Here is a 56,441-nt window from a genome sequence, read left to right on the forward strand (position 1 = left end):
ATCGAGAAGGCGATCGACGAGGTCTTCGACCTCCGCCCGGCCGCGATCATCCGCGACCTCGACCTGCTCCGCCCGATCTACGCCCAGACGGCGGCGTACGGCCACTTCGGCCGCGAGCTGCCCGACTTCACCTGGGAGCGCACGGACCGCGTGGACGCGCTGCGGAAGGCGGCGGGGCTGTAGGCTCCGCGGTTCTCCGCCGGCCCGGTTCCCTCGGGGAGCCGGGCCTCGGCGTGTTCCGGTCGTAAATGGTTCGCCCGCCGTGCCGGTTGCTCCCTACGCTGATCGTCTCCCGGTGCGATGGCCGCGGTTCCTTCGGTGGAGTGCGCTCCGAGCGCGCGGTGATTCTGGAAACGGTATGCCGCTGCCGTGCCGATCTCGGGAGAGCCGACGTGGTCCGGTGCGATGGTTGCGGATACTTCTGGGTTGACCCCTCGCAGGTTCGAATCCTGCTGCCGGTCCTGGACCGGTATGGCCGAGTGGCCCAAGGCGGAGGCGCCTGACGGCGTTCGTGATCCGCGGCCGGACTGATCTCGGGCGACGTCGGTTGTCAGTGGCGTTTGGTAAGAATGCAAGCGTGAGCAGCGAGAACGGGCCGACGGACGGCGGGGCGGAGGGTGCGCCGCCCGAGCAGCTTGCGCTCATCAGGGAGAGCGTGCGCAAGGCCGAGGTGCCCAGGGCCAAGCCGCGGACCTGGCGCGGGGCCGCGCTGGCCAAGGAGCTGCCTGTCGCCCGGGTGCTGGTCGACAAGGGGGTGCTGCACCTCGACCGGTACTTCGACTATGCGGTGCCGGAGGAGCTCGATGCGGATGCCCAGCCCGGGGTGCGGGTGCGGGTGCGGTTCGGGGCCGGGCGGCATCGGGTGCGGGAAGGGCGGCGCGAGGGCGGCGGGCTGATCGACGGGTTCCTCGTCGAGAGGCTCGCCGAGTCGGACTACTCCGGGCCGCTTGCCGCGCTGGCCCAGGTCGTGTCTCCTGAGCGGGTGTTGAGCGAGGAGTTGCTGGGGCTGGCCCGGGCCGTCGCCGACCGGTATGCGGGGAGCCTGGCCGATGTGCTCCAGCTCGCCGTGCCGCCGCGCAGCGCGCGGGCGGAGCAGCGGCCCTCCCCCGAGCCGTTGCCGCCGCCGGCGATGCCGGAGGCGGGGTCCTGGGTGCGGTATGAGCGGGGGGCTGCCTTTCTGGAGTCGCTCGCGTCGGGGGGTGCGCCCCGTGCGGTGTGGAATGCGCTGCCGGGGCCCGAGTGGAGCGACGAGCTGGCGCGGGCCGTGGCGGCGACCCTGGTCTCCGGGCGCGGTGCGCTCGTGGTGCTGCCCGACGGGCGGGCGGTCGCCCGGGTCGATGCCGCGCTGACCGCGCTGCTGGGGGAGGGGCGGCATGCGGTGCTCACCGCCGACGCCGGTCCCGAGAAGCGGTACCGGGAGTGGCTCGCGGTGCGGCGGGGAGCCGTCCGGGCCGTCATCGGGACCCGGGCCGCCATGTTTGCCCCGGTCCAGGAGCTCGGCCTCGTCGCCATCTGGGACGACGGGGACGACAGCCACAGCGAGCTGCACGCGCCGCAGCCGCATGCGAGGGAAGTGCTGCTGCTGCGGGCCGCCCTGGACAAGTGCGCATTTCTGCTGGGCAGTTGGAGCTGCACCGTGGAGGCGGCGCAGCTGGTCGAGACCGGCTGGGCCCGGCCGCTCGTCGCCGGGCGGGAGCAGGTGCGGGGGGCTGCACCGCTGGTGCGGACCGTGGGGGACGGAGACCTCGCGCGGGACGAGGCGGCGCGGGCCGCCCGGTTGCCGACCCTCGCCTGGCAGGCCGTGCGGGACGGGCTGCGGCAGGGGCCGGTGCTGGTGCAGGTGCCCCGGCGGGGTTACGTCCCTCGGATGGCCTGCGCCAACTGCCGTGCGCCCGCGCGGTGTCGGCACTGCTCGGGCCCCCTGGAGGGACAGGAGGCAGGGGCCGCGCTGCGCTGCGGATGGTGCGGGCGGGACGAGAGTGGCTGGCACTGTCCGGAGTGCGGCGGATTCCGGCTGCGGGCGCAGATCGTGGGGGCGCGGCGGACCGCCGAGGAGTTGGGGCGGGCGTTTCCCGCCGTTCCGGTGCGGACGTCCGGGCGTGAGCATGTGCTGGACACCGTGCCGGGCGCGCCCGCGCTGGTCGTGAGCACACCGGGGGCGGAGCCCGTTGCCGAGGGCGGCTACGCGGCGGCCCTGCTGCTGGACGGCTGGGCGATGCTGGGCCGGCCCGACCTGCGCGCCGGCGAGGACGCGCTACGGCGCTGGCTCGCGGCCGCCGCCCTCGTCCGGCCGCAGGGGGCCGGCGGCACCGTGGTGGTCGTCGCCGAGCCGACGCTGCGGCCCGTACAGGCGCTGGTGCGGTGGGATCCCGTCGGGCATGCCGTGCGGGAGCTCGCCGAGCGGGCCGAGCTGGGCTTTCCGCCGGTGTCGCGGATGGCGGCGGTGTCCGGGGACGGCGAGGCGGTCGCCGAATTCCTGCGCACGGCCGAACTGCCCCGGGAGGCCGAGGTGCTGGGGCCCGTGCCGCTGCCGGTCACGGCGGCCGGACGGCCGCGGCGGGTGGGAGCGCCTCCGCCCGGGGAGCACTGGGAGAGGGCACTCGTTCGCGTTCCACCGGGGCGCGGAGCCGCACTGGCCTCGGCACTGAAGTCCGCACAGGCCGCGCGGATGGCACGGGGGGCGGGAGAGGCATTGGTCCGGGTGCGGATCGATCCGCCTGACATCGGGTGAGGCGGGTGGGGCCTGGGCCGCTGGACCGGTGACATCGAGTGAGGCGGCCGGCTGTTGTGCGCGGGTGAAACCGTGTGACTTCGGTGAGGTTGCCGGGCAGCGACACCGGCTGCGTGGCTCGGGTCGGATGAGGCTGTCGGACATGGGGCGAGGCTGTGGGAGGCGGATGGGACCGGACGGCAGCGGGGGAACCGCCTGAGAGCTCCCGGCTGCAGGTGAGGCTGCCCGCCTCGGGCTGAGGTGGGGCCGCTTTCCGTTGGCATGCGCGGCGCGGGAGGTTTCCGAAGACGCATTCCGGGGGTGTCCCCGAGGGAGCGGCCCGTCGTGTTTCCGAAGGCGCCGGGTGGCGTTTTGGTGGCTTAGGCCAGGCGTAGGCCCTGTTCCCGGAGGCGCAGCCCGCCCGCTTCGTGGGTGGGGGTGCGCCCTGCCCCTGAGGTGTGCCCCGCCTCGTTTCCTGAGGCGTGCCCCGCCCCGTTCCCCGAGGCGCACGCCATCTCCGTGCCCCGACGTGCGTCTGCCCTCCCGGGTCCGTCCGGGAGGGCAGGGGGAAACGGGATGGTTCAGCCGTTGCGGGGGCCGGGGAAGGCTGTGGGCCTGGCCTCCTCGCGGAGGGACGGGCTGCCGGCGGTCGGCTGGGTCGGCATGGAGCGCGCGGCGGGGACGGTCGGCACCGTAGGGATGCCGGTGTTCACACTGACCGTCCGGGAGCCTGCCGGCTCGGTGGCCCGATCGGTCTCGGCAGCCGCCTGGGCCGCGGCGCGACGGGCGCCGTAACGGCGGTGCACCGCCTGCTTGGTGACTCCGAGTGCGGAACCCACCGCGTCCCAAGAGAAGCCGAGGGAGCGGTCGAAGTCGACCGCCGCCGTGACCAGGGTCTCGACACTGTCCCGCAGCTCCTGTGCGAGACGGACCGTCGGGGCGGGAGCGCGTCCGTACACGACGAAGCCCGTGGAGGGGCCGGAGCGGCGCGGGCGGTAGACGTTGCCCAATTGCGCGGTGAGCGTGCGCAGTGCGTCCACCTGCCGGCGGACCCGCTCGATGTCCCGCACCAGCAAGTGCAGGCTGGCCCGAGCCTGGGCGTCGTGGGTTGCGTGGTCGGCCATGAACAAGCCTCTCGAACCGGCGTTGAAAAGGATCCGGGCCGCGCGATTGCGGCCCGTTGTGGTCAACTCTTTCTTGACCAACGTGTTTTTGCTCCGGGGGTCACGGTCTGGGGGCGTAGGGGCATATGCGTACGCCCCCCGTGGAGTCGGTTTGCGCCTCGGGGTCCGTCCGGCGGCCGCACCGTGGGTGCGGTGGCAGAGCGTTGCGGGCGCAGGCGTAGAGCTTTTCGTGCGTGGTCATAGACTTGTGCGTTGCCACAACAGCCCCCGTCCGAGAGGCCCCGCCCACCCATGAAGCTCGTCTTCGCCGGTACCCCCGAGGTCGCCGTTCCCGCTCTGGACGCTCTCATCGCCTCCGGGCGGCACGAGGTGGCCGCTGTCGTCACGCGGCCCGACGCGCCGGCCGGGCGTGGGCGCAGGCTGGTCGCCTCGCCCGTGGCGCAACGGGCGCAGGAGGCCGGGATCGAGGTGCTGAGGCCGCTCAAGCCGCGGGACCCGGAGTTCCTCGAGCGGCTGCGGGAGATCGGGCCCGACTGCTGTCCCGTCGTCGCCTACGGGGCGCTGCTGCCGCGCGTCGCGCTCGACGTCCCCGCGCACGGCTGGGTCAACCTGCACTTCTCGCTGCTGCCCGCATGGCGGGGGGCGGCGCCGGTGCAGCACTCCATCATGGCGGGCGACGAGATCACGGGCGCGTCCACCTTCCTCATCGAGGAAGGACTCGACTCCGGGCCCGTCTATGGCACCGTCACCGAGGAGATCCGGCCCACCGACACCAGCGGCGACCTGCTGACCCGGCTCGCCTTCGCCGGCGCGGGACTGCTCGCCGCGACCATGGACGGCATCGAGGACGGCACACTGAAGGCCGTACCGCAGCCGAACGAGGGCATCACCCTCGCCCCGAAGATCACCGTCGAGGACGCCCGGGTCGACTGGGCCGCCCCGGCGCTGCGCGTCGACCGGGTGGTGCGCGGCTGTACGCCTGCACCCGGCGCCTGGACCACCTTCCGCGGCGAGCGACTCAAGCTCATCCAGGTGACGCCCGTGCCGGAACGGACCGACCTCGCACCGGCGCAGCCGGCCGTCGGGAAGAACAGCGTCCACGTCGGCACCGGTTCGTACGCCGTCGAGCTGCTGTGGGTGCAGCCCCAGGGCAAGAAGCCGATGCGGGCGGCGGACTGGGCGCGCGGGGTGCGGATCGCGGACGGGGAGATGCTCGGCGGGTAGCGGGCCGGTGAGCGGGACGTACCCTTGGTGCGTATCCACATCAGACATCCGGAGCACCTTTTTCGTGAGCGACACCTCCCGTGGGCCCCGCAAGCCCGGCAAGCCCCACCGTCGGCCCAAGAAGGACCCCGTCCGCATCCTCGCCTTCGAGGCGCTGAGGGCCGTGGACGAGCGGGACGCGTACGCCAACCTCGTGCTGCCGCCGCTGCTGCGCAAGGCGCGGGAGAAGGAGGGACCCGACAAGTTCGACGGGCGGGACGCGGCGCTCGCGACCGAGCTGGTGTACGGGACGCTGCGCCGGCAGGGCACGTACGACGCCGTCATCTCGGCCTGTGTGGACCGGCCGTTGCGCGAGGTGGACCCGCCGGTGCTGGACGTGCTGAGTCTCGGTGTGCACCAGCTGCTCGGGACGCGGATCCCGACCCATGCCGCCGTCTCCGCCTCCGTCGAGCTGGCCCGGGTCGTGCTCGGTGACGGGCGGGCCAAGTTCGTCAACGCCGTGCTGCGGAAGGTCGCGCAGGACGATCTGGACACCTGGATCGAGCGCGTCGCGCCCCCCTATGACGAGGACCCCGAGGATCACCTGGCCGTCGTCCACTCCCATCCGCGCTGGGTCGTCTCCGCGCTGTGGGACTCGCTCGGCGGCGGCCGGGCCGGCATCGAGCGGCTGCTGGAGGCGGACAACGAGCGGCCCGAGGTGACCCTGGTCGCGCGCCCGGGGCGGGCCACGACCGAGGAGCTGCTCCGGGAGGAGGCCGCCGTCGCGGGGCGCTGGTCGCCGTATGCCGTGCGGCTCACCGAAGGCGGTGAGCCCGGCGCGATCGAGGCCGTACGGGAGGGCCGCGCGGGCGTGCAGGACGAGGGAAGTCAGCTCGTGGCCCTGGCGCTGGCCAACGCTCCGCTGGACGGACCGGACGAGAAGTGGCTCGACGGATGTGCCGGACCCGGCGGCAAGGCGGCGCTGCTCGGTGCGCTGGCCGCCGAGCGGGGGGCGACGCTGCTCGCCTCCGAGAAGCAGCCGCACCGGGCCGGTCTGGTGGCGAAGGCCCTGCGCGGCAACCCCGGGCCGTACCAGGTCATCGCCGCGGACGGCACCCGCCCGCCGTGGCGGCCCGGCTCCTTCGACCGTGTCCTGATGGACGTGCCCTGCACCGGGCTCGGAGCGCTGCGCAGGCGGCCCGAGGCGCGGTGGCGGCGCCGTCCCGAGGACCTGGACGCGTTCGGGCCGCTCCAGCGTGCCCTGCTGCGCACCGCGCTGGACGCGGTACGGGTCGGCGGCGTCGTCGGCTACGCCACCTGCTCGCCGCACCTCGCCGAGACCAGGGCCGTCGTCGACGACCTGCTCAAGCAGCACCCCGAGGCCGAACTGATCGACGCGCGCCCCCTGCTGCCGGGCGTCCCCGACCTCGGCGAGGGCCCCGACGTACAGCTGTGGCCGCATCTGCACGGGACCGACGCCATGTATCTGGCGCTCATCCGCAGGACCGGCTGACTTCGCGGCGCTTGTAGGTTCTCGAAGTCCTGGTCCGTACATCCCCGATGGGGACCGTGATGTGGGCGAAAGGGCGGCGTTACCGTTTCGGTCACTTGCTGACTGAAACGGTAACCTTCGGTCATGAAGTCAACCGTGAGGCCGACCAGCGAGGAGATCGATCGTGCCCTGATCGACGTGGCTGCCTTCGTCTTTGCGCGGCACGGGTTCGCTCAGGGCCCCGTGCAGGCGATCGCTGACGGTGCCGGCTACTCCAAGGCGGCTGTGCTGAAGCGCTTTGGCTCGAAGGAGCGGATCCAGGACGCCGTGGTGGCTCGCGCGGAGGAACATGCCGCACGGGTGGCGGCTGCGGGTGAGAGCCTCCCGGTCGGGTTCGAGCGGGACGCCGCCCTGCTCGGTGCGCTGGTCGAGCTGATCGAGGAGTGGCCGGGGACTGGTGCGCTCATGGCCGGCGCCTTCTGGCTGACGCGAGAGCCCGAGATCATGCAGCGCCTCTCCGGGGCGCAGCGCATGTTGATGGAAGCCTTCGATCCCGATGTCTGGACTGATGAGGAACGGCATGTGCGGGTGGTGTCCGCGATCGGGGCTGTGACCGTCACGATGATGGCGAACCGTGAGGCCAGGTGGACCGAGCGCACCGATGTGGTGATTGCCGCGGGCCTTGGCGCACTGGGCCACAGGGGCAACGGCGACGCCGGCACGGGTGATTGAGGCACTGCGACGGGGTAGCCGGCGCTGCTGCACGGAACAACGGGCCGGCGATCAGTGCGCAGTGTCGGCTCCGACGCATCAGGCGGCGGCGCCTCCCTGTGCAGGCGGCACGGCGGCAGACAGCTCCTGCCGGTGCAGCCAGTCGCCGATCACGTGTAGGCGTGCTCGCGTGGCTTGCGGCGGGAGAGCAGGACGCCGTGGAGGGCGCCCGGACGGGGGCGACGGTGGCTTCGTGCCGGGGCAACCCGACCAGCGGGCAATCCGGACGACGTCCAGGACGGTATGGGAGCGGTCGCTGACCTCGGACCAGACCGGAGCCAGATGCGTGCGGTCGGAGGGCGGCACGCCCTTGCTGGCCAGCAATGCTCGCAGGGGCGCCGCCGCTCCATGCCCAACCGGCGATCCCCATACTGGATACGGTGTTGCTGTTATGGTGCTGGCCGAGGAGGTGGACGTTCAGTGGCAGCAGCGGGTCCTGTGCGAGCGACCACGGCATCGGCTCGGCGCCCGGGGCGTCCGCCCGTGCCGCTGGAGCGCATTGTCTCTACCGCACTGCAGATCGTGGACGATGAAGGGGCCGACGCTCTCTCGATGAGGACGCTGGCCCAGCGCCTGGGCTCGGGCACGGCGACGCTGTACCGGCATTTCGACAACCGGGCAGCGCTGGTCGCCCATGTCGTGGACCGCATGTTCGGCGCCGTGGAACTGAAGGGCGACGAACTCCTCGCGATGGGCTGGCAGCAAGCGCTGCGGACGGTCGCGTACACCATGTTCGAGGCCCTGGCCCGGCACCGGAACGCGGCGCGCCTGATGGTCGAAGAGATTCCCCTGGGGCCGAACGCCATGGCGCTGCGGGAGCACTGTGTCGCGGCGCTGCTCGACAGCGGCTTCCCGCCGCGCATGGCCGCGCACGCCTTTGCCACCCTCGCCCGCTACGTCCTCGGATTCGCCATACAGGTCAACGGTCATGGCGGCGGCGGGCAACTCGGCGACGCGCAACTGTCCGCCGTCTTTCAGAGCGTCGATCCGGCCTTGTTCCCGGCTACAGCCACCGTCGCCGGGTCGCTGCCCGTTCCGATCGAGGACGAGTTCTCCTTCGGACTCGAACTCCTTCTCAGTGGGCTTGCCCACCTGCGCGACGACGCCTGACCAGCCAGGACGATGCGAACCTGAGGCAACGGAATGGCGGTAGCCGTGAGACAGCCGCTCGTGGTGCGCCTATGGGGATGCTGTGGAACATCCCCATAGGCGTCTGTCCGTCACTGCGCGGCGGCGGCAGGGGCGCTCTACTTCCTGGTCAGCCCCTTGAGGTCGTAGGCGCGAGTACCCAGGGCCCCGACGAGGAGGCCGAGGACAAGCGCGATCACGGAGGCCGACACGGCACGTGCCAGCCCCGAATCCCAGGTGGCTCCGAAGTACATGATCGAGCGCGTACCCAGATAGATCTGGTGCATGGGTTCGAACGAGCTGAGGAAGCGGACGAAGGGGGGCATGGCTTCCAGCGGTGTCGTACCCCCGGAGCTGGGGATCGACAGCACGATGAAGAGGAAGAGGTTGACCACCATGCCCAGACTGCCCAGCAGGGCGAGAATCGCCTGGGCAACCACGGCGACGGCCGCGATGCTCAGCACGCTGAACAGCCACAGCTCCCCTGGATGGTCCAGCGGCATGCCGATCCAGTCCGCGATCCCCAGATAGACAGTGCTGACGAGCACCGCGATACCCGTCATGATTCCCCACTTCAGAACAAGGGTGGCCATGCGGCTGCGACCCGAGTGGCTCTCCATGCGGTAGAGCGGACCGATCTCCGACGGAGTGAAACCGAGCTGGGAGTCGACGAGACTGGCGGCGATCAGGGAGCCGGTGAAGCCGGCCAGCGCCAGCAGGAGGGCGTAGTAGAAGGCCGACAGGCCGCCGCCGGTGCCGTCCGGCACTTTGTTGAAGGGTGTGACATGCACCTGCATCGGCTCGGACAGGACGATGCGAGCGGTCCCTGAGACGGATTGACTGCCTGACCCGGCCTTTTCCGTGGCCTGCGCAGCGCTGGTGAGGAGCTGTGTGCCCACCGTCCGGTTCGCCTCGGCCAGCGCCTGAGAGGCGAAGGAATTGACGATGGATGCGCTGGACGTGTTCGCGAGGGGATTGGTGTACACGGTGACCACAGGCTGCTCGGCGGCCCCGCCGGTTGCCGCGCTCGCCGTGAGCGTCATCAGCTTCTTGCTCAGGCCCGAGGGCAGGACGATCGCACCGTAGAGCTTCCCTTTGCCCATGTCCTTCTTCGCCGCGGCGAGGCTGACGAAACTCAGATCGAACTTGTCGTCGTCGACGCCTTTGCGCAGGCTGTCGGCGATCTCCTTGCCGACGTCGATGCGCTCTCCCGAGGCGCTGGTGGCGCCGGTGTCGGCGTTGATGACCGCTACGGGAAAGTCGTTGAGGTCTTTGGAGGCGTTGACCGTCCCTCCCAGGTACAGCGCCGCCAGCGCGGCCATGACCACGGTGACGATGACGGCCGGGGCCAGCCACAACCGCGGCCCCAGCCTGCTCCCTGCCGCGCCCTTGCCGTTTGCCATGGTGCACACGTTCCCTTCGGGGTGACCATTTCGGTTTCCAGGTGACCAGAATGGTCACCTGGATCTGTGAAGTCAAATACGGGGCCGAGTGGCGAGGAGAAGGAGCGCCGTCGGCACGACGGCCATCGAAGTGCGGACGCCGGGCGCCGCCGTAGGCAACACCGACGCACGAGCGTCCGGGCGGGGGCGACCGGTCGCCGGGCAGTCAGGCCTACAGCTGCGGTGACCCGTGTGGTCGGCGGCTCGTCAGCGGAAGGCGAAGTGCTCGGCGTGGAGATGCCGGCGGGGGACGCCCTGGCGACGGAGGGCGCGAGTGAGGTTGTCGATCATAGGGGCGGGGCCGCAGAGGAAGACGTGCGTGTCGGGGGTGATCGGTCCGGCCTCGGCCTGGATTCTTTCGGCGGTCAGACGGCCGTGGCTGCGGCTGAACGTCGGGTGGAGCCGGAACCCGGGGCGGTGTGCTGCCGCCGCGGTGAGTTCCGGGAGGAACGGTGCGTCTTCGGCGGTGGGGGCGCAGTAGAAGAGGTCGGTGCGGGGCGGCGCTGCACCGGGGTGGGTGAGCCAGCCGAGGAAGGGCGCGATACCGATGCCCCCCGCGATCCATATCTGCCGGGGTCCGCCGAGGGTGTGGTCGAACATGCCGTAAGGACCCTTGAGGGTTGCGGGATGTCCTTCACTTATGTCCGTGTAGAGGCCGCGTGTGCCGCGGCCCAGGGCACGGATGGTGAGGCGTACCGAGCCGTCGGCCTGCGTTCCTGCGACGCTGAAGGGGTGTTCGTGCCGGCCGCCGACCCGCAGGTAGACGAACTGACCTCCTGTCACGGGAAGCGTCGTCTCGCCGGTGGGCGTGAGGGTGAGGTCGAGGATGTCGGGTGTCGGCCGCTCGACACGGTGGATGGTGTAGTCCGCCCGGGGTTCCCTGTGTCGTAGCACCAGTTCGTCGTAGGTGTAGGCGCTCATGCCGGTGGTGGCCATGGTGACGTAGATCGCCAGGAGGGGCGTGGATCCGTTGATGATGAGATCGAGGAACCAGCCGTGCAACAGTGCCGACAGGAGCAGCAGGCCGGTGAGGCGATGCAGGAACAGCCAGCGCTCGTAGGGCAGTCGGAGGATGCGGCCGACCTGGCCGAGTGAGATGAGGACGAGCAGTAGCAGGCCGATGGCGGAGACGGCGCCGAGGAGATGGCCCATCCCTGCCGATGCGGTCCGGTGGGCGTAGCCGTACGGGCTCCCGTCGAAACCGGAGAAGAAGTGGAGGAGCAGGTGGGGGGTGAGCAGGAGTATGGACCATGCGGCGTACAGCTTGTGCTGGCGGTACATGCGGTCCAGGCCGCCGAACCACTGCTCCAACCACATCAGGCGGGTGGCCAGCACCAGGGTGCAGGACATCAGGTAGACGGACAGGACGCCGGCGAACTCGCCGACGAAATAGACGGCGCTGAGGCCCTCGGGCCTGAGCCGGTCCCAGGCCAGATAGAGCATGACCGCTCCGGTCGTGACCGACAGGGGTCCGACGTGACGCTTCTTCAGGCGCGTGTCCAAGGGGGCGCGCGCGATCCGGATGGCGTAGATCGCTATCACGATCAGGACGGGCATCGTCTACCCCTCGGGTGCGGGCACTGTGGACGAAGGGGCGCTGGTGAAGGCGGGCGGACCGTGCGGTCACGGCTTGGGCGCCCTCGAGCCCAGGTGGCTGCGTTTCCGGCCGCCTCTAATATTGGCTACAACGTAGCCGTTTCGCTGGTTCTGGTCCAGTGGTGCAATGTCGCCGTTGCGCAGGTGCACGACCACAGCTCCGGCGAGCAGCAGGAGAAGCCCGGCCCCCGCGAGGCCGCCTGAGGGCAGGCCCTTGCTCAGCGAGCTGTCGAGGAAGTCAAGCAACGTGTTGATTTTTACGGTCCTTAGAAGCGGAGTGCTCCTTCGGGCAGATCCCGCTCCGCGGTCAGCGGCAACTCCACAGTGGTGAGCATGTCCCGGTACCGCTCGGCCAGTTGGGAGGGGAGCTTCCTGCTGAACACCACCAACTCCCGGAAACAGCCGGGCCCGATCCGCCGGGCGTGCCTCGACCAGCGCAGCGGCACCGCGTTCTCCGGTGTCACCGTCACACCGATCCCCTCGACCGCGAACAGGAGCGCTGCGGAGACCTGGCCCGTACGTGCGACGGCGCGCGGCGTGAACCCGAGGTGTCCTGCCAGGCGGTCCACCACCTCGCTCATGCCCTGTTCCTGCTCGTAGAGCACCCAGTCGGCAGCCGCCAGTTCGGCCGGATCGGCCGCTGTCCCCGCCGGGTATTCGGCCGAGCCGGTCAGCACCATCTCCTCGTATCCCAGGGAGATGACGGGTCCCTCCCACGGGTCGGGCCGTGGGCCGACCGCGATGTCGCCCTGGCCACTGCGCATGGCCTCTTCGAGGTCCCGGCGGTGGGAGTAGTCGTGCAGTCTCAGCACGGTGGAGGGGTACGTCGAGTGCCAGCGCGCCGCGGACGGCGGCAGGATCCCCGAGGCGACGGACCGTACGGTCAGGACGTGGACGTCGCCCTGACGGCCCTCCACCACCTCGCGCACCGAGTCCTGCGCGTCCTGCACCGCACGGACGACGTTCTGTGCTCGGGGCAGAAAGACACGGCCCGCGGGAGTCAGCGTCACCCCCTGCCGGCCCCGCTCCAGCAGGACCGCGCCCAGCTCCTTCTCCAAGGCACCGATCTGCTGGGACAGCGAAGGCTGCGTGACATAGAGCCGCGCAGCCGCTCCGCTGAAGGAGCCCGCCTCCCAGACCGCGAGGAAGTACTCCAGCTGACGTAGCTGCATGTGATCAAGTTACTCGGCCGAGCGCTGCCCGGTGCTCGTGCTGTGACCACACATCCGGTGTGGTTCAGGATCAGTCGGCACGGCACGCAGGTGCCTCATGCCATGAGTGCGACCCTGCTGTCCTTGCGAGTGAGTCGGGACAGCAGGTAGTCGACCTCGGTACGGGCACGCGCCGACAGCACGGCACCGGGCTTGCGCTGGGTGTCGGAGGCCAGGATTCCGCGGCGTTTCATGACGTACTTGCGCACGGCCAGGCCGATGCCCGGCTGCTGTTCGTAGCGCAGCAGGGGCAGGTGGGCGTCGAAGATGTCATGGGCGGCGTCACGGTCGCCGGCCGTGGTGTGGCGCACCACGTCGACGAGGAGCTCAGGAACGCAGTAGCCCGTCATCGCTCCGTCGGCTCCGCGTTCTGTCTCGAAGTCCAGGAAGAGGCCGCCGTTTCCGCACAGGATCGCCAGGCGGGGCATCGCTCCGTCGGCTTCGAGTTGCCGGAGTGCGCTGATCTTCTCCAGGCCCGGCCAGTCCTCGTGCTTGAGCATCACGCACCCCGGCGCGGCGTTCGCGATGCGGGCGATGACGGCAGGGGACATGACGACGGAGAACGACAGCGGATAGTCCTGGATCACGAACGGCACGTCCGCGCCGATGGCGTCCGCCGCTCCCTCGTAGTAGCTCACGATCTGGTCGTCGGTACGCAGCGTGTTCGGCGGGGCGATCATGACGCCGCCGGCGCCGGCTGACATGACGTCGACCGTGAGAGCCCGCATGGCGGCGTAGCCGGGTGCGGAGACACCCACGACGATCGGCAGATCGGTGCGCTTGAGGACGTGCTGGACGATACGCACGCTTTCCTCGTGGGACAGCTTGGGTGCTTCGCCCATCTGGCCCAGGAGGGTCAGTCCGGTGACGCCGGCGTCTTCATAGAAGTCGACGAGTCGGCTGAGTGAGTCGACATCGATTGCGCCTTCCTCGTCGAAGGGCGTTGGTGCGATGGCGAAAACACCCTTTGTGTTGCGGTCCAGGGGTGCCATTGTTCTACCTCCTCAGAAGTCCGATGTCTTTTTCAGAGGCTGGCGATGAGTCCGCCGTCGACGCGAATGACCGAACCTGTGATGTAAGAGGCCTGGACGCTTGCGAGGAAGGCGACGGCGGCGGCGTATTCCCGCGGTTCGCCGTAGCGGCCCACAGGGATCGACGCGACGCTCTCGGCGGACGTCTCCGCGACGGACCTGCCCTCCCGATCGGCCTTGGCCTGGTCGAGGAACTTGGTCCGCTGGGTGCCGATCCGTCCCGGAACGACCACGTTGCAGGTGACACCCTCGGCCGCGACTTCCCGGGCCAGCGTCTTGGACCAGCCGAGCAGGCTGCCCCGCAAGGCGTTCGACAGCCCCAGGTTGGGGATGGGGGCGATCACCCCCGAGCTGGTGCTGGTGATGATCCTGCCCCAGCCGCGGCTCCGCATCAGCGGCACGGCCCTGTCCGTGATCGCGATGACGGACAGCACCATGGACTGGAAGTGCCGCAGCCAGAGTTCAGGGTCCTGCCCCGCAACGGGCGAGGGCGGAGGCCCTCCCGTGTTGTTGACCAGGATGTCCACGGGACCGAGCGCGCCTTCGACTGCCGCGATGTGCTGGTCGATCGCGTCCAGGTCCGTCAGATCCCATTCCAGGGGCACGGCTTTCCCGCCTGCGTCGGCCACCGCCTCGGCGGTGCTCTCTGCGGCCTGCGGGCTGATGTCCGCGACGGCGACAGCGGCGCCTTCCGCCGCGAGGGCCTGGGCGATCGCTCCGCCGAGACCCCCACCTCCCCCCAGTACGAGCGCGGTCTTGCCCGAAATTCCCAGATCCACAGCTTCGCTCCTTGGGCGGTGGCCCCGTTCGTCGTTTCCAACTGACACTGCCACGAGGTCGTCATGGGTCTCCAATAGGAATCTCTCGCGCCATGCATAAGGGATGCCTATGCGCCGCGAAGAGGGAATAGGCGTTGCCGGCGTGCAAGATGAGGTGGGGAACAGGGCCGTTTCGGTTCGATTTCCGACGCATGTTCATGGCCGTAACTGGAGGCCCCTATGCCCTTGCCGGAAACCATGCGGGCCGCGGTCCTTGCCGAGCCCGGCACTCTCGCTGTCACGACGCTGCCCGTGCCGCAGGTGGGACCGGAAGACGTTCTGGTGCACGTCCGCAGGGCGTCCCTGTGCGGAACGGACTTGAAGATCCGCAGTCGGCACTTCTTCAAGGACGGCGGCCCGGCCGCGGGCGAGTTCGTACCCGGCCACGAGTACGCCGGCGTCGTCGCCGCGGTGGGCAGCGCCGTGGACGAGCTCCGGGTCGGCGACCGGGTGGTGACGGAAGCCCACCGCGGCTGCATGCGCTGCGCCAACTGCCTGGCCGGGGCCTACACGGACTGCCTCAACTACGGCCTGCGGCACACCGGGCACCGCGTGCAGGGGATGACCGTCAACGGGGGGTTCGCGGAGTACGCGCTCAACCACGTGGCGACCCTCCACCGGTTGCCGGACACCGTGGACTTCGACGCCGCGGTCGTCCTCACCACCGTGGGCACCGTGATGCACGCCTTCGACGTGCTCGACACCCTGCTCGTCGGATCCACGGTCGCGGTGATCGGCCCCGGACCGATAGGTCTGCTCGCGGTACAGGTGGCACGTGAACTCGGGGCCAGGACCGTAGCCCTGGCCGGCACGCGGGAAGCCAGGCTCGCCATCGGCAAGTCATTCGGCGCGGACCTGGTCGTCAACTCCCGTATGGAGGACGCGGTTGCGGCGGTCCGGGACGCGACCGACGGGATCGGCGCCGACATCGTCCTGGAGTGCTCCGGCGCCCCGAGCGCGGTCGACGACGCCCTCCACATGGCCAAGCGATCCGGGAAGGTCGTCCTCGTCGGCTTCTTCGAAAAGCCCGTACAGACCGACCTCAACCACGCCGTGATGAACGGCATCTCGATCCAGACGGTCCGCGGCGAGGGCACCGGTTCGGTGACCCGCGCCGTGGGCCTGGCCGCCCGGGGTCGGCTGCGCACCGCGGAACTGGTCACCCACCATTTCGGGCTGTCCGACGTCGCCGAGGCGTTCGACACCTACGCCGAGCGCCGGGGCAATGCCATCAAGGTCATGCTGGACATCTCCGAGGACCCGGAGTCCACCCGTGACCGGTGACCGAGAGGGCACCGTGCCCGACGTCCTGGCAGCCGGGCGGGAGAAGACGGCGGCCGCCATGGCCGATGCTGCCACCGCCTGGCTGAACAGCCTGAGCGAGGACCAACTCCCGCTCGCCGCCTACGACTCCCCGCTCCAGCCCGATGCGGAGGCCGAGCGGCTGCGCTGGTTCTACACCCCCACCGACCACGGCGGGCTCGCCGTCCGGGACCAGAACGCCCGCCAACAGAGCCTGGCCATGCGGCTGGTGGCCACCGGACTGTCCGTCCGGGGCTACGCCACGGTCACCACCGTGATGGGACTGGAGAACGTCCTGGACCAGTTGGAAGGGTGGCGGGTCCACTGGGGCCGGCAGCGCGGACGGGACCCCGGCCTGTACTGGCTGAGGATCTTCGGCCGCCCCGGCGACCGTGTCTGGGCATGGCGGTTCGGCGGCCACCACATCTCCCTGAACAACCTCGTCGTCGCCGGTCGGCTCGTCTCCACGACCCCCTGCTTCATCGGTGCCGACCCGGCCACGACCGAGCTGATCGGTGGCACCCTGCGGCCCTTGCAAGGCCCTGAGGAGACGGCCCGTCAACTGGTCCGCAGTCTGGACACGGGCCAACTCCGAAGCGCCCTGCTCCACCCGTCCGCGGTCTCGGACATCGTCTCCGGCAACCGCCCACGCGTCGAACACGGCGACACGATGATGCACATGCAGGACCTGTGGCGCGGCCGGTTCGCCGACCCCGAGCTGGACCGGCTCGTCGACGACATCGACCGCCGGGCGGAAGCGGGCAGCGGATACACCGAGAACGATCACGCGCGCGTGGCCATCACGATTCCCCCCAAAGGCATCAGCGGTCGCGACCTGAACAAGGAGCAGCGGCACCTGCTGCGCCGGCTCGTCAGCCTTTACACCGGACGGGCACCCGAGTTCCTCGCCGACGCCTACGACACCCACTACGCCTCCGACACCGTCCTCGACGCGGTGCATTTCGGCTGGGCGGGCAGCACGGACGCCGGGGAACCGCACTACTACCGGGTGCAGGACCCTCGCGTCCTGATCGAGTACGACAACACACAGCGGTACGCCAACCACGCCCACTCGGTGTGGCGTGACCTGACCTCCGACTTCGGACTGGACGTGCTCGCCGAACACCGCGCACACATCGCACACGAGTAGGGCGTACTCGGGACCGCGCTCACCGCACGAGCAAGTCACACGTCAGCAGCATCCTTGCCAAGATCGGTGCCGGACCCGCGTCCAGGCGGTGGCTTTCGCCTACGACGCAGGGCTCGTCAGACCGGTCCTGCCTATGAGACAACCTCCGCGATGCGGACGGCATCGCGGTGACAAGAAGGAGAGCCGGACATGAGCAGTCCCCATATGCACGTAGTCGCCGCATACCTGCGGTTGACCCGAAAACGCAGGACGGCCCCTGACTCCGTGGCTGCATCGAAGGAGCCGCCTCGTCCGCCCGCCAAACTGGTACAGCGGCACGACGTGAGATCGCGCAGCATCGACGGTTTCGAATGCTGCACCGTCAGTCCGCGCGGGCGCCGGGCGGAACGAGCGGTCGTCTATCTGCACGGCGGCGCCTACATCAGCCACATGGTGCCCCAGCACTGGCAGTTGATCTCGCAGCTTGCGGATGCCGGTGTACGAGTCGAGGTGGCGCAGTACGGGCTGGCGCCGAAGTACACCTACCGTGACGCCTATCCCTTCGTCACTGCCCTCTACCGCGACCTGCTCAGTGACCTGGACGCCGGCCAGGTCACGATCATGGGCGACTCCGCCGGCGCGGGCTTGGCTCTGGGCGTGGCGCAGAGCCTGGCCGACTCGGGTCTTCCCCAGCCGGCCCGAGTGGTACTGATCTCCCCCTGGCTGGATCTGACGCTGACCAACCCCGCGATTCCCGAGGTCGAAGCCCGAGATCCGTTTCTCACCACCAGCCGCCTGCTCGCGGCCGGACGTGGCTGGGCAGGCGGGGACGACCCCGCCCAACCCCGGCTCAGTCCCGTCAATGGCCCGCTTGCCCCCCTGGCGCCCATCGACATCTACATCGGCACGCGCGACTTGTTCTTCCCGGACGTCCGGCGCCTGGAAGAACGGGCTGCTGAGGAGGGGGCGGCCGTGAATGTCATCGTGTGCGACGGTGCGGTCCATGCCTACCCGCTTGTCCCCGCTCCCGAGGGGCGTGCCGCGGCCCGCGTCATCGTGCGGTCCGCGGCCTCCTGAGCGGGTGGGAGGCGATCTTCAGCCGACGTCGGGCGAGCCCTCGCCCCGCTGTTCGGGAGCGGTGTTGCACACCGGCCGGCAGCTGCTTCCGAACTCCTGGTAGGACACCGGTCAGGTACGGGCGGCAAGCCTGGCTTCGACGCCGTCGACAAGCGACTGCAGTCCGAAGGACACATGCGGGCGGGGGGTGGCTGCGAGGGCGGCGCCGATCGCGAACGTGGCGACGCTCTGGGCGGCTTGTTCGGCTTCCCGCCTGGTGAGGCCGGATGCCTCGCAGACCGCGAGCAGGTGCGCGTCATGGCGGTCCCTGGCCGGGCCGTCGAGAGGTTGGATGGTCATGGCGGCCAGCAGCCAGGGGTGCCTGAGAAGCATCGAACGCAGGTTGTCGGCCATGGCCAGGAGGGCCGGACGCCATGTGAGGCCGTCGAGAGCGGGCAGAGGTGTCTGGCCCCAGACGGTGTCGGCGGCCAGCAGGAGCAGATCGTGTCGGCTTTTGACGTGCCAGTAGAGTGCCGCCGCGGTGATGCCGAGTCGGCTGCCGAGTCTTCGCATGGTCAGACCCTCGATGCCGCCCTCGTCCAGAAGGGCGATGGCCGCCTGGATGATCTGCTCCTGGTGCAGGGCGTCGCGGGGCATGCCCGCGGTAGTCGGCATGGGGCTGCTCACGGCACTTTCTTGCTGGGGAACGAGGCCGCGGTGTGCGGCTCTGCGGGCGCGTGGCCCTCGCGCCGACGAGGACGGGGTGTCGTGCGCGTCGGCGCGCGGTTCATACGTGGGGGCCGTTGCGGTAGGTCAGCCGGGAGAGTCCGCGGGCCGGATGCCGCGCAACAGCCGTTCTCCGGACTCGCGTAGCCGGTCCTTGACCTCGTCGAGGCCGGATGCGAGCAGGACGTGATCGCGTTTGCGCCAGGTGCCGGCGACCATCACGGCTTCGATGTTGGCGATGTCGGCGTGCAGGACCGTGGCGATGGGGTCGTGCGCCGGCCACAGGTTGAGCGCCCGGGCGTCGACGGCGACCAGGTCGGCCTGCATGCCCGCTTCGATCCGGCCCACCTTGTCCGTCAGGCCCAGCGCCTTCGCTCCTTCGACCGTGGCCCAGGCAAGCGCCTGTTTGCTGGTGACGGATGGTGTGTTGGCGTACATGCCGGTCGTCTGCCGGTGGTGGGCGTGGTCCAGGCTGCGCTGGTGGGCCAGAGCGATCCGGGCGGCGGTGAGCACCGTGCCGGGTACGGCGGTGTCGATGTCGGTGCCCAAGGAGGGCGCCGCGCCCAGGCGCAGCAGGGATCCGGTGATGGGTGTGCCGTGTCCCTGGCCCAGTTCGTTCTCCGGGGTGGCGGTGAAGGTGACCCCTGTCTCGACGAGCGTCTTGGTCCAGTCGTCGGGCAGGTCGGCTCCGTGCACGACGTTGGTCAGGGGGCTGAACAGTCCGGCGTTGCGCACGGCTTCCCAGCCGGGTGAGGGTTCGCCGCCGCTCTGGTGCATCGAGACGACAAGGCCGCGTTCCGCGCCGGCCCGGAAGTCGGCCACCGCGGTCTCGGGGGAGGAGTACTGCGGCCCCTGGAGGGCCAGGCCCAGGGTGAGGAGGGCGTGGTCGCGGACGGGGCCGTCGAGCAGCCGGTCGATCTCGGCGAGCGGGTGGGGTGTGTCCGGCGACCGGTAGGGCGTGCCGTGCAGGAAGACCGCGCGGATCCCGGCCTGGACCAGTCCCTCCACGGCCGCGTCGGCATGTTCGGGCGACAGCGCGTTGTGACACCAGTCGCCGAGGGTGGTCGTACCGCAGTTGAGCTGGTTCAGGGCGCCGGCGAGATTGCTGATGTGCATGTCGGCCGGGGTGTACTGCCCGACGCACTCGCCGTGCAGGTGGGTGAGGTACTCCATCAGCGTCCAGTCGGCGCCCGCGGAGCGCAGCGCGGTCTGCCAGGTGTGCAGATGGGCGTTGACCAGGCCGGGGATGAGGACGCGGCCGGAGAAGTCGACGACCTCGGCGTCGGGCGCCTCGACGGTTTCGCCGACGGCGGCGATGGTCTCGCCGTCGACGAGGATGTCGACCTGCTCGGCGTCCGGCCGGTCCGGCGTCATCGTGATGACCTGCGCCCCGCGCAGCAGTATGCGGCTCATTCAGTGGCCCCCGAACCGGGGGAGGTGTGGCTCGGCTGGGACATGGTGCGGCTCCTTGCCTGCGGCGTCATTGCCCGCACGGCGGCTTGTGTGGAGGTGAGGAAATCCCGAGTGGCGATGTGCCCGATGTAGCCGTCGGGACGGATCAGCAGCAGCGTGTCGCCGGTCAGACCGTAGGCACTGCGCAGCGTGGTCCGGGGGTCGGAGAAGCCCGCGGCCGATCCGATCGTGAGCCGCTTGAGCTGGGCGCCGGTCGTCGGCCAGTCGAGGAGTTCGAGGTCCTGGGCAGCGTCGGGGCCGTAGGCGATGGCGGTGAAGTGCGGTCCCTTCAAGAGGGTGAACAGGCGGATCTCGGCGCCGTCAGCGGTGAGCAGTCGGGCGTCCGGGGCGCGGTCGCCCACGTGCAGCGTGCTGGTGCCGCCGCTGTCGGCGGGGGCGAGCGGGCCGCCGTAGTAGGTCAGGGAGAGCTGCTGCTCGTCCTTGCCGCGCTTCATGCTGGAGGGGTCCAGCTTGGCGATGCCGCCCCACTTCTCCGTGGACAGACCCAGGACCCCGGCGGCGATCGGCTGCCGCTCGGCCTCGTAGGTGTCCAGCAGGGCCGGGTCGGCTCCGGCGAGGACCTGGGCGAGCTTCCAGCCGAGGTTGTAGCCGTCCTGCATACCGGTGTTCAAGCCCTGGGCGCCGGCCGGCGTGTGGACGTGCGCCGCGTCGCCGACGAGGAAGACACGTCCGCGGCCGTAGTGCTTCGCCAGGCGGATGTTGGGCCGGAACACGGACGTCCAGTGGATCTCGTGGAGCTGGATGTGCCGGTTGCGGGTGTGGGAGTGGATCCGGTCGATGATGGCGCCGATCTCCTGGGGCGGCTTCTCGTCGGGCGTGAGCCGGATCATCCACTGGAACATGTCGCTGTGGGGGAGCGGGCAGGCGCCGATGAGTTTGCCGCCGAGGCCGGGCCACATGTGCCACCGGTTGCGGGCCAGGCCGCTTACGGAGGCGTCCACGATCAGCACGCGGTCGGCGTCGTCCGTCGTCCCCACGAAACCGATGTCGAGCTGCTTGCGCACCGCGCTGGAGCCGCCATCGGCCCCCACGGCATAGCGGGCGACGATCTCCTCGACCCCGTCCGCGCCCACCACCCTGGCGACCACCGTGTCCTCGTCCTGCGTCAGCTCGGTCAGTTCCTTGCCGAACTCGACCTCGCGGCCGAGCTCACCGAGCCGGGCGTGCAGGGCGCGGTCCGTGCGGAACTGCGGGATCAGCCAGGTGTTCGGGTACGGGACGTCCGAGGTCGCCTCTTTGTGGGGGAACATCTTCCACGGCACACCGATGGGCCCTGCATGGAGCCCCAGCTTGGGATAGATGTCGCCGCCGGCCAGCACGTCGTCCAGAGCGCCGAGGTCTTCGAGGACTTCGAGGCTGCGGGGCTGGATGCCCTTGGCGCGCGAGCCGTCGAATGCGTGGGGGGACCTGTCGACGATCCGGACGTCGAGTCCGCGGCGTACGAGGTCGATCGCCAGGGCGGAGCCCGAGGGACCGGCACCGATGATCAGTACGTCGATGGCCTGCGGACTGTTCATGAGTCGAGCCTTTCGGTGCGTGCGGACACGAACGCGACGAGCTGATCGGCGACGTCGCGAGGCCGTTCGAAGGGGGCCATGTGTCCGCATTTGTTAATTACGTGACGTTTCTGTGGCTTCAGCAGAGCACGCGCCGTGTCGAACTGCGTCAGCGGCGTGACGTCGTCCTCGTCGCCCCACAGCAGCAGCGTCGGAATGCCCAGGGCTCCCGTCCGCCGGAAGAGGTCGTCACGGCCGGCGAGAGGCAGGTGCTGGAGGGTGTCGAAGACCGCGTACAGCGAGCCCTCGAAGCGGAAGGAGTCAAGGACCATCTCGGTCAGCTTCGCGCCGAGCTCGGGGTCGCGGACGTTGTGCCCGAGGTGTCCCTGGAGCAGCTGAAGGCCGCGACGGCGGGCGACCACCCCGGCCAGCAGATCGCTGCGCAGCAGCCGGTCGGGGGAGGCCAACCGCGGTTTCGCGAGACCGGCGGGTCCGACGATGGTGAGCGTGGACACCGACGAGCGGTACTGGGCGGCGTACGTCATGCTGACCAGCGCGCCCATGGAGGTGCCGACCAGGTGCAGGGGCCGCGCCGTCAGGCCGAGCCGGTCCGTCAGCTCGGCCAGCTGCCGTGTGAACAGCGTCTCGTCGTAGCGCGCCGGTACCCGGTCGGAGTAGCCGCGGCCGTAGGCGCTGCAGGCCAGAGTGCGCAGCCCGCGGGCGTGCAGCTCGCCGACGAGGCCGTCCCAGTAGAACAGCGGGATGGTCAGACCGCCCGCCATCAGGACCACATCCCCGTCCTCGGGCCCCGTCAACTCGTAGTGGGTGACGCCGTCGGACAGCTCGACGAAACTGCCGCGCAGCGCCCCCCGCGAGTCGGCGGTGAGCTTGCGGTCCTCGCCCGAGGCGACGAAGTACTTCATGGAACGGGCCTCCTTGCCCTCAGTGCGTGGGGGTGTCGGTGCAGGAGCCGAGGAACTTCGCGATCGCGTCCGCGACCCACTGCGGTTCCTCCTCCGGCAGCAGATGTCCGCCGTGAGGGTGGACGAGCTCCTGGGCACCGGGGATGTCGCGGGCGAAGTGCTGGCCGTCGATGCTCGCGCTGCGCAGCACCAGCGTCGGCACCGTGATGCGGGGGATCTGCGCGCTGCGGTCCGGCTGGTCGGTGTTGCAGAAGTCGACGAAGGCCGAGCGGTTACCGGGGCGGCTCATGAGCTGATGGGCGCGATCCACCATGGCGTCGTCCACGATCTGCGCATACGGCCCGACGCTCTCGCGCAGGCTGCGCTCGATGGCCCCGCGCGGCATCACCCGCCTCAGCAGGGGCCGCACCAGCGGGTTGCGGGTCAGGCGCATCCCCGCGGGCACCGTCTTCTCCGGGTAGCCGGTGGCATTGACCAGCACCAGGCCGGTCAGCCGCTCCGGATGATCCAGCGCGACGTTCCAGGCGATGTTGCCGCCCAGGGAGTTGCCGGCCAACGCGTAGCGCGGCACGCCCAGCGCTTCCGCGAAGCCCGCCACCGTCGCGGCGTACGCCGGGATGCGGTAGTCGCGGTCCTTGCGCGGGCCCGTCAGTCCGAACGCCGGCAGGTCGGGACGGATGACATCGAACGCATCCGACAGCAGATCCGTCGCGCGGTCGAAGTGCTGGAGGGATGAGGCGCTGCCGTGCAGCAGCACGAGCGCCGGGCCGTGCCCAGCACGCTTGTAGTGGATCCGCAGGCCGTCCACCTCGACGAACCGGGAATCGGGCTGGGGCTCAGACCAGGTACTCATAATGGCTACACTGTTACCGATATAGTTTCGTGTCAAGTGGAAGCCCCCGCGTGTTACGGCCACGGTGGTCTTGAGCGAGGAGATGGATCAGTTGGTGCGCCGCGCTGCCGGTCGTCCGCCGGTCCCACGGGACCGGATCGTCGACGAGGAGGGAGCGGAGGCGCTGCCAATGAGGGCTCTGCCCGAGCGCCTGGGTTCGAGTACGGCGACGCTGTACCGGCATTTCGGCAACCGGGCAGAGTTCGTGGCGCAGGTCGTGGACCACATGTTCGGCTTCGTCGAGCTGGACGATCGGGAACTGGCCTCGGCGAGCTGGCGGCCGCTTCTGAGGGAGGTGGCACACGCCATGTTCCGCGCCTTGGGCCGGCACGAGAACGGCGCCGGTGGGCGGCGCAACGAGGAGGGCTGGGGACCTTCCGTGAGGGCGGCCGACCAGGGCAACAGCTGCGTCGCGTGTCAGGTCGACGCGCCTCCTCGCCGCATGGCAGAGACGCGGCTGATCGGTGCAGGTGGGCGAGGTGCGATTGGTCAGCGGATTCGAGAACCCGCACCGACCGCTTCGTGGGGGTGGGTCTCCCCGTCCTGGTGCGCCAGTTGGTGCGGCCACCACACCTTCTTCCCCACGTCGAGGAAGAGGGAGGTGACCAGCACGGAACGGACGACGAAGGTGTCCAGCAGGACACCGAGCGCGACCGCGAAGCCGATCTCCGCGAAGCCCACCATCGGCAGGGTGCCCAGTGCGGCGAACGTGCCGGCGAGGACCAGTCCGGCCGAGGTGATCACCGCGCCGGTCGTGGCCAGACCCGTCACCACACCGGGTCGGGTGCCCTGACGCATGGCCTCCTCGCGGATGCGGGTGGTGAGGAAGATGTTGTAGTCGATGCCCAGGGCGACCAGGAACACGAAGACGAACAGCGGGAAGGCCACGTCCTCGCCCGCGTAGTCGAAGACGTACCGGAAGGCCAGGGCGCTCAGCCCGAGTGCCGTGGCCAGGGACAGCACCACCGTCCCGATCAGCAGGAGCGGGGCCACCAGGGCCCGTAGCAGCACGCCGAGCACCAGCAGCACGACGGCCAGGACCAGCGGGATGACCAGGTAGTTGTCGTGGGTCTGGGCGTTCTCCATGTCCAGCAGCGCGGCCGTGCCGCCGCCCACCCGGGCGTCGGCGCCGGGCACGGCGTGCACCGCGTCGCGCACCCGCTGCACGGTGGCCTTGGCCGCGTCGCTGTCGGCCGGGGCGCGCATGGTCGCCTCGAACAGCACCTGCCCGTTGTGCTCGGGCGCGGTGCCGGGCGGTACGCCGATGCTCTGCGGCACGACTCCGCGGTCCGCGGCGACGGCACGGCCCACCTGCGGGGCCTGCGCCTTGTGGGACACGATCACGAGTGGGTCGCCGGTGCCCGCCGGGAAGTAGCGCGCCGACACCTTCTGCCCGACGATCGAGTCCGGTGTGTTGGTGAAGGCGTCCGCGTTGGCGATCCCCGCCGCGCGCAGCTGGAACAGGCCCAGGGACAGGGCCACGAGGACCACGGCCGTGGCGCCCCAGACAAGACGCGGACGGCGCGCGATACGGCGGCCCATCCGGGCCCACAGGCCGCGCTCGGTCGGATCGGCGGACCCGAAGTGCGGGACGGTCGGCCAGAAGATCCAGCGGCCGAAGACCAGCAGCAGGGCCGGGAAGAGCGTGAGCATGGCCAGCAGGGCGATCGTCACGCCGATGGCCGCCACCGGGCCCAGGCCCCGCGTCGAGTTCATCTCGGCGACCAGCAGCACCAGCATGCTCAGGACGACCGTCAGACCGGAGGCCATCACGGCCGGTCCCGCGCGGTTCATCGCCAGCTCCATCGCCTCGTGCCGGTCCTCGTGCCGGCGCAGTTCCTCCCGGTAGCGGGCGACCAGCAGCAGGGCGTAGTCCGTGCCGGCGCCGAAGACGAGCACCGTGAGGATCCCGGCGCTCTGGCCGTTGACCGTCAGACCGGCGTGTCTGGCGAGGAGATAGATCAGTGCCTGCGCGGTGAACAGCGCCGCCACCACACCGAGCAGCGGCACGAACAGCAGCGTCGGACTGCGGAACGTCAGCAGCAGCATGACGATCACGACGGCCATCGCGGAGAACAGCAGCGTCGTGTCGATGCCCTCGAAGGCCTTGGAGAAGTCCGCCGACGTACCGCCGGGCCCGGTGATGTGCACCGCGAGTCCGGCACCGCCCCTGCCCACCTGGTGGCGGATGGAGTCGACGGCGGGCGCGATCCGCTGCCAGCCCCGCGCGTCCATGGTGATCGGCACAGAGATCTGGGCGGCCCGCGGTGCCGCCGGCCGGTCGTAGACGGGCCCGCGGGTCTCCGCGCCGCGGATGCCGTGATCGTGCAGCGCCTTGATCTGCCGGACGTCCTCGGCGATCTGCCGCCGGTCCTGGACGGTCAGGCCGCTCGCGCGCGCGTAGACGACGACCGCCGGGATCTGCTCGGGTCTGAAGTGCTCGGAGCTGTCGAGTACCTGGGTGGACTCCGCGGAGCCGGGCAGCCAGGACTGGGCGTCGTTGTCCTGGGCGCTGTTCAGCTTCGCCCCGAACGGCGCCGCGATCACCAGAATCACCAGCCACAGGGCCACGACCAGCCACTTGGAGCGCCGCCCGCAGACGAACCGGATGGTGTTCCGCTTCCAGACGTCGAGCTGCCTCATGGCGACCCCCGTAGTCCTACGTGGTGCCGATCGGCCACCGAGCATGGCACGGACCGCCCCTGGCGGGCATGGGCTGAACGGCCCAGGTCTGGACCGGCGCGAACAAACGTGCCCGGACATGGCAGGCTTGGGTCATGGCCCCGCAGATCAGCCCCAGCATCCTGTCCGCCGACTTCGCCCGCCTCGCGGACGAGGCGAAGGCGGTCGAAGGAGCCGACTGGCTCCACGTCGACGTCATGGACAACCATTTCGTCCCGAACCTCACGCTCGGCGTGCCGGTCGTAGAGTCCCTGGCCCGTGCGACGGACACCCCGCTGGACTGCCATCTGATGATCGAGGCCCCCGATCGCTGGGCCCCGCAGTACGTCGAAGCGGGGGCCTCCTCCGTCACCTTCCACGTCGAGGCGGCCGCCGCGCCGGTCCGGCTCGCCCGGGAGATCCGGGCCAAGGGCGCGCGCGCCTCCATGGCCCTCAAGCCCGCGACGCCCATCGAGCCGTACGAGGACCTGCTCCCCGAGCTCGACATGCTGCTGATCATGACGGTTGAGCCGGGCTTCGGCGGGCAGGCGTTCCTCGACATCATGCTCCCGAAGATTCGCCGCACCCGCGAGTTGATCAGCAAGCACGGCCTGGAGCTGTGGCTGCAGGTCGACGGCGGCGTCTCGGCCTCCACCATCGAGCGCTGCGCCGAGGCCGGCGCGGACGTCTTCGTCGCGGGCTCGGCGGTGTACGGGGCGGAGGATCCGGCGCAGGCGGTACGTGCACTGCGCACCCAGGCGGAGACGGTGACCGCCCAGGCGAGCTGGGCGTGCGACCACTGAACCAAGACAACGTGAACGGCGCCCATCAGGGCGGATCAAGCGCGCCGAATCTGCAAGGATGAACGGCGAATCCAGAGTGTGAACAGCAGTGAGGAGATCGCCGTGTCGGGTATGTCGGCGGGCCGGTCAGCAGTGCGGATGGGACCCGCTGAGCTGGTGCAGGCGGCGGCCATGGCCCGCCGCTTCTACCTCGAGGGCAAGTCCAAGATCCAGATCGCGGAGGAGTTCGGCGTCAGCCGCTTCAAGGTGGCCCGGGTGCTGGAGACCGCTCTCGAACGGGATCTCGTACGCATCGAGATCCGCGTCCCGGCCGAGCTGGACGCGGAGCGCTCGGACGCGCTGCGCGCCCGCTACGGCCTCAGGCACGCCGTCGTGGTGGAGTCCCCGGCCGAGGCCGAGGAGACCCCCGACCCGGAGAACCTCGGTGAGGTGGCCGCCGACCTGCTCGGCGAACTCGTCAACGAGGGCGATGTGCTGGGCCTTGCCTGGGGCCGCTCCACCATCCACATGGCCGCGGCCCTGGACCGGCTGCCGCCGTGCACGGTGGTGCAGTTGACGGGCGTGTACGACGCCGGGACCGCCGAGCGCGGCTCCGTGGAGGCCGTGCGCCGCGCCGCCCAGGTCTCCGGCGGCGACGCCCACCCCATCTACGCGCCGATGCTGCTGCCGGACGCGGCGACCGCGGCCGCGCTGCGCAACCAGACCGGGATCGCCCGGGCCTTCGAGTACTTCGACAAGGTCACGGTCGCCTGTGTCTCCATCGGCTCCTGGGAGCCCGGCATCTCGACGGTGCACGACATGCTGAGCGACGAGGAGCGCGCGCACTACGCCTCGCTCGGTGTCGCCGCCGAGATGTCCGCGCACCTCTTCGACGCCCAGGGCCGCCGGGTCGGCCGGGATCTCGGCGAGCGGTGCATCACCGTCAAGGCCGACCAGCTCCGCCGTATCCCCGAGGTCGTCGCGATCGCGGGCGGGGCGCGCAAGGCGTCCGCCATCGACGCGGTGCTGCGCTCCGGGCTCGTCACCAGCCTGGTGACGGACACGTCGGCCGCGGACGTCCTGATGACGGCGGGCCCGACGCCGAAGCCGGCGCTCAACAGGGCCGACCCGGACGGGATCTGACGGGTGGTCGGAGGAATGGCCGCGACTCGGTCGGGGCGGTACTGAGATGACGCAGCTCGTGGTCACGCTGGACCTCGACGGGGTCACGGACAAGGCCGGCCTGATGGACCGCTCCGCCCGTGCCCTGCAGCTGCCCGACTGGTTCGGACGCAACTGGGACGCCCTGGCCGACAGCCTCTGCGACCACACCGTCTGGCCCCGGGACGCCGTGGAGCAGGGGCTGCTGGTCGTCGTGCGGAACTGGCAGGCGTACGCCGAGGCGAGCCCGCGGGAGTGGGAGACCGCGCGGGAGGTGTTCGCCGAGGCGGCGGACCGTACCCCCCGGCTCTGTGTGGCGCTGGCTCTCGGGGGTGCGGCGCGCTAGGGCTTGGAGGTTCCTCCGAGGGGCCCTCTGACCAGCCTGGATGATCTGCCCGTGCATCGCATTCCGGTCGACATGGGACAATGAAGTACGTGCTCTTCCCCCTGGCTGACCTGTCCGGGGGCCACCTCTGATCGACTGGGATGTGCAGCACGTGCGTTTCCTCAACGACATCCAGCCCGCGTACGACCTGACGTACGACGACGTCTTCATGGTCCCGAGCCGCAGTGCGGTCGGCTCGCGGCAGGGTGTGGACCTCAGCTCCCCGGACGGCACGGGCACCACGATCCCGCTGGTCGTCGCCAACATGACCGCCATCGCCGGCCGCCGCATGGCCGAGACGATGGCCCGGCGCGGTGGCCTCGTCGTCATCCCCCAGGACATTCCGATCGAGGTCGTCACCGAGGTCGTCTCCTGGGTGAAGAGCCGCCACCACGTCCTGGACACCCCGATCGTGCTGGCCCCGCACCAGACCGTCGCCGACGCGCTGGCCCTGCTGCCCAAGCGTGCGCACAACGCCGGAGTGGTCGTCGACGAGGACGGCCGGCCGGTCGGCGTCGTCACCGACCAGGACCTGACCGGCGTGGACCGCTTCACGCAGCTCGAGGTCGTGATGTCCCGGGATCTGCTGCTCCTGGACGCGGACATCGACCCCCGTGAGGCGTTCAACCGGCTCGACCACGCCAACCGCCGCTACGCGCCCGCCGTCGACAAGGACGGCAGGCTGGCCGGCATCCTCACCCGCAAGGGCGCCCTGCGCGCCACGCTGTACACGCCCGCCACCGACGCGCAGGGCAGGCTGCGCATCGCCGCCGCCGTCGGCATCAACGGCGATGTCGCGGGCAAGGCCAAGCAGCTGCTGGACGCGGGCGTGGACACGCTCGTCATCGACACGGCGCACGGCCACCAGGAGTCGATGATCAGCGCGATCAAGGTGGTCCGCGCCCTCGACCCGCAGGTCCCGATCGTCGCCGGCAACATCGTCGCCGCCGAGGGCGTGCGCGACCTGATCGAGGCCGGCGCGGACATCATCAAGGTCGGTGTCGGCCCCGGCGCGATGTGCACCACCCGCATGATGACCGGCGTCGGCCGGCCGCAGTTCTCCGCGGTCCTGGAGTGCGCGGCCGAGGCGAAGAAGTACGGCAAGCACGTGTGGGCCGACGGCGGTGTCCGCCACCCGCGCGACGTCGCCATGGCCCTGGCGGCCGGTGCGTCGAACGTGATGATCGGGTCGTGGTTCGCGGGCACCTACGAGTCCCCGGGCGACCTTCAGCAGGACGCCAACGGCCGGCTGTACAAGGAGTCGTTCGGCATGGCCTCCGCGCGGGCGGTCCGCAACCGCACGTCGGAGGAGTCGGCGTACGACCGCGCCCGCAAGGCGCTGTTCGAGGAGGGCATCTCCACCTCCCGCATGTTCCTCGACCCGGCCCGTCCCGGCGTGGAGGACCTGATCGACTCGATCATCGCGGGCGTCCGCTCCTCCTGCACCTACGCCGGAGCGAACTCCCTGGAGGAGTTCGCCGAGAAGGCGGTGGTCGGCATCCAGAGCGCGGCAGGCTATGCGGAGGGCAAGCCGCTGCACGCCAGCTGGGTCTGAGCCAAGTCCCTTGCCGACGGCCCCCGTTGAAAATCGGGGGCCGTCGGCATGTCCGGGCTCTACCGTCGGTTGCATGGAGATCACCGTCTGCCGGGCCGCCGATGTGGCGCTGCTCGACCAGTACATCCCTTCGCCCGGCGCCACCTCGTTCCACGCCCGGCGCTTCACGCGGCAGGAGGCGGGGGAGACCGCATATCTCGTCGCCTGGCTGGACGGGCGGCCCGTCGGGCACGCGGAGATGCGCTGGACCGGAAACGACGACCCCGAGGTGCTGGCCGCGAGTACCGGCTGTCCGGAGATCGGCGCGCTGGGTGTCTGGCCCGAGGAACTCCGCTCGCGCGGGATCGGCTCCGCCCTGATCGGCGCAGCGGAGGAACTCGCCCGGGAGCGGGGTCTGTTGGTCGTCGGGGTGGGCGTGGCAGAGGACAACCGGCGCGCGGCCGCCCTCTACACGCGCCTCGGCTACCGGCCTCTGCGCGGCTACATCGCCCGCTGGTCGTACGAGGGTCGCGACGGTGTGATCCACGAGTATGCCGAACCCTGCGTCTTCCTGACCAAGAAGCTGTAGCGGCCCGCTCATGCGCAACGAATGGGCACACACTCCGGATGAACGCAACGATCTTGCGGCCATGCGCAAGGTTGCTGCATTTCGCCTGCGAAGGCATGCCCCGTAGGGTCATGCCCTGTACGTGGCGTGGCAGGGACCCCGCTCGGTGGGTTCCTGCTCGCGCGGGGATGCCGCCGGTCCCCGCCGCCCTGACCGCAGTGACGAAGGAGTCAGCGCGTGCTCGATCAAGGCGCACCCCCGCAGGACCGCACCACGAACGCTCCACCGTCCCTGGGCGTCGGCGCGCGCCTCATGCGTCGCAAGCCCGTGGAACGCCTGGTCGCAGAGGGCGGCCAGGGTGAGGGAGGGGCCCTGCGCCGCTCCCTCGGGCTCTGGCAGCTCACCATGATCAGTATTGGTGCCACCCTCGGTACCGGCATCTTCGTGGTCCTCGGCCAGGCCGTGCCCAAGGCCGGTCCCGCCGTCACCCTGTCCTTCGTGATCGCCGGTCTGACCGCGCTCTTCTCGGCCCTCTCGTACGCCGAGCTGGCGGGTACCATCCCGGTCGCCGGGTCCTCGTACTCGTATGCATACGCAACCATGGGTGAGCTGATCGCCTGGATCTGCGGCTGGTGTCTGGTCCTGGAGTACGGCGTCTCGGTCGCCGCCGTGGCCGTCGGCTGGGGCGAGTACCTCAACGAACTGCTCGACGGGACCATAGGCGTCACCATCCCGGACGCGCTGTCCGCCCCGCCCGGCGACGGCGGCATCTTCAACCTGCCCGCGCTGATCGTGGTCCTGCTGGCCATGGCGTTCCTGCTGGGCGGCGCGAGGGAGTCCGCCCGCGCCAACACGATCATGGTCTGTGTGAAGATCGCGGCGCTGGTGCTGTTCTGCGCCATCGGCATCCAGGGCTTCAGGTCCGGGAACTACGAGCACTTCATGCCGCTCGGCATGGCGGGCGTGAGCGCCGCCGGTGCCACGCTCTTCTTCTCCTACATCGGGTTCGACGCCGCCTCCACCGCGGGTGAAGAGGCCAAGAACGCCCAGCGCGACCTGCCGCGGGCCATCATGCTGTCGCTCGTGATCGTCACCGCGCTGTACGTGCTCGTCGCCGCCGTCGCCGTCGGCGCCAAGCCCTGGCGGCGGTTCAACGACTCGGAGGCCGCGCTCGCCGAGATCATGCGCGAGGTCACCGGCCAGTCCTTCTGGGGCACCCTGCTCGCCGCCTGCGCCGTCATCGCCATCGCGAGCGTCGTGCTGACCGTGCTCTACGGCCAGACCCGCATCCTCTTCGCGATGTCCCGGGACGGGCTGGTCCCCAAGGTGTTCGGCAAGGTCCACCCGAAGACCGGAGCGCCCCGCGCGGGCACGGTCATCGTCTCCCTGTTCTGCGGAGTCCTCGCCGCCGCGATCCCGCTCGGCCAGCTCGCCGACGCCACCAGCATCGGCACGCTCTTCGCCTTCGCGCTGGTCAACATCGCCGTGGTGGTGCTGCGCCGGACCCGGCCCACCATGCCGCGCACCTTCCGGGTGCCGCTCTCCCCGGTCCTGCCCGCCGTGGGCTTCGCCTTCTGCGTCTGGATGATGGGTAGCCTGTCCGCCGTCACCTGGGTGGTCTTCGGGGTCTGGATGGCGGTCGGGCTCGTGTTCTACTTCGGATACGGCTATCGCCGCTCCCGCCTTGCCACGCGAGAAGTGCTCGCGACTCCAGACGTACTCGCGACTCCAGAGAAGTGAACCACCAGCAGTGCTGAACGATCTCGACGAACGCATCGTGCACGCCCTCGCCGAGGACGCCCGCCGCTCCTACGCGGACATCGGGCAGCTCGTCGGCCTGTCCGCGCCCGCCGTGAAGCGGCGCGTGGACCGGCTGCGCGCCACCGGCGCCATCACCGGCTTCACCGTCCGGGTGGACCCGGGGGCGCTCGGCTGGGAGACCGAGGGGTTCGTCGAGATCTACTGCCGGCACAACACCTCGCCGGAGACCATCCGGCGGGGCCTTGAGCGCTACCAGGAGGTCGTGGCCGCCTCCACGGTCACCGGTGACGCGGACGCGATCGTGCAGGTCTTCGCCTCCGACATGCGGCACTTCGAGCGGGTCCTGGAGCGCATCGCGGGGGAGCCCTTCGTCGAGCGCACCAAGTCCGTGCTGGTGCTGTCGCCGCTGCTGCGCCGCTTCTCGTCGGGGTCACCGACCTAATCACCGGACGGAATCGCCGCACGCGCCTACCATCGGTGCCATGACCTGGCGACATTGATCCACCAGCCGTGCCTCCCGAGGACCGCCTCGGACGCCGTACCTCCGGCATCCGATCCGTCCCTGCGGGAAGGCCTCATGACACTCTCACCTGCGCGCGTGCCCGTCACCGCCGGCGTCCGCCGGCTCACGGCCACGCTGTACGGCTACGCGTTCCTCGACGACTTCGTCCTGCTCTACCCGGTGTACGCGCTGCTGTTCAGTGACACCGGTCTGTCCGTCTGGCAGATCTCCTCCCTCTTCGCCCTCTGGTCCCTCACCGGTGTCGTGCTGGAGGTGCCCTCCGGAGCCTGGGCCGACGCCGTCTCCCGGCGGCTGCTGCTCTGGCTCGGCCCGCTGCTCACCGCGGCCGGCTTCACCCTGTGGGTGCTCACTCCCTCGTACTGGGCCTTCGCCCTGGGCTTCGTCCTGTGGGGCGCGCGCGGAGCACTCGGCTCCGGCGCGCTGGAGGCCCTGGTGTACGAGGAACTGGAACGGCTCGGTGCGGCCGAGCGGTACGCCAGGATCATGGGCCGGGCGCGGGCTGCCGGACATGTCGCGATCATGGCGGCTCTGGCGCTCGCCGGACCCGTCTTCGCCTGGGGCGGCTACGCCGCCGTAGGAGCGGCGAGCGTGCTGGCCTGCCTGGCGAGCGCCGCGACGGCGACCCGGTTCCCGGAGGACCGGGCGGTGCCGGAGGCCGATGCGGAGGCCTGGTCCACGACCCTGCGGGAGGGGCTCACCGCGGTCCGCCGCGACCGGTCGCTGCGCGGAGCGCTGCTGCTCGTCCCGGCGGTGGGGGCCGTGTGGGAGGCGCTCGACGAGTACACGCCGCTGCTGGTGCGGGACACCGGCGTGGCCGAGACGACAGTCCCGTATCTGCTGCTGCTGATCTGGGCGGGAGCGACCGCCGGTGGCCTGCTGGCCGGGCCCTGGGAACGGATGGGCACGGCAGGACTGGCGGCGGTCCTCGCGGCGGCCGCCCTCGCCATGGCGGTGGGCGCCGCGGCCCGTACCCCGGGTGCCCTGGTCCTGCTGGCCCTCGCGTTCGGCGGCTTCCAGCTGGCGACCGTACTGGCCGACGTCCGCCTCCAGCAGCGCATCGACGACGCGCGCCGGGCCACCCTGACCTCGGTCGCGGGCCTGGGCAGCGACCTGGCCACGGTCGCGGCGTACGGCGGCTACGCGGCGATCGAGACGAGAGCCGCACACAGCACCGCGTTCGCGGTGTTCGCGGTGCCTTATCTGGTGACAGCGATGCTGCTGGTGCTCAAGTGGCCATTGCGGTCCCGGCGGAGCGTCCCGTAGGTTGTGCGGCGTTCGCTACCCGTGGGTAGCACTGGCGAGTAACTCCAGGGGGAGAGCATGCGCCGGCTCATCGGCCGTCCCACCACGGTCCGCGCCCGGATCGTCGCGCTCGCGTTCGCCCCCGTACTCGCCCTGCTGGTGCTGTGGAGCTTCGCCATGGTCTCCGTCACCGGCGAGCTGCGCGCGCTCGTCCGGGTGCAGGGGGTCTACGAGGAGTTCGGCACCCCCGTCGACACGGCGATCGGGCAGATCCAGATCGAACGGCGGCTGTCCGCCGCGTACTTGGGCACGGACAGCCGTACGCCGCCCGTCGCCGGCCTGCTGGAACAGCAGCGCCGTACGGACCGGGCCGTGGACGCCATGCGCGACGCGATCCGGTCCGGGGACCGCGACGAGCTCTCGGTCCGGCAGCGGGAGGCGCTGGACGCCATGGTCACGGCAGCCGGCCGGCTGGAGGGGCTGCGGGAGCGGGTGCTGTCCCGGGACATCTCCTGGGACCGCGCGGTGAGCGAGTACAGCGCACTGGTGGAACCCGGCTTCGACGTCGAGTCGGCGCTCACCGCCCTGCAGGCCGGGCAGCTCGCGCGGGAGGCCCAGGTCGTCGTCGAGCTCGTCCGGGTGCGGGAGTTCGTCTCGCGGGAGGACGCGCTGGTCGCCGGAGCGCGGGCCGCCGGGGCACTGACCGACCGGCAGTACGACACGCTCACGGCGACCGTCGAGGACCGACGGGTCTTCGAGCGGACGTATGTTCCCGACCTGCCGGGCGACTCGCGGGCGCTGTTCGAGGGGTTCCAGCGCGGGCAGCTGCACCGAAAGCTGGTGACGAGCGAGGACGCGCTGCTGCGGGCCGGAGCGGCCGGGGCCGGGGACGCCGTCGCGGCCGACTCCTGGCGCTCCACCACCGACCGGGCGGTCAAGCAGTACATGCGGCTGTGCACCCGGTCCGCCATGAACTCCGCCGGGCGCGGGCGGGAGTTCGCCCACCGCGAGCTGGCCAGGGCCGCCGCGGTCGGGGTGGTCGGGCTGGCCGCCGTAGCGCTGTCGTTGTGGTTCGCGGTGCGGGGTGCGCGGCGGATCTCGCGGCGGCTCGAGACGCTGCGGGATGCCGCCGATCTGCTGGCCACCAGCCAACTGCCCGACGTCATGGCCAGGTTGAGCGCCGGCGAGGACGTGGACGCGGTCACCGAGGCGCCGCCGCTCGCGGACGGGGAGGCGGGCACCGACGAGATCGGGGACGTGGGGCGGTCCTTCAACGCCGCGCGTCTCGCGGCCGTCGAGGCGGCCGTGCAGCAGGCGAACCTGCGCCGCGGGCTCTCCGCGGTGCTGCTCAACATCGCCCGCCGCAACCAGTCGCTCGTGCACCGGCAGCTGAAGCTGGTCGACACGCTGGAGCGGCGCACGGACGACCCGGACGTGCTGGAACAGCTCTTCCGCATCGACCATCTCACCACCCGGATGCGGCGCCACGCCGAGAACCTGATCGTCCTGTCCGGCTCGGCGCCCGGCCGCAGATGGCGACGGCCGGTGGCCGTCGCCGACGTCGTCGCCTCCGCGGTCGGTGAGATCGAGGCGTACGCCCGGGTCGAGGTGCCGCCGATGCCGCCGGTGGGCGTCGCGGCGGACGCCGTCGCCGACGTGGTTCACCTGATCGCCGAGCTCGTCGAGAACGCCACGGTGTTCTCGCCGCCGGACACCCGTGTGACCATGCGCAGCGCACGGGCCGACGGCGGCTTCGTCCTGCAGATCGACGACCGGGGGCTCGGGTTCGACGCCGGGCAGCTGGCGGAGGCGGAGCGGACGATCAGGAATCCCGCCGGCTTCGATCCGACCCGGCACGACCGGCTCGGGCTGTACGTCGTGGGGCGCCTCGCCGCCCGGCACGGGATCGAGGTGGCGTTCGGCCCGTCGCCGTACGGCGGGACGACGGCGATGGTGACCCTGCCGGAGGGGGTGCTGGCGGAGGAGGGCGTGGCGGCGCGGGCGTCCCTGCCGTGAGCGACGAGCACTGGTACGAGGACGAGACCGGGGCGATGGTGCGGCCGTACACCGTCACTCGGGGGCGGACCCGGCCGTCCGAGCGACATCGCATCGATCTGATGGCGCGGGTCACTGCCGTGGGCGGGGAGGCGCGGCCGGAAGTCGACCATGCCGGGGCGGCACTGCTGGCCCTGGTGCGGGGTCGGTCCCGGCCGGTGGTGGAGCTGGCTGCGGATGCGGATCTGCCGCTTACGGTGCTGCGCGTGCTGCTGGGGGATCTGGTCGAGGCCGGGCTTGTGCGGGTTGATGCGCCGGGGCGCGGTGCTGCGGGCGGGGCCGCGGATGATCCCGCATTGCTGCGGGAGATCATTGAGCGGCTGCGTGAGCTTTAGCTCCGCGGGGTGTGCCGCGGTGTGTCGTCGGCCGTCTGCCGCGTCGTTGTGGCTTGTCGCGCAGTTCCCCGCGCCCCTATAGGGGCGCTTGCAGGACCCGGCAGCTGAAGAGCGCAACGAATCGCCGTCGGACGGGCTCGGTACGCAACGAACTGCTCACTGGCGCGCAACGGCTCCTTCTTGCTGGGCCCGGGCCCGCGACCGTACCGTCTAAATGGCCCCAGAACCCCTCCGTACCGCTGAGGAACACGCATGCGTACCGCCCTGCTCCAGAGCTCCGGCCGTCCCGGGTCCGTCGCCGAGAACCTCAAGGTGCTCGACGCGGCCGCCGGGCGGGCCGCTGCCGCGGGTGCTCTGCTGCTGGCCGCGCCGGAGATGTTCCTGACCGGGTACGCGATCGGCGACGACATCGGCCGGCTCGCCGAGCCCGCCGACGGTGACTCCGCCGACGCGATCGCCGACATCGCCGGGCGGCACGGGCTCACGATCGCGTACGGGTATCCGGAGCGGGACGGCGAGACCGTCTTCAACTCCGCGCAGATCATCTCCGCCGAGGGCATCCGCCTCGCGAACTACCGCAAGACCCACCTCTTCGGCTGCTTCGAGCGCGACCACTTCACGGCCGGCGAGCAGCCGGTCGTCCAGGCCGAGCTCGGCGGGCTCACCGTCGGCCTCATGATCTGCTACGACGTCGAGTTCCCGGAGAACGTCCGCGCCCACGCCCTGGCCGGCACCGACCTCCTCGTCGTCCCGACGGCCCAGATGCACCCGTTCCAGTTCGTCGCCGAGTCGATGATCCCGGTGCGCGCCTTCGAGAACCAGCTGTACGTCGCGTACGTCAACCGGGTCGGGCAGGAAGGGGAGTTCGACTTCGTCGGGCTCTCCGCGCTGGCCGGTCCCGACGGGGTGGCCCGCGCCCGCGCAGGACGCGGTGAAGAGCTGGTGTTCGCCGACGCCGACCCCGTCTTCCTCGCCGCCTCCCGCGAGGCGAACCCGTATCTGCAGGACCGCCGCCCCGGCCTCTACGGGTCCCTCGTCTGAACCCCTCACCCCGTACTCGTACTTTCCGTGCAAGGAGTCCGTACCCCATGACGTCCACCGTGCCCAACGCCGTCGAGCACGCAGACGAGCAGCAGCTGCCGCCGATCACCATGTTCGGCCCGGACTTCCCGTACGCGTACGACGACTTCCTCGCCCACCCGGCGGGCCTCGGTCAGATACCGGCGACCGAGCACGGCGCCGAGGTCGCGGTCATCGGCGGCGGACTCTCCGGCATCGTGGCCGCCTACGAGCTGATGAAGATGGGCCTGAAGCCGGTCGTGTACGAGGCCGACCGGATCGGCGGGCGCCTGCGCACCGTGGGGTTCGAGGGCTGCGACCCGTCCCTCACCGCGGAGATGGGCGCGATGCGCTTCCCGCCGTCCTCGACGGCCCTTCAGCACTACATCGACCTGGCGGGACTCGAGACCCGGCCCTTCCCCAACCCCCTTGCGGAGGCGACCCCTTCGACGGTCGTCGACCTCAAGGGGGAGTCGCACTACGCCGAGACGGTCGAGGACCTGCCGCAGGTCTACCGCGATGTCGCCGAGGCCTGGAACAGGTGCCTCGAAGAGGGCGCCGACTTCTCCGACATGAACCGCGCCCTGCGCGAGCGTGACGTGCCGCGGATCCGCGAGATCTGGGCGAAGCTGGTCGAGAAGCTGGACAACCAGACCTTCTACGGCTTCCTCTGCGACTCCGAGGCCTTCAAGTCCTTCCGCCACCGCGAGATCTTCGGCCAGGTCGGCTTCGGGACCGGCGGCTGGGACACCGACTTCCCCAACTCCATCCTGGAGATCCTGCGGGTCGTCTACACCGAGGCCGACGACCACCACCGCGGCATCGTCGGCGGCAGCCAGCAGCTCCCGCTGCGGCTCTGGGAGCGCGAGCCCGAGAAGATCGTCCACTGGCCGTACGGGACGTCCCTGAAGTCCCTGCACGTGAACGGCGAGCCCCGCCCGGCCGTGACCCGGCTGCACCGCACGGCGGGCAACCGGATCACCGTGACCGACGCGAACGGCGACATCCGCACCTACCAGGCGGCGATCTTCACCGCGCAGTCCTGGATGCTGCTGTCGAAGATCGCCTGCGACGACTCGCTCTTCCCGATCGACCACTGGACGGCGATCGAGCGCACCCACTACATGGAGTCCAGCAAGCTCTTCGTGCCCGTCGACCGCCCCTTCTGGCTCGACAAGGACGAGGAGACCGGCCGGGACGTCATGTCGATGACGCTCACCGACCGCATGACCCGCGGCACCTACCTGCTGGACGACGGCCCGGACAAGCCCGCCGTCATCTGCCTCTCCTACACCTGGTGCGACGACAGCCTGAAGTGGCTGCCGCTGTCCGCGAACGAGCGGATGGAGGTCATGCTGAAGTCGCTCGGCGAGATCTACCCGAAGGTCGACATCAGGAAGCACATCATCGGCAGCCCGGTGACCGTCTCCTGGGAGAACGAGCCCTACTTCATGGGCGCGTTCAAGGCCAACCTGCCGGGCCACTACCGCTACCAGCGCCGCCTGTTCACGCACTTCATGCAGGACCGGCTGCCCGAGGACAAGCGGGGCATCTTCCTCGCGGGCGACGACATCTCCTGGACGGCCGGCTGGGCCGAGGGCGCGATCCAGACCGCGCTGAACGCGGTCTGGGGCGTCATGCACCACTTCGGCGGCGAGACCGACGCGGCCAACCCGGGGCCGGGCGACGTGTACGACGAGATCGCGCCGGTCGAGCTGCCGGAGGACTAGAGACCGGCGGCGCGTACGGACTCGTAGAGCTCGGCGGCCACGTCCTTCAGCTCCTGGGCGTCCCGTGTGCCGCCCTGGAGCTCGAAGAAGAACTCGTCGAGGCCGCTTTCGGCATGGGCGGCGAGATCCTCGACGATCTGGGCGACGCTGCCCTGGAACGGGGAGCGGTCGGCCCCGTCGTAGGCCTTGCGCGTGTACCGGGCGTTCACCCGTACCACCGTCTCGATCGGCCCGGTGCGGCCGCGCTCGGCCGCCAGGTCCTGCAACTGACGCCACTGCGCGGCCAGTTGCCCGGCACCCATGGCGATCGGCATCCAGCCGTCGGCGCGGTCGACGAGCCGGGTCATCGCCTTCCTGCTGTTGGTGGGCAGCAGGATCGGGATGGGACGGGCGGGCTTGGGGCCGACCACGGCCGAGGCGATCTTGGTGATCCGGCCCTCGTACTTCACCGGGTCCGGGCCCCACACCGCCCGGCAGACGTCGATGATCTCGTCCAGGACCCGGCCCCGCTCCTCGAAGGGTGCCACGCCCGCGGCCGCGTACTCGTCGAGCGACCAGCCCGTTCCGAGGCCCGCCAGCACCCGGCCGCCGCTCGCCGCATCCAGCGTGGCGAGCGACTTGGCCAGCTGGAAGGGGTTGTGCAGCGGGGCCACCAGGATGCTCGTGCCGAGCCGGGCCCGGTCGGTCGCCGCGGCGGCCAGGGTCAGCGTCACCAGGGGGTCCGGCACGCCCCGGTACACGTCGGGCCACGGCAGGCCCTCGACGCCGTACAGACCCTGGGTCGCGGGTTCGGGGAAGAGGGCACGCTCATAGACCCACAGACTCTGGTAGCCGATCTGTTCGGCGGTGCGTGCCACGTCGGGCACATCGCGTCCGATGTCGTACTGCCGCGCCTGAGGAAGGCTCAGCCCCAGCCGAATGGCCATGCGTCCGCTCCTTTGCGTCGGTTCAACAGTCAACCTAACTCGGGAGGGGCGTGAGCAGCATGCGTCCCGCGAAGCCCACCGCCGAGTCGAGGCGCTCGGTGAACTCGGCGGCGACTTCGGGCAGTCCGCGCAGCGCCCACAGCGCCCGCGCCGCGGTCCAGGTGGCGTCCCGGGCACGCTCCAGACTCCATGCGCCGAGCAGATGGGTGAGCGGGTCGGCGATCTGGAGGAGGTCGGGGCCCGGCATCAGCTCTTCGCGGATGCGCTCCTCCAGCGAGACGAGGAGGTCTCCCACGCGGTCGAACTCGTCCTCCAGCTCGGCCGGTTCGCAGTCCAACGTACGACAGCTGTCCACGACGGCGAGCGCCAGGTCGTGGCCGATGTGCGCATTGATGCCCGCCAGCGCGAACTGCAGCGGTCGTACTCCGGGATGACGGCGGAGCTGGAACAGCGGCCGCCAGCAGGCCGGCGGGTGCCGCTCGGCGGTGACCGCGTCGACGGCGGCGAGATAGCGCTCGGCGAACCGTACGTCCAGCGTGGTCGCCGCCCGCGCGTCCGCGAACCGATGGGCGTCGATGCTCCGGTCGACGGCCTCGGTGACGGCGAGGTAGACGCGGTTGAAGACCGCGACACCGTCCCGTTCGGGCAGGGCCGCGTCGAGGGCGCGCATCCGGGAGACGACTGCGTCTACAGAAGTGGTGAACTGTTCCAATTGCGCCATGGGGGAAGGGTCCCAGTCCTAGGCTGACGGGGGTGTCGGCGGGCCCGGCGCTTCCCCAGAACGGGGGAACGGAGTGGGGGGAGCAGCACGGTGTCAGGCTTACGCGCGCAGCGGCTGGCCGCACGCAGGGCCGCTCGCAGACGGGCCCACCGGCGCGGCGCCATGGTCGCGGTGGCCTCCGTGGTGGTCGCCGTCGGCACCGCGACCGGCATGATGTCGGCGCTCGACGACGGACGCGGCTCGCAGCAGGCGAAGCCCGAGGTGACCAGTTCGCCGCGGCTCCAGCAGGTGCCGGTGGTGCCCTCCGTGTCGGCCACGGCCACCAAGTCCGCGCCCCCGACGCCGAGTTCTTCCCCGAAGGCCAGTCCGTCGCCCACCAGGACGGAGCAGAAGCGGCAGCCCGCCACGGTGTCCGCCCGCCTCTACCGGCACTCCGACTCGAAGGTGCTCGACTGGGTCCGCGCCCATCCGGACGACCCGCGCACACCGGTCATCGCGTCCCGTATCGCCGACCAGCCGGCCGCCGTGTGGTTCGCCGACTACACGCCGGCGACCGTCGCCTCCCGCGTCCGCGCGGTCACCTCGGACGCCGCGGCGCAGGGCCGGGTGCCCGTCGTCGTGCCGTACGCGATACCCGGCCGTGACTGCGGGGGCGCCTCCAAGGGCGGGGCGCCCGACCTCGCCGCGTACGACGCCTGGATCGACGGCTTCGCGGCGGGGCTCGGATCCGGCGAGGTCGTCGTCGTCCTGGAGCCCGACTCCATAGCCCAGTCCGACTGCCTCTCCGACCGCGCCCGCGCCGACCGCTTCGCCTCACTGGCCCGCGCCGGCCGCGTCCTGAAGGCCGCGGACCCGAAGGCCCGGGTCTACTACGACGCCGGGCACTCCGGCTGGCACCCGGCCGCGCAGCAGGCGGCACTGCTGAAGCAGGCGGGCGCCGCCTCGGCCGTATCCTCCGACGGGATCTTCAGCAACGTCTCCAACTTCCACACGACGCCCGACGAGGTCGCCTACGACCGTCAGGTCCTCGCTGCCCTCGGAGGCCCCGCGGCTCTGGGCGCCGTCATCGACACCAGCCGCAACGGCAACGGCGCCCCGGCCGACGGCGAGTGGTGCGACCCGGCGGGCCGCAGGATCGGCCGGGCGCCGACGCTCAGCACGGGTGAGGCGCGCATCGACGCCTATCTCTGGGTGAAGCTGCCGGGGGAGTCGGACGGCTGCAACGGGGCCCCGGGCGCGTTCAGTCCGTCGTACGCCTACGACTTGGCCTCGTCGTAGGAGGACGTGCCCTCGCACGCCGGGATCCACGGTGGGGTTGCTCTTTCTCTGTGCAGGAAGACGGTCCGGACCATTGTCACGGCTACCTGGCGCCTCTACGCTCGCACGGTCCTGCTCATGAACTGCGTTCACATTCATGACCCTTCGTTCGATGGATCGGAGTGATCGATGAGTGGAAGATCCCGTGCCGCCGTCCTGCTGGCCGCAGTGGTGACCCTCGCATCCGTCCTCGTCCCCTCCGCGCACGCGGCACCCAGGGCTCCCGACACCGCCGTCCTCGACGGCGCCCGGTTGCAGCGGACGAAACTCCGCTTGGATCAAGGAGATCCACAACTGCACCGCGCTCTGGGGGACTTGACGGCCCGCGCCGACAACTGGCTGACCCAGGGCCCGTGGACGGTCGTCGACAAACCCCGACCGGCACCCGGCGGCGACCGCCACGACTATCTGAGCCAGGCCCCCTACTGGTGGCCCACCCGGGCCCCGACGGCCGACAACCCGTGGGGCTGCCCGTACGTTCAGAGGGACGGACAGCGCAATCCCGAGGTCGACTCCGGCACCGACCGCCAGGACGTCGAGAAGGTCTTCGACTCGACGTACGACCTGTCCCTGGCCTGGTACTACACCGGCAGGCGGGCATACGCCAAGAAGGCGGCCCAGGTCCTGCGCACCTGGTTCCTCGACCCGTCCACGCGCATGAACCCCAACCTCGCCCACGCCCAGTTCATCCCGTGCAAGTACGACGGCCGGGCCATCGGCATCATCGACTTCTCGCAGTCGTACACCAGCGTCGTCGACGCCCTCGCGATCCTCGGCACGGGCGCCCCCGGCTGGACGAAGACCGACCGCACGGGGATGGCGCAGTGGAACGCCGACTTCCTCGGCTGGCTGAAGAACAGCGCCTTCGGCAAGGAGGAGGGCGCGGCGGCCAACAACCACGGCACCTTCTACGACATGCAGCTCGCCGCCCTCGCCTATGCGACCGGCGACCGGGCGCTGGCCCGGCGAACCGTCGTCGACGCGCGCAGCAAACGCATCGACCCGCAGATCGCGGCCGACGGCAGCCAGCCGCAGGAGCTCGCCCGGACGCGGAGCTGGCACTACTCGACCTTCGACCTGGTCGCCTACACCCGGCTCGCGGCGATCGGCCGGCACGTCGGTGTGAACCTGTGGGCCTATCAGGGCCCGGACGGACAGGGCCTGTTCAAGGCCGTCGACTACCTCCTGCCCGCCGCCACCGGCTCCACCGCATGGCCGCACCCGGAGCTGGAGTTCCACCGCTACGCGGCGAGCGACGTCGTCCACGCGGCGGCGGACGCGGGCGACAAGGCCGCGCAGCAGGCCGTCCCGAAGCTGGAGGCACCGCCCGCCGGTGACCTCTGGGAGCTGCGCCCGGCAGCCGAGCAGCTGGACTCGATAGCGGGCTGACCAGGGCCTTTCCGGTGGCCCTCCCGGCCAGGGCTCCTGAGCGTCCGCTTAGGATGGAGTGTCCCCACTGCTTCGTCCCTTGCTCAGGAGCCCCACCCGTGACCGCCGAAGCCACGATCGCCCCCGTCCTCTCCCACGGCCGGCTGATCCCCGTCACCGTCCACTTCGACGACCTGGACGCCCTCGGCCTGCTCCACAACGCCCGCTACCCGCTGATGGTCGAGCGGGCCTGGGCCGAACTGTTCCAGGAGTACGGCTTCAGCTTCGAGGGCGACTGGGCCGCGGCGGGGGACGCCTGCAACGCGGTCAAGGAACTCCGCATCAGCTACGAGGCCCCGGTCACCCGGCCCGGCCCCTACGCCGTCCATCTCTGGCTGGAACGGCTCGGCACCACCGGACTGGCCTACGGCTTCCGGTTCTGCTCCGCGGACGGTTCGGTGACCTACGCGCACGGCATCCGGGTGCTGGTCCGGCTGGACTCCAAGACGATGCGCCCCGCGCCGTGGAGCGAGCGGTTCAGGGCCGCGGGCCGGGAACTGCTGCGCTCGGACGGCTGACCTCCGGGCGGCTGCGGTCGCCGGTGCGCAGGACGCCCGCGAAGGCCGCGAGACCGCAGGCCAGGACCGTCACCAGCACGAACGACACCATCAGGCTCGTCGCCTGCGCGACCCCGCCGATGAGGCCGGGTGCGATCAGACCCGAGGTGTACGTGATGGTCGCGACGCCCGCGATGGCCTGACTCGGGTTCGGGCCGCTGCGACCCGCCGCCGCGAAGCACAGCGGCACGACCACCGCGATGCCGAGTCCGAGCAGCGCGAAACCGCCCATCGCCACGGCCGGGTGGCCCGCGACGACGATGAGCAGCCCGCCCAGGACCGCCAGTGCGCCGCCCGCCCGCACGGTGCGGACCGCGCCGAAGCGGTCGACCACCACGTCACCCACGAGCCGGGCCACGGCCATGGTCAGCATGAAACCCGTCGTGCACGCGGCGGCCAGGCCCGCCGAGGTGTCGAGCCGGTCGCGCAGATAGACCGCCGACCAGTCGAGACTCGCGCCTTCGGCGAACACCGCGCAGAAGCCGACGGTGCCGATCAGCAGCGCGGACTTCGGCGGCAGCGCGAACCTCGGCGGCGGCTCCTCGTCCTCGGTGGCCTGTATGTCGAGCACCCAGCGGCAGGCCAGTACGCCGAGCAGGGTGAGGGTGGCCGCCGCCAGCGCGAAGTGCAGGCGCGCGTCCGAACCGAGGTGTGCGGCGAGGGTGCCCGCCGCCGAGCCGATCAGCGCACCCGCGCTCCACATGCCGTGCAGGCTCGACATGATCGACCTGTCGAGCAGCCGCTCCACCTCGACACCGAGCGCGTTCATCGCGACGTCGGCCATGCCCGCGCTCGCCCCGTAGGTGAACATCGCCAGACACAGCGTGAGCATGTTCGGCGCGAGCGACGGCAGGACGAGGGACAGCGTCCACAGCGCGATCAGGCCGCGCAGCGCCGTACGGCTGCCGAAGCGGTGACTGATCCGCCCGGCCAGCGGCATGGAGCAGGACGCACCGAACGCGGTGAAGGCGAGGGCGAAGCCGAGCTGGCCCGCACTCAGCGAGGCATGGTCCTGGACCCATGGCACCCGGGTGGCGAACGAACCGGTGACAGCCCCGTGCACGGCGAACACGGCGGCCACGGCGTACCGGCTCCGCCTCACCTCGCGCAGGTCGTAGACCACGTCGCCCATTCTCGGCCCCACCCCTCTCCCGCACGGTTCCCCTCGGCGTCGCGTAAACTATCAGGAACCCTGCCTGATAGATAGGGGATTTACGGCCGCCGGGGCGCACGCCCGCCGTGCCCCGGCCGGTCCCGCCGATCTGGAAGGATCCCGGCATGCCCGCATCCCCCAGCACCGCCCGGGCCATCAACGACCGGCTCGCCCTGCGTCTGCTGCAGCAGGAGGGCCCGTTGACGGCAGGCCAGTTGAAGCAGCTGACCGGCCTGTCCCGGCCGTCGGTCGCCGACCTGGTGGAGCGCCTCACCGCGTCCGGCCTGATCACCGTGGTCGGGGAGGCGGGGGAGCAGCGGCGCGGACCGAACGCGAAGCTGTACGGGATCGTCGCCGACCGCGCGCATCTCGCTGCCCTGGACGTCCGTACCGAGGGCGTGGCCGTGGTCGTCTCCGACCTGCTCGGCCGGGTGCTCGCCGAGGCGTCCCTGCCGATCGGCGGCGACACGGGCACGGGCCCGGCGGTGGAGCAGGCGGTCGCGCTCGTCGAACGGGTGGCGAAGGAGGCCGGCGCCGACCGCCTCCACACCGTCGGGATCGGAGCCCCCGGCCTGATCGACCCGTCCACCGGCGAACTCCGCGACTCCTCGGGCCTGCCCGAGTGGCACCGCCGTCTGGTCGCCGCCCTTCAGGAGCGCCTCCCCGAGGCCCGCGTCAGCGTCGAGAACGAGACCAACCTCGCGGCACTCGCCGAGCAGCGCGACGGCGCGGCCCAGGACCGCGACACCTTCGTCCTGCTGTGGCTCGGCCACGGCACCGGTGCGGCCGTGGTCCTGGAGGGCACCCTGCGCCGCGGCGCCTCCGGCGGCACCGGGGAGATCGGCTTCCTGCCCGTCCCGGGCACCACCGCCCTGCCTTCGGCTACGGACTGCGAGGGGGGCTTCCACTCCCTGGCGGGGTCGGCGGCGATCGTGGCCCTGGCACGCGAACACGGCCTGACGGCGGTGGACCCGGGACATGAGCCGGTTGCCGCGGGGCTGGTGCGGGCGGCGGTCGGGTTGCTTTCGAAGGCCGACGGGGTGGCGGAGTCGGTTTCGAGAGGTGAGGGACGGGAGGCGACGCTGCGTGGGCCGTCACGCGCGAGGGCGGGGATGGGAGCGCGTGGTAATGAAGCGGGGCGCGGTGGGGTGGCGGAGCTGGGTTCGGGGAATGGCGGGCCGGAGGTAGCGCTGCCCGGGCCGTCACGCGAGAGGGCGGGGATGGGAGCGCGTGGTGATGAAGCGGGGGGATATCCGGCGGCAGCGGCCCGGGAAGTGCCGGCGGAGGAGCGTGACGGCGAGACCGGGGCGACGAGGCCTGGACCGGGCGGGGCTGCGGTGGTGGAGGCGCGGGGCGGGGAGGCAGGGTCGGCGGGGTTCGAGTCGGGCGGGGCCGTGTTGGTGGAGGCGGGGGGCGATGAAGCAGCGTCGGCGGGGTTCGAGTCGGGCGGGGCCGCGTTGGTGAAGGCAGGAGGCGGCGAGGCAGGGTCGGCGGGGCTCGCGTCGGGCGGGGCCGCGTTGGTGAAGACACGGGGCGACGAGGCAGGGAGGGCCGGACCCGCGTCGGCCGGAGGCGGCGAGCGCGCCGGGGAGACCGGTGACGACAGGGGCGCAGTGCCGACGCGTGACGGCGTCCGCGTCCCCGATGTGCCCTCCGCCGGCCGTTTCCTCGACGCCCTCGCCGATCGGCTCGCCGTCGGGGTCGCCTCCGTGGTGGCGGTCCTCGACCCCGGTTGCCTGGTTCTCGGCGGTGAGGTCGGGCAGGCCGGCGGCGACGAACTCGCCGGCCGCGTGGCCGAGCGGGTCCGCCGTTTGTCCCCGCTGCCCACCGAGGTCCGCGCGAGTGCCCTCGGCGGCAGTGCCGTACTCCGCGGAGCGCTGCTCACCGCGCGGGAGCGCGCTCAGGACGAGTTGTTCGCGCCGCCCGGGCGGTAGTCCGCGTGGTGCTGCACGTCTCCTGGATGGTGGGCGAGGGGCTCGGGTGCTGCGAAGGCCGAGGTCTTTGCGGCCGGTCACGGCGGTGGTGTGCCGTACTCCGCGGAGCCCTGCTCACCGCGCGGCAGCGCGCTCAGGACGAAGGCCGAGGCGTCCGCCGCCGGCCCCAGCATCACCGCCGGAACCACCACCCCCCCCAGCAACCCCGCACCGCTCCCCGCCGACAACGGCCCCAAGTGCCCGGCGTGGAACGCCGGATGAGGCACCGCCAGGGTCAGGTACCGCTCCATCGTCACGACCGCCGCACACCGCACCACCCCGAGCGCGAGGTACGTCCCGGCGAGGCCCCGCAGCAGATGGTCCTTGCAGGCCGGGCTCAGCAAGACCCAGGCCCCCGCGGGGCCGGTCGCGTCGGCTCATCCGTGGCGCCCGGCGAGGTACTCCTCGAACGTGCCCTTGCCGACGGCGTGTTCCGGCGCGAGGTGTCCGCCACTGCGGAACGCCCGGTACGCCCTGCCCCACAGCGGCACGTTCACCACCGCCCGCCGCCGCCCGGTCGCCTTCAGATACGCCCGCGCCAGCGACTCGAACGTCCGGATCTCCGGCCCGCCCATGTCCTCGACCCGTCCCGCGGGAGCACCGGCGGCCAGTTCGGCCAGCCGCGCCGCGACCTCCGCCACCTCGACCGGCTGGTCGCTCAGCCGCCCCGGCAACAGCATGACCGGCAGCTTGGCCAGTGCCTTGAACACCATCACGAGCAAATCGTGGAACTGGGTCGCGCGCAGCACGGTCCAGCCGAGCCCCGACTCCTCGATCAGCTTCTCGACGGCGAACTTGGTCCGGTAGTACGGATACGGCACCCGGTCGACGCCGACGATCGAGATGTACACCAGGTGCCCCACCCCGGCCCGCCGCGCCGCCGCGACCAGGTTCCCGGCCGCCTTCTCGTCACCGCCGGTCTGCGTCGTCGCACAGTGCACGATCGTGTCCACGCCCGCGACCGCCGCCTCCAGCCCGGCCCCGCCCTTGCGCAGATCGACGGCGTAGGGCCGGCTGTGACGACTGAGCACCCGCACCTCGTGCCCGTCCGCACGCAGCCGCTCGGTGACGAGCCGGCCCAGGGTTCCGGTGCCGCCGGTCACCAGGATCGTGGTCATGCTGTTCAGCCCCTTCGGACGCCGGGCGCCCCCGGGTGGAGCGCCCTGTGTCAGCTGAGACCGGGCAGCCGCGTGAAATGTGACATGCCACTACGCCGCCCGCGTGAGCTGCCGACGCACGAAGCCCAGCTTGTCCGGGTTCACCACCACCCGCACATGCGAGATCCGACCGTCCCGCACCTCGAACGCCACCATGCCGACCAGCGTGTCGCCCGCCCACGCGGCCAGCCCCGTCTCGCCGTTGACCTCGGTCGCCGTGAAGTGCAGACCGGCCGCGAACCGCTCGGCGCCACCCACCGAGAGCCGCGCCACCTTGTCCAGCCCCACGACCGGCCGCCGGGCCGCACTGACCTTGCCGCCGCCGTCGCTCGACCAGACCACATCCGCGGTCAGCAGCTTCTCCAGTGCGGCCAGATCACCGTCCCGGGCCGCCGTGAGGAACGAAGTGACGAGCTCCTCCTGCCGCTCGGGCGCCGGCTCGAAACGGGACCGGCCCTCGCCCACCCGCTGCACCGCCCGGCGGTACAGCTGGCGGCAGTTGGCCTCGCTCAGATCCAGTACGCCGGCGATCTCGCGGTGGCCGTACCCGAACGCCTCCCGCAGCACGTACACCGCGCGCTCGGTCGGACCGAGCCGCTCCAGCAGGATCAGCATCGCCATCGACACGGCATCGCGCTGTTCCGCCGACTCCAGGGGGCCGAGCGTGCCGTCCGAGGTGATCACGGGCTCCGGCAGCCAGGTTCCGACATAGTGCTCGCGCCGGGCGCGGGCCGAGGTCAGACGGGTGAGACAGAGGTTGGTGACGACCTTGGCCAGCCAGGCCCCCGGGTGTTCGATGCCCGTGCGGTCGGCCCCGCTGAAACGCAGATAGGCGTCCTGCACCGCGTCCTCCGCCTCGTCGGCCGAGCCCAGCATGCGATAGGCGAGGCCGAACAGCCGCGGGCGGTGCGTCTCGAACTCGTCGGCGGTCGCGCTGCTCATGCCCACCACCCTGCCAGAGCCCGTGCGCGGGGGAGTTGAGAGGCCCGGCGGCGGGCAAGGGCCGTCGTCACCACCGCCGGGCCGGTCTGCGGAGATCCGGAAAGGACTAGACCAAAGGGTCCATCAGGTGGGCCGGGTTGAGAAGTCCATCGACAGTGCCTGTGAGCCACCCCACACCGTTCGCCCGTATGGACCTCGATCAGGCGTGGCACACTGGCCCTGTACCAGAAGCAGCGCACTCCGGGGTCGGTGAAAGTCCGAACCGGCGGTTACAGTCCGCGACCCGACCGCTTCCAGCGGCCGGTTGACCAGGTGAAATTCCTGGACCGACGGTTAAAGTCCGGATGGGAGGCAGTGCGCGGCGGGCGGGCATCCACGAATGCGCGCCGCCGTATCTGGGCTCGTCCTCGGGGCGGGTCCCGTCCGGCGTCGCCCCCGGTGTCCTCGTTCGCTCATTCTGTCGTCATCGACAGGCCCCGGAGTCCGTGCCCGAAGAGGCAGGAGGACCCGGGAAGTGTTCACCGGAATCGTCGAAGAGCTGGGCGAGATCACGGCCGTCGAGAACCTCGGCGACGCCTCCCGCTTCCGGCTGCGCGGCCCCGTCGTCACCGAGGGCGCGAAGCACGGCGACTCCATCGCCGTGAACGGTGTCTGTCTCACCGTCGTCGAGCACGAGGGCGACGAGTTCACCGCCGACGTCATGGCGGAGACCCTCGACCGCTCCAGCCTCGGCGCCCTCGGCGTCGGCTCCCGCGTCAACCTGGAACGCCCCATGGCCGTGGGCGCCCGCCTCGGCGGCCACATCGTCCAGGGCCATGTGGACGGCACGGGCCAGGTGCTGGAGCGCAAGCCCTCCGAGCACTGGGAGATCATCAAGATCTCCCTCCCCGCGGAGCTGACCCGCTACGTCGTGGAGAAGGGCTCCATCACGGTCGACGGCATCAGCCTCACCGTGGTCGACGCCGGCCCGGACTACTTCACGGTCAGCCTCATCCCCACCACCCTCGCCCTGACCACGCTCGGCATCAAGCAGCCCGGCGACCCGGTCAACCTCGAGGTCGACGTCGTCGCCAAGTACGTCGAGCGCCTGCTCGGGGCGGGTCAGGGGGCGGACCGGTGAACTGGCTGAACTCGCAGGCCTTCACCCTCCTCGGCCAGCACATCATCTGGTCGGACATGATCGGCAACATCCTGGGCCTGATCACTCTGGCCCTCGGCTGGCGCCGCTCCCTGCTGACCTGGCCGGTCCAGTTCCTCTCCGGCCTCGTCCTGTTCATCGCCTTCTACGGCCACCTCGCCGGCAGCGCCGGCAAGCAGGTCGTCGTCATGGTCGTGGCGCTGTACGGCTGGTGGCAGTGGAACCGCAACAAGGGGCAGGCGGAGGACGGGCACATAGCCCCGCGCTTCGCCACCTGGCGCGAGCGCGGCGCGATGGTCGCCGCCGCGGCGGTCGGCACGGTCGCCGTCGCCCTGCTCTTCAAGGCCTATCCGTCCCTGTCCTGGGACCCCTGGCCGGACGCCTACATCTTCGTCGGCACCATCGTAGCCATGTACGCCCAGGCCCGCGGCATGACCGAGTTCTGGATCGCCTGGCTCCTGGTCGACCTGGTCGGCGTCCCCCTCAACTTCGCCAACGGCTACGCCTTCTCCGGCTTCGTCTACGTCATCTACGGCGCACTCGTCCTGTGGGGCATGCGCGACTGGTGGCTGCGCTCCCGCAGGGCGTCGCAGCCCGTCCTGGAAGGAGCGCCGGCATGACCACGGCACCGATCCTGTACAGCACCGACGGCATCGAGGACTGGTCGCTCGACCCGGTCGAGCAGGCCATCGCCGACATCGCGGCCGGCCGTCCGGTCGTGGTCGTCGACGACGAGGACCGCGAGAACGAGGGCGACCTCGTCATCGCCGCCGAGAAGGCCACCCCCGAGATCGTCGCCTTCATGATGAGCGAGTGCCGCGGCCTGATCTGCGCGCCCATGGAGGCCGACGAGCTGGAGCGGCTGAAGCTCCCGCAGATGGTCGAGGACAACACCGAGTCGATGAAGACCGCGTTCACGGTCTCCGTGGACGCCTCCGCCGCGCACGGCGTGACCACCGGCATCTCCGCCTCCGACCGCGCCACCACCCTCCAGCTGCTGGCGAGCGGAGAGACCCACGCCGACGACTTCGTCCGCCCGGGCCACATCTTCCCGCTGCGCGCCAGGTCCGGCGGTGTACTCGTGCGCAACGGCCACACCGAGGCCGCCGTGGACCTCGCCCGCCTCGCGGGGCTGCGCCCCGCCGGCGCGATCGTCGAGATCGCGGGAGAGGACGGCCGTATGCTCCGCCTCCCCGAACTGATCCCCTTCGCCCGCAAGCACGGCCTGACGATCATCTCCATCGAGGACCTGATCGCCTACCGCCGTACCGCCGAGCCCACCGTCCGCCGCGAGGCCGAGACCCAACTGCCGACCGCCCACGGTGAGTTCACTGCCTACGGCTACCGCTCCACCGTCGACGGCGTCGAGCACGTCGCCCTGGTCCACGGCGAGATCGGTGACGGCGAGGACGTCCTGGTCCGGGTCCACTCCGAGTGCCTGACCGGCGACATCTTCTCCTCCCTGCGCTGCGACTGCGGCCCCCAGCTGGACGCCTCCCTGGAGCGCATCCAGGCAGAGGGCAGGGGAGTGGTGGTCTATCTGCGCGGCCACGAGGGACGCGGCATCGGCCTGCTGTCCAAGCTGCGGGCGTACGAGCTCCAGGAGCGCGGCCGCGACACCCTCGACGCCAACCTGGAGCTCGGCCTGCCCGCCGACGCCCGGGACTACGGCGCGGGCGCGCAGATCCTGGAGGACCTCGGGGTCACGAGCGTTCGCCTGATGACCAACAACCCCGACAAGACCGACGCGCTCGTGCGCCACGGCCTCAAGGTCACCGGCCGCGAGCCGATGCCCGTACAGGCGGGCGAGCACAACCTCCGCTACCTGCGCACCAAGCGGGACAGGATGGGACACGACCTGCCCTGGCTGGACACCCCCGTGTCCACCTGCAGCAACCAGTAAGACCAGAGCACACCGAGGAGACACGAGAACGTGAGCGGCAAGGGCGCACCGGAACTGTCCGTACGCAATGTGGGTGACCTGCGGGTCGCCGTCATCGCGGCACAGTGGCACGAAAAGGTGATGGACGGCCTGGTGGACGGCGCCCTGCGCGCCCTGCACGACCTCGGCATCGACGAGCCGACCCTGCTCCGGGTCCCCGGCAGCTGGGAGCTCCCGGTGGTCGCCAAGGTCCTCGCGGGCCGTGGCTACGACGCGATCGTCGCCCTGGGTGTCGTCATCCGCGGCGGCACCCCGCACTTCGAGTACGTGTGCCAGGGGGTGACCCAGGGCCTCACCCAGGTCTCCGTCGAGACCGGCGTCCCCGTCGGCTTCGGCGTCCTCACCTGCGACACCGAGGAGCAGGCCCTGGACCGGGCCGGCATCGAGGGCTCCAACGAGGACAAGGGGCACGAGGCGGTGACCGCTGCGGTGGCGACCGCGGCGACCCTCCGCTCAGTATCTGAACCGTGGCGCTGACGTATGCGGGGTTTGGCATAGGCTGAGCGTCACCATGTCCAATAAGACGTTCGAGGAGCTCTTCACCGAGCTCCAGCAGAAGGCCGCCACCGGCGACCCCGCCACTTCCCGTACCGCTGAGCTGGTCGGCAAGGGCGTCCATGCCATCGGCAAGAAGGTCGTCGAAGAGGCCGCCGAGGTCTGGATGGCCGCCGAGTACGAGGGCAAGGAAGCGGCCGCCGAGGAGATCTCGCAGCTGCTCTACCACGTCCAGGTGATGATGGTCGCCCGCGGCATCTCCCTGGACGACGTCTACGCCCACCTCTGAGCCGTCCCAGACCGCCAGAGACCCCGCACACATCTCCGTACGCACGAACAAAGGAAGCCGACCTCATGCTGCGCATCGCCGTCCCCAACAAGGGTTCCCTGTCAGGCCCTGCGGCGGAGATGCTGCATGAGGCCGGCTACCAGCAGCGCCGGGAGGCCAAGGAGCTCAGGATCGTCGACCCGTCCAACGAGGTCGAGTTCTTCTACCTGCGCCCGCGCGACATCGCGATCTACGTCTCCTCCGGCCGCCTCGACATCGGCATCACCGGCCGCGACCTGCTGGTCGACTCCGGTGCCAACGCCGAGGAGATCCTCCCGCTCGGGTTCGCCCGCTCCACCTTCCGTTACGCCACCAAGCCGGGCACGGCGAAGGGCGTCGAGGACCTGAACGGCATGACGGTCGCCACCTCCTACGAGGGCATCGTCGCCAAGCACCTCGCCGACAACGGCGTCGACGCCTCCGTGGTGCACCTCGACGGGGCCGTCGAGACCGCCATCGAGCTCGGTGTTGCCGAGGTGATCGCGGACGTCGTCGAGACCGGCACCAGCCTGCGCAACGCGGGTCTGGAGGTCATCGGCGAGCCGATCATGAAGTCCGAGGCCGTCGTCATCCGCCGCACTGGCGAGAACGGCGAGGAGCCCAAGGTCCAGCAGTTCCTGCGCCGTCTGCAGGGCGTCCTGGTGGCGCGGACGTACGTGATGATGGACTACGACTGCCGCGCCGAACACCTGGAAGAAGCGGTCGCCATCACCCCCGGCCTGGAAGGGCCGACCGTCTCGCCGCTGCACAACGAGGGCTGGGTCGCCGTCCGCGCCATGGTGCCCGCCAAGGACGCCCAGCGGATCATGGACGACCTGTACGCGATCGGCGCGCGGGCCATCCTGACCACGGCCATCCACGCCTGCCGTCTCTGAGGGGCGCCCGAGAGATGTCCGATCTGCCCGCTCTTCCCGTCACTTTCCGGCCCGGCCGTACCCGGGCCGTGCTGCTCACCTCCGGTGCGGTCATCTTCGCGGTGATCACGACCGTCGCGTTTCTCCTGGAGCAGCTCAGCCCCGGCGAGAAGCTCAGCTTCGTCTTCACCGGAGCGATCCTCTTCGGTGTCCTCGCGCTGCTCGCCCGGGTGAAGGTCGTCGCCGACGAGACAGGCGTCACAGTCGTCAACATCGCCAGCAGGCGGCACCTGGAGTGGGCCGAGATCCTCCATGTGAACCTGCGCCCCGGAGACCCCTGGGTCTTTCTCAACCTCAGCGACGGTACGAGCCTGCCCGCGCTCGGCATCCAGCCGGGCATCGCCAAGGAGCGCGCCATCGCCGATGCGCGCACCCTGCGCGCACTCGCCGAGGCCCGCTCGACAAGGGATCTGCCGTAACGGCCCCTGTCTTGATTAATCTGTTGGCGGAGGCGTTTTCGTTGCGCCTCCGCCGCTGAAGTTCCCGCCGGGCTTCAGAGGCCCCCTGCTACCCGAGGAGTGACTCCCTCCAGCGATGGACGGATCGTCCTGTAGTACCTGCGCCGCCCCCTCACGACATATCGAGGCGGCGGCATCATGACCACCCCCCTGCTGCTCCTCGGAGCGGCCCTCCTGCTGATCCTGGCCAACGGCTTCTTCGTGGCGGCCGAGTTCGGCCTGGTCACGGTCGAGTCGACGGACGCCGAGAAGGCCGCCGCCGAAGGCGACAAACGGGCCCGAAGGGTCGCCGAGTCGCTCAGGGAGCTGTCCTTCCAGCTCTCCGGCACCCAGCTCGGCATCACCATCACCTCCCTCGTCGTCGGCATGCTCGCCGAGCCCGCACTCGCCGAGCTGCTGCACGGCCCGTTCACCGCGATCGGCATCCCCGAAGGCGCCGTCTCCGGTGTCGCGGTGGTCGTCGGCATGCTGCTGGCCTCCGCCGTGCAGATGGTGATCGGCGAGCTGGTGCCCAAAAACTGGGCGGTGTCCAGGCCGATGCAGGTCGCGCGCTTCGTCGCCGGCCCGCAGCACGCCTTCGCCCGGCTGTTCCGCCCGGTCATCGCCGCCCTGAACGCGGTGGCCAACCGGCTCGTCCGCGCCCTGGGCGTCGAGCCCGCCGAAGGGCTGGCCTCCGCCCGCACCCCCGGCGAACTGGTGTCCCTGGCCCGGCACTCCGCGCAGGCCGGCGCCCTGGAACAGGACACGGCCGACCTCTTCGTACGGACCCTGTCCCTCGCCGAGCTGACCGCGCAGCACGTCATGACCCCGCGGGTGAAGGTGAGCGCGCTGCAGTCGACGGCGACCGCCGAGGACGTGGTGAACCTGACCCGCGCCACCGGCCTGTCCCGCTTTCCCGTCTACAGGGAGCGGATCGACGAAATCGTCGGCATGGTCCATCTGAAGGACGCCCTGGCGGTCCCGGCGCACGAGCGTCTGCGCACCCCCGTCGGCCGCATCGCCCGTCCCGCGCTGCTCGTCCCCGAGACCCTGCCGGTTCAGCCGCTCCTCGCCCAGCTGCGCAGCGAGCAGCCCATCGCCGTCGTCGTCGACGAGTACGGCGGCACGGCGGGCGTCGTGACGCTGGAGGACATCGTCGAGGAGATCGTCGGCGAGGTCCGCGACGAGCACGACGGGCAGGACGTGCCCGAGCTCGCCGCCGCCCCGCCGGAGGACGGCAGGCCCGCCTGGGACGCCGACGGCAGCTGCCGCGTCGACATCCTGCAGCGCATAGGACTCGACGTGCCCGAGGGGCCGTACGAGACCGTCGCCGGACTGGTCGCCGACCGGCTCGGCCGGATCCCGGCCGTCGGCGACAAGGCCGAACTGCCGGGCTGGCGGCTGACCGTGCGCCGAGTCGGCCACTACCGCGCCGAGCGGGTCCGGCTGGTGCGGACCGGCCTGGTCGTGGAGGTCGCCCGATGAGCGTGCTCCAACTCCTCTTCGCGGGCCTGCTCGTGCTGGCCAACGGCTTCTTCGTCGGCGCCGAGTTCGCCCTCGTGTCCGTACGCCGCAGCCAGATCGAACCGCTCGGCACGGCCCGCGCCCGCCAGGTCCTCTACGGCCTGGAGCGGCTGCCGCAGATGATGGCCGCGGCCCAGTTCGGCATCACCGTCTGCTCGCTGACCCTGGGC

General features: G+C 70.9%; 52 protein-coding genes, 3 pseudogenes and 1 riboswitch (1 of these 56 running past the window's edge). Of the genes and pseudogenes, 37 read left to right on the top strand and 18 right to left on the bottom strand.

What is annotated here, in order from left to right; all coding sequences use genetic code 11:
- Positions 1–183, top strand: a 183-nt coding sequence (locus ACWC1K_RS33220) for a methionine adenosyltransferase domain-containing protein (protein ID WP_450836641.1), incomplete at its 5' end; no start/stop codon positions are given.
- Between the two features lie 394 nt (positions 184–577).
- Entirely contained in the window at positions 578–2,731 is a 2,154-nt protein-coding gene (locus tag ACWC1K_RS33225; RefSeq protein ID WP_450836642.1) for a primosomal protein N', read from the top strand.
- A 560-nt stretch (positions 2,732–3,291) separates the two neighbouring features.
- Here the strand turns inward: ACWC1K_RS33225 and ACWC1K_RS33230 are convergent.
- Positions 3,292–3,834 carry a hypothetical protein gene (locus tag ACWC1K_RS33230; RefSeq protein ID WP_450836643.1) on the bottom strand — a complete coding sequence of 181 codons (543 nt, stop codon included), beginning with the start codon at positions 3,832–3,834 and terminating at the stop codon, positions 3,292–3,294.
- A 291-nt stretch (positions 3,835–4,125) separates the two neighbouring features.
- Here ACWC1K_RS33230 and fmt point away from each other — a divergent pair, with 291 nt between their 5' ends.
- From fmt to ACWC1K_RS33250, 4 genes are all read left to right on the top strand, one after another.
- Positions 4,126–5,058, top strand: coding sequence for a methionyl-tRNA formyltransferase (gene fmt / locus ACWC1K_RS33235; RefSeq protein WP_450836644.1), 933 nt, complete (start codon positions 4,126–4,128; stop codon positions 5,056–5,058).
- 64 nt (positions 5,059–5,122) lie between these two features.
- On the top strand, positions 5,123–6,550 hold the full coding sequence (locus ACWC1K_RS33240; RefSeq protein WP_450836645.1) for an RsmB/NOP family class I SAM-dependent RNA methyltransferase: 1,428 nt from the start codon (positions 5,123–5,125) through the stop codon (positions 6,548–6,550).
- Between the two features lie 123 nt (positions 6,551–6,673).
- Complete coding sequence (locus ACWC1K_RS33245) at positions 6,674–7,261, top strand: TetR/AcrR family transcriptional regulator (protein ID WP_450836646.1); 588 nt, start codon at positions 6,674–6,676, stop codon at positions 7,259–7,261.
- Between the two features lie 522 nt (positions 7,262–7,783).
- Complete coding sequence (locus tag ACWC1K_RS33250; protein WP_450836647.1) at positions 7,784–8,410, top strand: TetR/AcrR family transcriptional regulator; 627 nt, start codon at positions 7,784–7,786, stop codon at positions 8,408–8,410.
- A gap of 137 nt (positions 8,411–8,547) precedes the next feature.
- Here ACWC1K_RS33250 and ACWC1K_RS33255 read toward each other — a convergent pair whose 3' ends face one another.
- Together ACWC1K_RS33255 and ACWC1K_RS33260 are read right to left on the bottom strand one after the other, a co-directional pair.
- A complete protein-coding gene (locus ACWC1K_RS33255) occupies positions 8,548–9,831 on the bottom strand; it encodes a YhgE/Pip domain-containing protein (RefSeq protein ID WP_450836648.1) in 1,284 nt (427 codons plus the stop codon).
- Between the two features lie 246 nt (positions 9,832–10,077).
- Positions 10,078–11,427 carry a ferredoxin reductase family protein gene (locus tag ACWC1K_RS33260; protein WP_450836649.1) on the bottom strand — a complete coding sequence of 450 codons (1,350 nt, stop codon included), beginning with the start codon at positions 11,425–11,427 and terminating at the stop codon, positions 10,078–10,080.
- Between the two features lie 93 nt (positions 11,428–11,520).
- On the opposite strand from ACWC1K_RS33260, the gene ACWC1K_RS33265 reads away from it, so the two are divergent.
- On the top strand, positions 11,521–11,670 hold the full coding sequence (locus ACWC1K_RS33265) for a hypothetical protein (protein WP_450836650.1): 150 nt from the start codon (positions 11,521–11,523) through the stop codon (positions 11,668–11,670).
- Positions 11,671–11,732: 62 nt separating this feature from the next.
- Here the strand turns inward: ACWC1K_RS33265 and ACWC1K_RS33270 are convergent, their stop codons facing one another.
- From ACWC1K_RS33270 to ACWC1K_RS33280, 3 genes are all read right to left on the bottom strand, one after another.
- Positions 11,733–12,638: a LysR family transcriptional regulator gene (locus tag ACWC1K_RS33270; RefSeq protein ID WP_450836651.1), complete on the bottom strand. Its 906-nt coding sequence runs from the start codon at positions 12,636–12,638 to the stop codon at positions 11,733–11,735.
- 95 nt (positions 12,639–12,733) lie between these two features.
- Positions 12,734–13,669, bottom strand: coding sequence for a dihydrodipicolinate synthase family protein (locus ACWC1K_RS33275; RefSeq protein WP_450836652.1), 936 nt, complete (start codon positions 13,667–13,669; stop codon positions 12,734–12,736).
- 32 nt (positions 13,670–13,701) lie between these two features.
- A complete protein-coding gene (locus ACWC1K_RS33280) occupies positions 13,702–14,487 on the bottom strand; it encodes an SDR family oxidoreductase (protein ID WP_450836653.1) in 786 nt (261 codons plus the stop codon).
- A gap of 219 nt (positions 14,488–14,706) precedes the next feature.
- Between ACWC1K_RS33280 and ACWC1K_RS33285 the strand changes: the two genes are divergently transcribed.
- From ACWC1K_RS33285 to ACWC1K_RS33295, 3 genes are all read left to right on the top strand, one after another.
- Positions 14,707–15,810, top strand: coding sequence for a zinc-dependent alcohol dehydrogenase (locus ACWC1K_RS33285; protein ID WP_450836654.1), 1,104 nt, complete (start codon positions 14,707–14,709; stop codon positions 15,808–15,810).
- On the top strand, positions 15,800–16,978 hold the full coding sequence (locus tag ACWC1K_RS33290; RefSeq protein WP_450836655.1) for a DUF3500 domain-containing protein: 1,179 nt from the start codon (positions 15,800–15,802) through the stop codon (positions 16,976–16,978). The genes ACWC1K_RS33285 and ACWC1K_RS33290 overlap by 11 nt, the downstream gene beginning before the upstream one ends.
- Positions 16,979–17,299: 321 nt before the next feature.
- Entirely contained in the window at positions 17,300–18,034 is a 735-nt protein-coding gene (locus ACWC1K_RS33295) for an alpha/beta hydrolase fold domain-containing protein (RefSeq protein WP_450836656.1), read from the top strand.
- Between the two features lie 111 nt (positions 18,035–18,145).
- Here ACWC1K_RS33295 and ACWC1K_RS33300 read toward each other — a convergent pair whose 3' ends face one another.
- The 5 genes from ACWC1K_RS33300 to ACWC1K_RS33320 form a co-directional block, all read right to left on the bottom strand.
- Positions 18,146–18,700 (bottom strand): TetR/AcrR family transcriptional regulator C-terminal domain-containing protein, encoded by a 555-nt coding sequence (locus ACWC1K_RS33300; protein ID WP_450836657.1) that lies wholly within the window; start codon positions 18,698–18,700, stop codon positions 18,146–18,148.
- A gap of 126 nt (positions 18,701–18,826) precedes the next feature.
- Positions 18,827–20,152, bottom strand: coding sequence for an amidohydrolase family protein (locus ACWC1K_RS33305; protein ID WP_450836658.1), 1,326 nt, complete (start codon positions 20,150–20,152; stop codon positions 18,827–18,829).
- A complete protein-coding gene (locus ACWC1K_RS33310; protein ID WP_450836659.1) occupies positions 20,149–21,729 on the bottom strand; it encodes an FAD-dependent oxidoreductase in 1,581 nt (526 codons plus the stop codon). Before ACWC1K_RS33310 ends, ACWC1K_RS33305 begins: the two co-directional genes overlap by 4 nt.
- Complete coding sequence (locus tag ACWC1K_RS33315) at positions 21,726–22,631, bottom strand: alpha/beta fold hydrolase (RefSeq protein ID WP_450836660.1); 906 nt, start codon at positions 22,629–22,631, stop codon at positions 21,726–21,728. The genes ACWC1K_RS33310 and ACWC1K_RS33315 overlap by 4 nt, the downstream gene beginning before the upstream one ends.
- Before the next feature lie 19 nt (positions 22,632–22,650).
- Positions 22,651–23,484 (bottom strand): alpha/beta fold hydrolase, encoded by an 834-nt coding sequence (locus ACWC1K_RS33320; RefSeq protein WP_450836661.1) that lies wholly within the window; start codon positions 23,482–23,484, stop codon positions 22,651–22,653.
- An 82-nt stretch (positions 23,485–23,566) separates the two neighbouring features.
- Between ACWC1K_RS33320 and ACWC1K_RS33325 the strand changes: the two are divergent.
- Positions 23,567–23,725 (top strand): annotated as a pseudogene (locus ACWC1K_RS33325) (TetR family transcriptional regulator); the annotation flags it as partial.
- A gap of 287 nt (positions 23,726–24,012) precedes the next feature.
- Here ACWC1K_RS33325 and ACWC1K_RS33330 read toward each other — a convergent pair.
- Positions 24,013–26,166, bottom strand: coding sequence for an MMPL family transporter (locus ACWC1K_RS33330; protein WP_450836662.1), 2,154 nt, complete (start codon positions 26,164–26,166; stop codon positions 24,013–24,015).
- Between the two features lie 134 nt (positions 26,167–26,300).
- Here ACWC1K_RS33330 and rpe point away from each other — a divergent pair, with 134 nt between their 5' ends.
- The 12 genes from rpe (at position 26,301) to ACWC1K_RS33390 (ending at position 39,319) form a co-directional block, all read left to right on the top strand.
- Positions 26,301–26,987, top strand: coding sequence for a ribulose-phosphate 3-epimerase (rpe, locus tag ACWC1K_RS33335; RefSeq protein ID WP_450836663.1), 687 nt, complete (start codon positions 26,301–26,303; stop codon positions 26,985–26,987).
- Positions 26,988–27,065: 78 nt separating this feature from the next.
- The gene (locus ACWC1K_RS33340; protein WP_450836664.1) at positions 27,066–28,109 is read left to right on the top strand and encodes a sugar-binding transcriptional regulator; all 1,044 of its coding nucleotides are present in this window, start codon (positions 27,066–27,068) and stop codon (positions 28,107–28,109) included.
- Positions 28,110–28,155: 46 nt separating this feature from the next.
- Positions 28,156–28,473: a barstar family protein gene (locus tag ACWC1K_RS33345; protein WP_450836665.1), complete on the top strand. Its 318-nt coding sequence runs from the start codon at positions 28,156–28,158 to the stop codon at positions 28,471–28,473.
- A 151-nt stretch (positions 28,474–28,624) separates the two neighbouring features.
- Positions 28,625–30,067, top strand: a complete 1,443-nt coding sequence (locus ACWC1K_RS33350; RefSeq protein WP_450836735.1) for a GuaB1 family IMP dehydrogenase-related protein — start codon at positions 28,625–28,627, stop codon at positions 30,065–30,067.
- 73 nt (positions 30,068–30,140) lie between these two features.
- On the top strand, positions 30,141–30,635 hold the full coding sequence (locus tag ACWC1K_RS33355; protein WP_450836666.1) for a GNAT family N-acetyltransferase: 495 nt from the start codon (positions 30,141–30,143) through the stop codon (positions 30,633–30,635).
- A 216-nt stretch (positions 30,636–30,851) separates the two neighbouring features.
- Positions 30,852–32,354 (top strand): amino acid permease, encoded by a 1,503-nt coding sequence (locus ACWC1K_RS33360; protein WP_450836667.1) that lies wholly within the window; start codon positions 30,852–30,854, stop codon positions 32,352–32,354.
- A 10-nt stretch (positions 32,355–32,364) separates the two neighbouring features.
- Entirely contained in the window at positions 32,365–32,817 is a 453-nt protein-coding gene (locus tag ACWC1K_RS33365) for an Lrp/AsnC family transcriptional regulator (protein ID WP_450700125.1), read from the top strand.
- Positions 32,818–32,952: 135 nt separating this feature from the next.
- On the top strand, positions 32,953–34,161 hold the full coding sequence (locus ACWC1K_RS33370) for an MFS transporter (RefSeq protein ID WP_450836668.1): 1,209 nt from the start codon (positions 32,953–32,955) through the stop codon (positions 34,159–34,161).
- A gap of 57 nt (positions 34,162–34,218) precedes the next feature.
- Complete coding sequence (locus ACWC1K_RS33375) at positions 34,219–36,156, top strand: nitrate- and nitrite sensing domain-containing protein (RefSeq protein ID WP_450836669.1); 1,938 nt, start codon at positions 34,219–34,221, stop codon at positions 36,154–36,156.
- Positions 36,153–36,530, top strand: coding sequence for a DUF742 domain-containing protein (locus tag ACWC1K_RS33380; RefSeq protein ID WP_450836670.1), 378 nt, complete (start codon positions 36,153–36,155; stop codon positions 36,528–36,530). Before ACWC1K_RS33375 ends, ACWC1K_RS33380 begins: the two co-directional genes overlap by 4 nt.
- Before the next feature lie 252 nt (positions 36,531–36,782).
- Complete coding sequence (locus tag ACWC1K_RS33385) at positions 36,783–37,571, top strand: carbon-nitrogen hydrolase family protein (RefSeq protein ID WP_450836671.1); 789 nt, start codon at positions 36,783–36,785, stop codon at positions 37,569–37,571.
- A 47-nt stretch (positions 37,572–37,618) separates the two neighbouring features.
- Positions 37,619–39,319 (top strand): flavin monoamine oxidase family protein, encoded by a 1,701-nt coding sequence (locus ACWC1K_RS33390; protein WP_450836672.1) that lies wholly within the window; start codon positions 37,619–37,621, stop codon positions 39,317–39,319.
- Here the strand turns inward: ACWC1K_RS33390 and ACWC1K_RS33395 are convergent.
- Complete coding sequence (locus ACWC1K_RS33395) at positions 39,316–40,245, bottom strand: LLM class F420-dependent oxidoreductase (RefSeq protein ID WP_450836673.1); 930 nt, start codon at positions 40,243–40,245, stop codon at positions 39,316–39,318. The genes ACWC1K_RS33390 and ACWC1K_RS33395 overlap by 4 nt on opposite strands.
- A gap of 34 nt (positions 40,246–40,279) precedes the next feature.
- Complete coding sequence (locus ACWC1K_RS33400) at positions 40,280–40,966, bottom strand: DUF5995 family protein (protein WP_450836674.1); 687 nt, start codon at positions 40,964–40,966, stop codon at positions 40,280–40,282.
- A gap of 162 nt (positions 40,967–41,128) precedes the next feature.
- On the opposite strand from ACWC1K_RS33400, the gene ACWC1K_RS33405 reads away from it, so the two are divergent.
- The 3 genes from ACWC1K_RS33405 (at position 41,129) to ACWC1K_RS33415 (ending at position 44,229) form a co-directional block, all read left to right on the top strand.
- The gene (locus ACWC1K_RS33405; protein WP_450836736.1) at positions 41,129–42,244 is read left to right on the top strand and encodes a glycoside hydrolase family 6 protein; all 1,116 of its coding nucleotides are present in this window, start codon (positions 41,129–41,131) and stop codon (positions 42,242–42,244) included.
- A gap of 168 nt (positions 42,245–42,412) precedes the next feature.
- Complete coding sequence (locus tag ACWC1K_RS33410) at positions 42,413–43,672, top strand: alginate lyase family protein (RefSeq protein WP_450836675.1); 1,260 nt, start codon at positions 42,413–42,415, stop codon at positions 43,670–43,672.
- Positions 43,673–43,770: 98 nt separating this feature from the next.
- Positions 43,771–44,229, top strand: a complete 459-nt coding sequence (locus tag ACWC1K_RS33415) for an acyl-CoA thioesterase (protein ID WP_450836676.1) — start codon at positions 43,771–43,773, stop codon at positions 44,227–44,229.
- Here ACWC1K_RS33415 and ACWC1K_RS33420 read toward each other — a convergent pair.
- Positions 44,189–45,400 carry an MFS transporter gene (locus ACWC1K_RS33420; RefSeq protein WP_450836677.1) on the bottom strand — a complete coding sequence of 404 codons (1,212 nt, stop codon included), beginning with the start codon at positions 45,398–45,400 and terminating at the stop codon, positions 44,189–44,191. The genes ACWC1K_RS33415 and ACWC1K_RS33420 overlap by 41 nt on opposite strands.
- A 146-nt stretch (positions 45,401–45,546) precedes the next feature.
- Here ACWC1K_RS33420 and ACWC1K_RS33425 point away from each other — a divergent pair.
- Together ACWC1K_RS33425 and ACWC1K_RS33430 are read left to right on the top strand one after the other, a co-directional pair.
- Positions 45,547–46,438 (top strand): annotated as a pseudogene (locus ACWC1K_RS33425) (ROK family transcriptional regulator); the annotation flags it as partial.
- Positions 46,439–47,076: 638 nt separating this feature from the next.
- Positions 47,077–47,355, top strand: a pseudogene (locus tag ACWC1K_RS33430) (ROK family protein); the annotation flags it as partial.
- Positions 47,356–47,432: 77 nt separating this feature from the next.
- Here the strand turns inward: ACWC1K_RS33430 and ACWC1K_RS33435 are convergent.
- The 3 genes from ACWC1K_RS33435 to ACWC1K_RS33445 form a co-directional block, all read right to left on the bottom strand.
- Positions 47,433–47,738: a hypothetical protein gene (locus ACWC1K_RS33435; RefSeq protein WP_450836678.1), complete on the bottom strand. Its 306-nt coding sequence runs from the start codon at positions 47,736–47,738 to the stop codon at positions 47,433–47,435.
- 33 nt (positions 47,739–47,771) lie between these two features.
- Positions 47,772–48,512 carry an SDR family oxidoreductase gene (locus ACWC1K_RS33440; protein WP_450836679.1) on the bottom strand — a complete coding sequence of 247 codons (741 nt, stop codon included), beginning with the start codon at positions 48,510–48,512 and terminating at the stop codon, positions 47,772–47,774.
- A gap of 90 nt (positions 48,513–48,602) precedes the next feature.
- Positions 48,603–49,493, bottom strand: coding sequence for an RNA polymerase sigma-70 factor (locus ACWC1K_RS33445; RefSeq protein ID WP_450836680.1), 891 nt, complete (start codon positions 49,491–49,493; stop codon positions 48,603–48,605).
- Positions 49,494–49,724: 231 nt separating this feature from the next.
- A riboswitch (FMN riboswitch) is annotated at positions 49,725–49,855 on the top strand.
- A 152-nt stretch (positions 49,856–50,007) separates the two neighbouring features.
- On the opposite strand from ACWC1K_RS33445, the gene ACWC1K_RS33450 reads away from it, so the two are divergent.
- The 9 genes from ACWC1K_RS33450 to ACWC1K_RS33490 form a co-directional block, all read left to right on the top strand.
- On the top strand, positions 50,008–50,613 hold the full coding sequence (locus ACWC1K_RS33450) for a riboflavin synthase (protein WP_450836681.1): 606 nt from the start codon (positions 50,008–50,010) through the stop codon (positions 50,611–50,613).
- Entirely contained in the window at positions 50,610–51,251 is a 642-nt protein-coding gene (gene pnuC / locus ACWC1K_RS33455; protein WP_450836682.1) for a nicotinamide riboside transporter PnuC, read from the top strand. The genes ACWC1K_RS33450 and pnuC overlap by 4 nt, the downstream gene beginning before the upstream one ends.
- On the top strand, positions 51,248–52,534 hold the full coding sequence (locus tag ACWC1K_RS33460) for a bifunctional 3,4-dihydroxy-2-butanone-4-phosphate synthase/GTP cyclohydrolase II (protein ID WP_450836683.1): 1,287 nt from the start codon (positions 51,248–51,250) through the stop codon (positions 52,532–52,534). The genes pnuC and ACWC1K_RS33460 overlap by 4 nt, the downstream gene beginning before the upstream one ends.
- Positions 52,535–52,564: 30 nt before the next feature.
- Positions 52,565–53,050, top strand: a complete 486-nt coding sequence (gene ribH / locus ACWC1K_RS33465; RefSeq protein WP_003988915.1) for a 6,7-dimethyl-8-ribityllumazine synthase — start codon at positions 52,565–52,567, stop codon at positions 53,048–53,050.
- A gap of 34 nt (positions 53,051–53,084) precedes the next feature.
- Positions 53,085–53,357 (top strand): phosphoribosyl-ATP diphosphatase, encoded by a 273-nt coding sequence (locus ACWC1K_RS33470; protein ID WP_018534786.1) that lies wholly within the window; start codon positions 53,085–53,087, stop codon positions 53,355–53,357.
- A 65-nt stretch (positions 53,358–53,422) separates the two neighbouring features.
- Positions 53,423–54,271, top strand: a complete 849-nt coding sequence (gene hisG, locus ACWC1K_RS33475) for an ATP phosphoribosyltransferase (protein ID WP_450836684.1) — start codon at positions 53,423–53,425, stop codon at positions 54,269–54,271.
- 14 nt (positions 54,272–54,285) lie between these two features.
- On the top strand, positions 54,286–54,729 hold the full coding sequence (locus ACWC1K_RS33480) for a PH domain-containing protein (protein ID WP_450836685.1): 444 nt from the start codon (positions 54,286–54,288) through the stop codon (positions 54,727–54,729).
- 177 nt (positions 54,730–54,906) lie between these two features.
- The gene (locus ACWC1K_RS33485; protein ID WP_450836686.1) at positions 54,907–56,232 is read left to right on the top strand and encodes a hemolysin family protein; all 1,326 of its coding nucleotides are present in this window, start codon (positions 54,907–54,909) and stop codon (positions 56,230–56,232) included.
- Positions 56,229–56,441, top strand: the beginning of a protein-coding gene (locus tag ACWC1K_RS33490) for a hemolysin family protein (protein ID WP_450836687.1). The gene runs 873 nt beyond the window's last position; the window shows 213 of its 1,086 coding nt (coding positions 1–213); it begins with the start codon at positions 56,229–56,231; its stop codon lies off the right edge, out of view. The genes ACWC1K_RS33485 and ACWC1K_RS33490 overlap by 4 nt, the downstream gene beginning before the upstream one ends.

Source organism: Streptomyces sp. NPDC001492, assembly GCF_053597275.1.

Excerpts from the sequence above, each read along its gene's own strand:
- ACWC1K_RS33230 (WP_450836643.1), bottom strand. The coding sequence starts at position 3,834 with ATGGCCGACCACGCAACCCACGACGCCCAGGCTCGGGCCAGCCTGCAC.
- fmt (WP_450836644.1), top strand. The coding sequence starts at position 4,126 with ATGAAGCTCGTCTTCGCCGGTACCCCCGAGGTCGCCGTTCCCGCTCTG.
- ACWC1K_RS33245 (WP_450836646.1), top strand. The coding sequence starts at position 6,674 with ATGAAGTCAACCGTGAGGCCGACCAGCGAGGAGATCGATCGTGCCCTG.
- ACWC1K_RS33255 (WP_450836648.1), bottom strand. The coding sequence starts at position 9,831 with ATGGCAAACGGCAAGGGCGCGGCAGGGAGCAGGCTGGGGCCGCGGTTG.
- ACWC1K_RS33260 (WP_450836649.1), bottom strand. The coding sequence starts at position 11,427 with ATGCCCGTCCTGATCGTGATAGCGATCTACGCCATCCGGATCGCGCGC.
- ACWC1K_RS33270 (WP_450836651.1), bottom strand. The coding sequence starts at position 12,638 with ATGCAGCTACGTCAGCTGGAGTACTTCCTCGCGGTCTGGGAGGCGGGC.
- ACWC1K_RS33275 (WP_450836652.1), bottom strand. The coding sequence starts at position 13,669 with ATGGCACCCCTGGACCGCAACACAAAGGGTGTTTTCGCCATCGCACCA.
- ACWC1K_RS33285 (WP_450836654.1), top strand. The coding sequence starts at position 14,707 with ATGCCCTTGCCGGAAACCATGCGGGCCGCGGTCCTTGCCGAGCCCGGC.
- ACWC1K_RS33305 (WP_450836658.1), bottom strand. The coding sequence starts at position 20,152 with ATGAGCCGCATACTGCTGCGCGGGGCGCAGGTCATCACGATGACGCCG.
- ACWC1K_RS33310 (WP_450836659.1), bottom strand. The coding sequence starts at position 21,729 with ATGAACAGTCCGCAGGCCATCGACGTACTGATCATCGGTGCCGGTCCC.
- ACWC1K_RS33315 (WP_450836660.1), bottom strand. The coding sequence starts at position 22,631 with ATGAAGTACTTCGTCGCCTCGGGCGAGGACCGCAAGCTCACCGCCGAC.
- ACWC1K_RS33320 (WP_450836661.1), bottom strand. The coding sequence starts at position 23,484 with ATGAGTACCTGGTCTGAGCCCCAGCCCGATTCCCGGTTCGTCGAGGTG.
- ACWC1K_RS33330 (WP_450836662.1), bottom strand. The coding sequence starts at position 26,166 with ATGAGGCAGCTCGACGTCTGGAAGCGGAACACCATCCGGTTCGTCTGC.
- rpe (WP_450836663.1), top strand. The coding sequence starts at position 26,301 with ATGGCCCCGCAGATCAGCCCCAGCATCCTGTCCGCCGACTTCGCCCGC.
- ACWC1K_RS33345 (WP_450836665.1), top strand. The coding sequence starts at position 28,156 with ATGACGCAGCTCGTGGTCACGCTGGACCTCGACGGGGTCACGGACAAG.
- ACWC1K_RS33355 (WP_450836666.1), top strand. The coding sequence starts at position 30,141 with ATGGAGATCACCGTCTGCCGGGCCGCCGATGTGGCGCTGCTCGACCAG.
- ACWC1K_RS33370 (WP_450836668.1), top strand. The coding sequence starts at position 32,953 with ATGACACTCTCACCTGCGCGCGTGCCCGTCACCGCCGGCGTCCGCCGG.
- ACWC1K_RS33375 (WP_450836669.1), top strand. The coding sequence starts at position 34,219 with ATGCGCCGGCTCATCGGCCGTCCCACCACGGTCCGCGCCCGGATCGTC.
- ACWC1K_RS33385 (WP_450836671.1), top strand. The coding sequence starts at position 36,783 with ATGCGTACCGCCCTGCTCCAGAGCTCCGGCCGTCCCGGGTCCGTCGCC.
- ACWC1K_RS33390 (WP_450836672.1), top strand. The coding sequence starts at position 37,619 with ATGACGTCCACCGTGCCCAACGCCGTCGAGCACGCAGACGAGCAGCAG.
- ACWC1K_RS33395 (WP_450836673.1), bottom strand. The coding sequence starts at position 40,245 with ATGGCCATTCGGCTGGGGCTGAGCCTTCCTCAGGCGCGGCAGTACGAC.
- ACWC1K_RS33400 (WP_450836674.1), bottom strand. The coding sequence starts at position 40,966 with ATGGCGCAATTGGAACAGTTCACCACTTCTGTAGACGCAGTCGTCTCC.
- ACWC1K_RS33405 (WP_450836736.1), top strand. The coding sequence starts at position 41,129 with ATGGTCGCGGTGGCCTCCGTGGTGGTCGCCGTCGGCACCGCGACCGGC.
- ACWC1K_RS33410 (WP_450836675.1), top strand. The coding sequence starts at position 42,413 with ATGAGTGGAAGATCCCGTGCCGCCGTCCTGCTGGCCGCAGTGGTGACC.
- ACWC1K_RS33420 (WP_450836677.1), bottom strand. The coding sequence starts at position 45,400 with ATGGGCGACGTGGTCTACGACCTGCGCGAGGTGAGGCGGAGCCGGTAC.
- ACWC1K_RS33440 (WP_450836679.1), bottom strand. The coding sequence starts at position 48,512 with ATGACCACGATCCTGGTGACCGGCGGCACCGGAACCCTGGGCCGGCTC.
- ACWC1K_RS33445 (WP_450836680.1), bottom strand. The coding sequence starts at position 49,493 with ATGAGCAGCGCGACCGCCGACGAGTTCGAGACGCACCGCCCGCGGCTG.
- ACWC1K_RS33460 (WP_450836683.1), top strand. The coding sequence starts at position 51,248 with ATGACCACGGCACCGATCCTGTACAGCACCGACGGCATCGAGGACTGG.
- ACWC1K_RS33470 (WP_018534786.1), top strand. The coding sequence starts at position 53,085 with ATGTCCAATAAGACGTTCGAGGAGCTCTTCACCGAGCTCCAGCAGAAG.
- hisG (WP_450836684.1), top strand. The coding sequence starts at position 53,423 with ATGCTGCGCATCGCCGTCCCCAACAAGGGTTCCCTGTCAGGCCCTGCG.
- ACWC1K_RS33480 (WP_450836685.1), top strand. The coding sequence starts at position 54,286 with ATGTCCGATCTGCCCGCTCTTCCCGTCACTTTCCGGCCCGGCCGTACC.
- ACWC1K_RS33485 (WP_450836686.1), top strand. The coding sequence starts at position 54,907 with ATGACCACCCCCCTGCTGCTCCTCGGAGCGGCCCTCCTGCTGATCCTG.